This is a genomic window from Bowmanella yangjiangensis, assembly GCF_018531185.1.
GTDB lineage: Bacteria > Pseudomonadota > Gammaproteobacteria > Enterobacterales > Alteromonadaceae > Bowmanella > Bowmanella yangjiangensis.
Genome location: NZ_JAHDJU010000001.1, coordinates 115344 through 171326, shown reverse-complemented (window position 1 = coordinate 171326; position 55983 = coordinate 115344). Strand labels below are relative to the sequence as shown.

Sequence of the window (55983 nt, the reverse complement as noted above, 5' to 3'; positions counted from 1 at the left end):
GAACACCATGTCAGCGCCTTCCAGACTTTGACGGATGGTCTCACCATCTTCCTCGGCAGCCTGACGACCAACCATAGGATTGGCACCCGCCCCCAAGCCTTTGGTAACACCAGAACCAATCTGTAGGGTGACATTGGCTTTGGAACTACGCAGTACCTGAGCGTCAGTATTAACGGCGATGAACTCCACACCTTCAATATTGTGCGAAACCATGTGATCGACGGCGTTACCACCACCACCACCAACACCGATGACTTTGATTACGGCTTCATCGCCGTGGCTATCCATTAACTCAAACATGTTTTCTCTCCGGTTTTTTGTTTAACAACGTGCGGTCCTTGGCGTTAACCGCACCCCGCTAGACATTATTTCTATCTTTCTTAAAACTCGCCCTTGAACCAGCTTTGAATCCTTTGCCAAATACCTTCTGCTGACTTCTGCTTAGCCAGTTGCTTGGCTCGCATATGGTCTTTGGCGTATTGCAACAGCCCTACGACAGTGGCAAAGGTTGAATCCTCAACGTACTCCGACAATCCTTTTACATTTAACGGTCTTCCCACTCTGACCGGCATCTGGAATAACTCTTCGGCAAACTCCACGGCACCTTCCATTTTTGCGGTACCGCCAGTTAACACTATTCCTGCAGCAATCTGCTCTTCCAGCCCACTGGAACGAATCTGATCATGAACCAATTCAAAAAGTTCCTGATATCTGGGCTCTATCACCTCTGCCAGGGTATGTCTGGACATCGCTCTTGAAGGGCGGCCCCCGACACTTGGCACTTCTATGCTTTCTTCCATGCTGACCATGTTTTTCAGAGCACAGGCATAATTAATCTTTATTTCTTCCGCATGACTGATAGGGGTACGGAAAATTTTGGCGATATCACTGGTAATCTGGTTTCCAGCCACCGGGATCACGGCGGTATGGCGAATTGCGCCATCGGTGTAAATAACGATATCGATAGTGCCGCCACCGATATCCACCACGCAGACCCCAAGTTCTTTCTCGTCTTCAGTCACGACGGCATAGCTGGACGCCAATGCGGAAAAAATCAATTGGTCAGAACTCAGCCCGCATCGCTCCACACACTTAACCAGGTTTTTGGCCATGTCATCTGCGCAGGTGATGATATGCGCTTCGGCTTCCATACGAACGCCCGACATGCCCACTGGGTTTTTAATCCCCTCCTGCACATCAATAGTAAATTCCTGCGGCAAGACATGCAGCAGACGGCGTTCAGCGGCAATAGGCACGCTACGCGCAGCGTGGATGACGTTATCCACATCTTCCTGGGTGACTTCTTTATTGTTGATCGGCACCATGCCGCTCTCGTTCTGACATTGCACATGTCTTCCAGAAATCGCCATATATACAGAGGAAACACGGCAATCCGCCATCAGCTCCATTTCATTAATGGCACTTTGCACGGACTGCACAACCAGGTTCAAATCGTTCACGCCACCCTTGTCCATGCCTCTGGCCATATGGGTACCCACACCAACGATACTGATGCCGCCGTCGTCTAGCACTTCGCCAACGACTGCTTTAACAGTACTGGTACCTATATCCAGACCTACAATCAAATTCCGATCTGTTACCTTTGCCACCGGCATGTTCATTCTCACTATGCTGTCCGCTGTTTTATCTGTTTATAAATCTGTCATTCTTGCCAATGACTGGCTTTTACTTGTTAAATCACAGTGCATGCGTACCCTGACTAACCGGGATTTTGCACATCAGTGCTTTTCCACCCTACCGCCAAGCCTGTGTCATAGCGCAAATCGACATACTCAGGCTGTCGCTCATCTTTTTGCAGTAACGGATAAATATCCACAAACCGCTGTAATCTATCGATAAACTCGTCGCGTCCCAGATTTAGCCGCAAGCCGTTATTCAGGCGCAGATTCCAGGCAAAGCGTTCACTCAAGACCAGCTCTTCAACCTGCACACCTGAGCGTAACAACAGTGCCTGCATCGCCCTGTATCCTTGCAAAGCAGTCTGCTCGCTGCCTTCAGGTCCGAACAATCTGGGCAGCGTAATGCCATCTGGCGACACAGCACTGAAGGTTCCCCCCTGGGTATTCAGCAACATATCACCGTTCCAGCTTGCCGCAGCCTGCTGTTCAACCACATGAACATGCAGATTGTTAGGCCATTCCTTACGAATAGACGCCCGATATACCCATGGCAGCGCTTCGATATCCTTTAAAGCACGCTGAATGTCCAACTCAAAAAAACTGCCTGGTTGGTTTCCCCTAATTGCCTGCTCTACGTCGGCTTTAACCAGATACTTCAAGTCACCTGATACCCGGATATCCCTTACCGGTAACTGTTGCTCATCATCCAGCCAGGCATTAATGCTGTAAGCGCCGTACACCAGGCCGCTAAGTACCAAAACCAAAAACAGCAAGCCCCACCACAGTTGTGGCCCTCGGGCCGGCTCTGGTAGAACTTGCAATTCATTCACCGGCGGACCTCCGAGGTCGCCAGGACTTCCAACGCCAATTCGGTAAAGCTCATACCTGCTTGCTTAGCCGCCATAGGCACCAAGCTTTTCTGGGTCATACCAGGTACTGTGTTAGCCTCCAGCAGATAAAATTGGCCATCCTTATCCTGCATAAAATCCACACGCCCCCACCCACTGCCATCGAGCGCAGCAAAGGCCTGGCGGGCCAGCTTACCCAATTGCGTCTCACTTTGACCGTCTAAACCACTAGGACAGAAGTACTGAGTCGTGTCGGACTGATACTTTGCCTCATAGTCATAGAAAGTGCGGGGGGTTTGCATCCGAATGGATGGTAGCGTTTTATCGCCCAGTAAACTGACGGTAAATTCCTGGCCTGTGATAAATCTTTCCAGCAATACCTGATGGTCAAACTGAAACGCCTGAGTCACAGCCTCCTGTAACTCAGCCGCTGTACTTACCTTAGCCATGCCGATGCTCGAACCTTCATTGGCCGGCTTGACCATCACTATGCCTCCCAAGCGCGATAGTATATCGCCGCAAAGATCCGCATTAAAGCTGGATTTATCAACTACTTGGTATTCTGCCGTAGGTAGCCCCAGAGCCTGCCAGATCCACTTACTGCGGACCTTATCCATACACAATGCAGAACCCAATACACCAGAGCCCGTGAAGGGAATACCCAACTGCTGCAAGGCACCTTGCAAGGTACCATCCTCACCACCACGGCCATGCAACATAATCAGCACACGTTGAAACTTTGCAGCAACCAGTTCGGTAAGCTCGGCATTGGCAGGATCAAAGGCATGGGCATCAACACCAGCCCCCAACAAAGCGTCCAATACAGCCTGTCCAGATTTCAGCGATACCTCCCGCTCTGCTGAGGTTCCGCCGAACAACACCGCGACTTTACCGAAACGCTCGACGCTCATGCCCCAATCTCCTTGCTCATCTCGGCAATATTCAATTGCATTTTTTGCAGGTCTTTGGCCAATTTGCCGATATTCCCGGCACCCTGGGTCATTAATAAATCATCATTTTGCAGCAACGGTGCCAGTATGGCTGGCAACTCTTCAGGGCGACTAACATACACCGGCTCAATCTGACCACGCTGACGAATAGAGCGGCACAGGGCTTTGCTGTCAACACCTTCAATGGGCGCTTCACCGGCTGAGTAGACTTCCAGCAACAGCAACACATCTACTTGTGACAGTACACGGACGAAGTCTTCGTAAAGATCACGGGTACGCGAATAACGATGTGGCTGATAAGCCATCACCAATCGTTTGTCTGGCCAATTGCTGCGCGCCGTGGCAATGGTGGCTTCCACTTCGGTAGGGTGATGACCGTAGTCGTCTACCAACACCACATTGCCATTACCTGTGTCAAACTCACCCAGGCATTCAAACCGGCGACCGATTCCGGCAAAGGAGGCTAGCGCTTCTACTACTTTGTGCTGATCTATGCCTTCTTCCAGAGCCACAGCGATAGCAGCCAAAGCATTCAATACATTGTGCCTGCCGGGTAATCCCAGTTTTACCTCAAAGGAATCACCATTTTTGCGTTCCACGGTAAAGCAACTGTGGTTAAAACCCTGAGTCAGATTAACTGCACGGTAATCCATCCCCTCGCCAAAGCCGTAAGTCAGGTACTGGCGACCAACACGAGGCAGCAACTTACGGATCACCGGGTCATCGCCGCACATGACTGCCAGACCATAAAACGGCAGGTTGTGCAGGAAATCCAGGTAGGTGTCTTCCATTTTTTGGAAGTCACCCTGGTAGGTATCCATATGATCTGCTTCGATATTTGTTACCACCGACACCATAGGTTGCAGGTGCAGGAAGGACGCGTCACTTTCATCCGCTTCAGCAATAAGGTATCGGCTACTGCCTAAACGGGCGTTGGTACCGGCACTGTTGAGCAAACCGCCAATAACAAAAGTTGGATCCTGGCCGCCATGGGCGAAAATAGTAGATATCAGACTGGTAGTAGTGGTTTTACCATGGGTACCGGCCACGGCCACACCATGTCGAAAACGCATTAACTCGGCGAGCATTTCAGCACGGCGAATAACTGGAATACGTTTTTCCCGGGCCAGCTTGATTTCCGGGTTCTGGGTATCAATGGCACTGGATACCACCACCACATCCACGCCCTGAATATTGCTGGCCTGATGGCCAATAAATACGGTGGCCCCCAACCCCTCAAGTCGGCCGGTCATGGCATTCGCAGCCAGGTCAGACCCCGAAATCTGATAACCTTCGTTCAGCAATACTTCGGCAATACCGCCCATACCGGCACCACCTATGCCGATAAAATGAATGCGTTTAATACGGCGCATTTCCGGAACCGTATAATTGGCAGTACTACTCATGCCCTTTGCTCCGCTAGTTCTTTGCAAAATTCGGCTACATTAGCCGTGGCTTGCGGCTTCGCCTGACTCAGGGCTTTTTGTCCCATATCTGCCAGTTGCGAAGGGTTTGCCACTAATTGCGTTAATCGTTGTTTAAAATCCAGATCAGCCAATTGACTCTGGGGTACCGACCAGGCCGCCCCCACTTTTGTCAGCACTTCGGCATTGCGACTTTGGTGATCATCTACCGCATAAGGCAAAGGCACAAAAATCGCCGCCACACCGCGGGTAGCAATTTCAGACACCGTAAGTGCGCCAGCCCGACAAATGACTAAATCGGCCCAGGCATAGGCCTGGCCCATATCCTGAATAAATTCCTGTACCTGCCAGTTAGCTTGCTGTCCCATATGCTGCTGGTATGCCGCTAAGGCCTCGGCTTCTCTGCCGCTTCCACACTGGTGACGAATTTCAATTCCTTCTATACCAGCAAACTGAGCAGGTAATTGTTCGTTTAAGGCCTTAGCCCCCAAACTACCGCCCACCACCAGTACATGCAGCCTGTCACCACTGCTTTTTTGTGAGGCCGGCTGAATAGTGGTTCGCACCGGATTGCCCACCCAAGCTAATCTGGCCGTTCCGGCAGGAAAGGTATGGTCAAAACCCGTCATTACTTTTTTGGCTAAACGGCTGAGCATTTTATTGGTCATACCCGGCACCGCATTTTGCTCATGGATCAGTAATGGAACACCACTTAACCACGCCGCCACGCCGCCCGGACCACTAGCAAAACCACCCATGCCCAGTACCACATCGGGTTTAAACTGTTTTATTGCCTTTCTGGCCTGCCATATTGCCTGAGCAATTTTGAACGGTGCCTTAAGCAACCGCACCAAGCCATTGCCACGCACACCACTGATACTCAAATAACTAATGGGGTAACCGGCAGCTGGCACCACTTTGGCTTCCATTTTTTCCGCGGTCCCCAGCCAATGCACCTGCCAACCTTCGGCTTTTAGGTGGTCAGCCACAGCTAGACCAGGGAACACATGTCCACCGGTGCCGCCGGCCATAATCATAATCCGGCCACTCATTGACTCTTACTCCGTTTTCGGTCACTCAGGGCCTGAACGCCGTCCATGCGTAACTCAAAATCAATACGCATCAGCAGGGCTACCGCCATGCTCATTAAAATCAAGCTGTTACCGCCGTAACTGACCAGCGGCAGGGTCAATCCTTTAGTGGGCAGAATGCCAGCACTGGCCCCCACATTAACCGCGGTCTGAAAGCTAAACCAGATACCAATTGCATGGGCCAGATAGCCTTCAAAGGGACGACCTTGCTGAAGCGCCAGGTTACCCAGACGCAGCGCTTTGAGCACCAGCATCAGCAGCAGCGCCAGCACAGCACAGACCCCGACAAATCCCAGTTCTTCGGCTAAGATAGCGGCGATGAAATCAGTATGGGCTTCGGGCAGGTATTCTAGCTTTTGCAGGCTGTTACCTAAGCCCTGACCAAAAATATCTCCCCGTCCATACGCCATTAGCGATTGGGTTAACTGGTAACCACTACCGAAAGGATCTGCCCAGGGGTCTAAAAACGCGGTGATCCGCCTTAAGCGATATTCCTCAAACAAAATCAGTGCGACAACAGCGCACAATCCGCTTAGCAGCAAACCGAAAAACTGCCAAAGCTTGGCTCCTGCCAGGAATAATAAGCCGATAGTAGTCGCGAACATCACCACCACAGTGCCCAAATCCGGTTGCATCAACAGCAACAAAGCAATGATAAACAGCACCCCCAGGGGTTTGATAAAGCCCTTAAGGTTTTCGGTCACTTCTTCATAGCGGCGTACCAAATAGCCAGCCAGATAACAGAAGAAGAACAGCTTGGCGGGCTCTGCTGCCTGTACGGTAATAGGTCCAAGAGCCAACCAGCGGGTACTGCCGTTCACATTGCGTCCGGCCACCAATACCGCCAGCAACAACACAATGGCCAGCAATAACAACCAACCATTGTAGGTACGCCACCAGCGCATGGGTAATTGCATGGTAACTAAGGCAGCGGTTAGCGCGATAATCATGTAAACGCCATGACGAATGGCAAAATGGAAGGGGTTATCATATATACGCGCCGCCGCAGGCATAGAAGCGGATGTGACGACAATCATGCCCACCGACATCAGTGCTAAAGCGATCAGCAACAAACCCAAATCATAAGGACGCATGCCTCGAACGTCATGGCGAAGCTGGAACAAACGCTGCAGATTTTGCCCCATCAGTGATGGCGATACATTCATAGCAATGCCTCCACTGCGGTGGCAAACACCTGACCACGATGATGATAATTCTTAAACATATCCAGACTGGCACAAGCGGGGGACAACAACACCATATCCCCACTTTGCGTCCAGCCATCGGCCAGGCTCACGGCCTCTTCCAAGCTTGCAACCAGACTTGAGTCTTGTTTCAGTGCCGCTATTGCTGCGCCGTCTTTACCCAGACAAATCAGCTTATCAACCTTACCTAAAGCCGGTAGTAACTCGTTGAAATCCGCTCCTTTACCATCACCGCCTGCGATCAGTACCAACTTTCCCTTCACCTGGTCGCGCAGACCTTCGATGGCAGCAAGTGTGGCACCGATATTGGTGCCTTTGGAATCATCTACCCAGCGCACTCCCCGGTGTACACGCACCAGTTCGCAGCGATGAGGCAAATTCTTAAACTCTCGGCAAGCCTGGCGAATACCTTCGATAGTGGCACCGGCAGCCAGCGCTAATGCCGCGGACGCCTGAATATTCAATACATTATGTTGTCCAACCAGGCTGCACTCCGCCAGCTCCACCAGCGGTTGCCCTTGATAACGTATCCAACCACTGTCGGCGTCAAAGCCCATCCCATAGTCGGTGTTATCCAGACCGAAACTCATGGCTTTGCCACCCACATTTGGGACAGTTAACTTATCTTCGCGGCTGTAAACACAAAGATCAGCGCCCTGATAAATACTTAGCTTGGCTTGCTGATAGGCTTGCATACCAGTGTAGCGATCCAAATGGTCCGCACTGATATTCAACACGGTGGCCGCCACAGGCGCCAAACTATGAGTGGTTTCAAGTTGAAAGCTGGACAGCTCCAGCACCGCCACCTCATAGTCAGTATCCAGCAGCTCAAGTACTGGCGTGCCGATATTGCCGCCCATCTTGGCGTTCACACCGCTGGCATTGAGCATATCTGTGGCCAGCGAGGTCACGGTACTTTTGCCATTTGAACCGGTAATCGCCACCACAGGTTTGTGATTAAAACGAGCGAACAGTTCAATATCGCCAATCACTTCAACGCCGGCCTTTAAGGCTGCCTGGATAGCAGGCTCGGCCAAGGCTAACCCCGGACTCAGCAGGATAAGCTGTGCCTGACAAAAACTGTCGGCGTCAAAAGGGCCCAACTTAACCTGAACTTCTGCAGGTAACGACAAATTCAATGATTCACGACTATCAAACGCACTGACATTCGCGCCTTTATCAAGCAGGAAACGCACGCAGGACTGGCCGGTAAGACCCAGTCCCACAACCGCAACCTGTTTATTGGCAAGATTCAGCACCAAAGTCGCTCCGCTATCTCAGTTTCAGGGTGGCTAAACCCACCAACACCAGAATCAGGGAAATAATCCAGAAACGCACAATCACGCGCGGCTCTGGCCAGCCTTTTAGTTCATAGTGGTGGTGAATGGGTGCCATACGGAAAATCCGCTGGCCACGCAATTTGTATGAGCCGACCTGCAGGATCACCGACAAGGCTTCCATAACAAACACCCCGCCCATAATGACCAGCACTAACTCCTGACGAACCAATACCGCCAGAATGCCTAAAGCACCGCCCAAAGCTAGCGACCCCACATCGCCCATAAAGACCATGGCCGGATATGTGTTAAACCACAAAAAGCCCAACCCGGCGCCGACTATGGCGGTACAAACAATCACCAGCTCACTGGTCAGGGGAATATGCGGAATATTCAGATAGGCCGAGAAATTCACGTTGCCTGTGACATAAGCAAAAATGGCGAAGGCACCCGCAACCAAAATAGTCGGCACAATAGCAAGACCATCCAGGCCGTCGGTCAGGTTTACCGCATTACTGGTACCCACCAGCACAAAGTAGGTCAACACCAGATACATCAGCCCCAGCTGTGGCATGACTTCTTTAAAGAAGGGCACTAACAATGCCGTTTCTGCCGCCGTTTGACTGCTGCTATATAAATAAAATGCGACCAGAATCGCCACTGCGGATAACCAGAAGTACTTCCAGCGCGCAATCAGACCTTTAGCGTCTTTACGAATAACCTTACGATAGTCATCAACAAAACCAATCACGCCGTAACTTGCTACCACAAATAAGGTAACCAGCACGTATCTGTTGGTCAGGTCGGCCCATAGCAAGGTGCTGCTGATAATAGCCGCCAAAATCAGCACGCCACCCATGGTTGGCGTGCCAGACTTGGATAAATGGGTTTGCGGACCATCGGTTCTGACCGTCTGACCAATCTGCATGCGCTGCAACCAGCGAATCATCTTAGGCCCCAGTAACACGGAAATAAGCAGCGCCGTTAGGGTGCTTAAAATTGCCCGCATCGTCAGATAGGAGAATACATTAAAGCCTGCATCGAACTGCCGTAACCACTCGGCGAGCCAAATCAGCATGCGATACGCTCCCTGGCCCGTTCAAACTTTCCCACGGGGGACTCCTCGATGGCTTTGACCACCCGTTCCATCTTGGCGCTACGTGAACCTTTTATCAGGATGCTGATATCCCGCTGCTCAGCTTGTAATTCGTTTTGCAAATGAGCAATCAATGCATCCACCTCACTAAAATGCCGTCCTGCCTGGGCGAACGGATCACTGGCCTGCTGACTGAGCACACCCAAACTGAACAGATTGTCTATGCCTTTGTCACGGGCAAACTGACCCATTTCTTCATGATAAAAACGTGCCTTCTCGCCCAATTCCGCCATATCTCCCAGTACCAACACACGGCGCCCTGGGAAACTGGCCAGTAGCTCAATGGCCGCCTGGGTAGAGGCCACATTGGCGTTGTAACTGTCGTCGATAAGACGCACTTGATTGGTCAGCTGTTTGATATTCAGACGGCCACGAACCTGAGCCATTTCCTGCAAACCTAACTTGATATCTTCCAGGCTGGCACCCACTTCCATAGCCAAAGCGGCGGCACAAAGTGCATTAGATACGTTGTGCATGCCAGGCACTGCTAAGGTCAGATCCAGACTGCCTTGAGGGGTATGCATCAGAAATTGTGCGCAGCCATCCAATCCCAGCGCCACATCGGAGGCATGGAAATCACCGCGCTGTTCGCCAAACTCCTGAATACGCAAGTGAGCAAGCTTACCTTTCCAAAACGCCAGAAACTGGCTATCGGCGTTCAGTACGGCCAGCCCATTCTCTGGTAAACCTTTAAAAATTTCGCTTTTAGCGCGAGCCACCCCGAACAGACTACCAAAGCCTTCCAGGTGCGCGGCGGCAGCATTTACAATGGTCGCCACATCGGGTTTAGTTAGCGAAGTGGTATAGGCAATTTCACCTAAGTGATTAGCGCCCAGCTCAATTACCGCATATTGGTGGTCTGCTTCTAAACGCAGCAAAGTCAGCGGCACACCAATTTCATTATTAAAATTCCCTTGGGTAGCCAAGACGTTACCCTTGCGGGATAAAATCGACGCGACCATTTCCTTTACTGTGGTTTTACCGCTGCTGCCGGTAATGGCCACGGTTTTAACCGGCACCAACTGTCTCACCGCCGCTGCCAGTTGCCCCAAGGCCAACTTAGTATCAGGTACCATAATGGTCGGCAGACTGGTGTCGACGGGCTTGCTGATAATCAGCGCGGCAGCGCCTTTTTGTTCGGCCATCTGAATAAACCCATGACCATCAAAGTTGGGACCAGACAAGGCAACAAACAGATCGCCAGGTTGTATTGTGCGAGTATCAGTACTGACACCCCGGATGTCCGCACTGTCGCCTTTCAGCTCGGATTGCAGCTGTTGTGCAACCCATTCTAGTGTTACAGAGATCACGCGCTTGTCCCCTTAATCAAACTTGATGCGAACGCTCGTTCGTCGTAGTTAATTTTTGTATTGCCAATAATCTGATAGTTTTCGTGGCCTTTACCGGCCAGTAAGATAACGTCACCGGCATGGCAATTGGCTATGGCCTGTCGGATCGCTGATTGTCTGTCCAGGTCAATGAGTGCCGCTGCTGGATTTTGCATACCCGCCTGAATATCACAGGCAATCTGCTGTGGATCTTCTGAGCGACTGTTGTCGTTAGTAATGATCGCCACATCCGCGTATTGCTCAGCGATTCGTCCCATTAGCGGACGTTTGCCTTTATCTCTGTCGCCACCGCAACCAAAAACACAAACCAAACGCCCCTGTGTATGCAGACATAAAGCCTTAAGGGCCTGTTCCAGCGCATCTGGAGTATGGGCATAATCAACGACCAGTGTGGGCAGGTCTTCACGGTGAAACACTTCAAGCCGCCCGGGTACAGTACGTATGCAGCTCACCGCGTCTGCCAGTTCAGACAGCGGGCGGCCAAAGCCCAGTTGGACCGACAGGGCAGCCACCAGGTTCAACACGTTGAACTCACCCAGAAGCGGCGAATCTACCCAAGCCTCTCCAAAACTACTTTTAAGCTGAATACGGCAGCCGCTGGGCAAGTACTCAACCTGGCTGGCCAGTAGATATGGCTGCGTCGGGTATTTGGCCTGCCCAAGACCATAAAACACTACTTCAAAGCGTCCACGGGACGCTGCCAGCCAGTTCTCGCTCTCACTTTCTTCTTGATTCAGCACTATGGTGCGTAATCCTGGTTGCTCCAGAAGCAGTCGCTTAGCAGCAGCGTAACGGCTCATGTCGCCGTGATAATCGAGATGGTCGCGGGTCAAATTGGTAAACACCGCCACATCCGTCTTAAGGTTGGCAATGCGATGCTGCACTAAGGCATGAGAAGAGGCTTCCAACGCCACTAGTCCGGCCCCGGCGTCCTGCATCTGCCGCAATAAACGATGCATGCTGATGGCATCCGGCGTGGTGTTCGTCCCTTCGGTAATGTGATCCAGCAAGCCCGCACCTAATGTGCCAATGGTGCCAGCCGTCTGTCCCATGGCCTGGCTTAGCTGCGCAATCAGTTGCGCGGTACTGGTTTTGCCATTGGTGCCCGTCACAGCGGCGATTTGCAATTGCTCGGCGGGATATGCAAAGAATTGTGCCGCCAGGGCCGATAATTTTTCACTCAAGGCATAAAACTGCACAATTAAGGACTGCTCACGCATTTCCATATTGCCGTGTTCTGACATATCGCGGGTTTCAGCCAAAATCGCCTTGGCACCCAGGCTGATCGCTTGCGGAATAAAATCCCTGCCATCCAGATTGTGGCCAATTACCGCCACAAATAGTTTGTGAATGGCCACTTCGCGGCTATCCAGCACCATATCTTGCAATTCGATGGCTGGTGCATCGATGCCAAAAGGCATTAGCAACTGGCGTAAGGTCATATCAGGAGTCATGCTTGCCTCCATTATTCACCGCTGCCAGCGAGTTAACGGCTTTATCATCAGGCGGAACATTCAGCAGTTGCAGTGCACCGGCCATAATCCGTGCAAAAGTCGGCGCGGCAGTGTCACCACCGTGATACAGGTCACCCCCTGGCTCGTTGATCATCACAACTACCGCTAGCTGTGGATCCGACACAGGAGCCAGTCCAGCAAAGTTATTTACGTATTCTTCACCGTAGCCGCCGGCTACGGCCTTGCGGCTAGTGCCTGTTTTTCCCGCTACCCGATAGCCAGGCACCCTGGCTTTAGTGGCAGTTCCACCTTCCAGCACCACGGCTTCCAACATTTTCACCATGGCATTGGCATTAGTTTCGCTCAGCACTCTTTCAGCAGGCACGCTTTGGTTTGACTTGATAATGGACAGCGGGCGTTTCATACCACCGGCACCAATAATGGCGTACATCCTAGCCAGCTGCACAGACGTAACCGCAATGTTGTAGCCAAAAGACAATGCAGCCAACTCATGCTGCGACCAACGTGAACGGTCATGAAAAATACCGCCACTTTCGCCAACCAAATGCGTGCCAGTATCGCCAATCAGTCCCATCTGGTAATACAGCTCAATAAAGTGCTCCTTTGGCACAGACAAGGCCAGTTTTGAGGTACCCATATTGCTGGACTTGCGAATAATGCCGGTTAGATCCATTTCGCCATAGTTGCGGGCATCCTGTACCAGACTCCCTCCCAACCGCATCCAGCCAGGCGAGGTGTCGATAGTGTCAGTCAGGTTGGCACTACCAAACTCCAGAGCAGCCAATACCGCCAAAGGTTTAGCGGTGGATCCTGGTTCAAAGGTATCGGTAATGGCACGGTTACGAATGCGATGGGCTGATACGCCGCTGCGATTATTTGGGTTGAAGGATGGGCTGTTCACCATCGCCAGAATTTCGCCACTATGGATATCCACCACCACAGCAGAACCGGACGCGGCTTTGTAAGTACCCACTGCCTGCTTAAGCTCCTTATATGTAAGGGCTTGAATGCGCTGATCAATGGTCAATTGCAGGTCTTTCCCAGGCTCACTTTGGGTTTCATCAAGGATTTCTACTTGGCGTCCCTTGCCGTCCCGACGAATCTTACGTTCACCGGGCGTACCGGTCAGCCAGTCATTATATAACCGCTCTATACCTTCAATGCCTTTGTCATCCACATCAGTAAAACCCACTAGCTGGGCCGACACTTCACCCACAGGATAATAACGACGCGACTCGTTACGCAGGTAAACACCCGGTAAGTCCAGTTGGTCAACATAGTCAGCCATTGCTGGTGATACCTGCCGCTGGATATACACGAAGCGTTTCTTCGGATCGCCAAGCTTGCTGTAAATCTCGTCAACATTCTGGCCTAATACCTCGGCCAACGCTTGCCAACGACGCTTATCGGCAAAGCCACCGTTGTCGTGCACCAGCTTAGGATCCGCATAGATGGCCCGAACCGGCACACTGACAGCCAGTTCTTCACCGTTGCGATCCATAATGTTGCCACGATGTGCCTGAGTGTAGCGGGTACGCTTGGTGCGGTTGTCCCCCTGCTGAATCAATGAGTCGGGCTCAATAACCTGAATGTAAGCAGCCCTGGCTACCAATGCCATAAACACACACACCACCACGCCGGCCACCAGCATAAAACGCCATTCAACCAAACGGGGCTTAAGATTTTTCTTGGCGTGGGCTTTGGTCATTTGATTTTCACCACCACTTCATCTTGCGGCAGCGGACGACGCATGTTCAGTTGCTTACGCACCATGCTTTCCAGCCGGTTATGTTCGGTCAGCGCACTTTGTTCAAGCAGCAAATGACGCCACTCAACATCCAGTTGATCGCGCTGTTGCATGAGCTTTTCATGCACTATGGCCAACTGCCGATTATGGTGAGAACTTAATATGACCGCCGCAGCACTTAACAGCACCATTAAATACAACAAAACTCGCACGGGGTGGCGAGTTAAATCCGTCCAAATCAGGACAACCAGGCTGAATTGGGTTTGCCCGTCTTTCATAGCTTTTCCGCCACCCGGAGCACCGAACTGCGGGCCCGGTTATTCACAGATAACTCAGCGGCCGACGGCATTATAGCCTTGCCAATCAGCTTCATGGCCTTACCGACATTTAATTCGGCCTCAGTAAGAGGTAGTCCTGCGGGTACCTGACGGCCACGACTTTGGTCGCGCATAAAGCGCTTTACCAGACGGTCTTCCAAGGAATGAAAGCTAATCACCGCCAAACGCCCACCGGGCCTGAGCGCTTTCAAAGCGTGCCCAAGGGTGCTGGCGACTTCATCCAACTCGCGATTGATGAATATACGGATCGCCTGAAAACTGCGCGTTGCGGGATGCTTATGCTTGTCTTTAAAAGGTACAGCCTGGTCAATCAACTCAGCTAACTGACGTGTACGGGTTAATGGCTGTTCATCACGGGTGGTGACGATGGCATGAGCAATTCGTCTGGCAAAACGCTCCTCACCATATTCTTTCAACACAGTGACTATATCTTCCAGCTCGGCTTCAGCCAGCCACTGGGCAGCGCTTTGCCCCTTGCTGGTGTCCATACGCATATCCAAAGGACCGTCACGCATGAAGCTAAAGCCACGCTCGGGGTCATCCAGTTGCGGAGAGGAAACCCCAAGATCCATCAAAATACCATCTATCTGGCCGGTCAAGCCCAGTTCGTCAGTGACCCCAAGGAGATTGGAAAACGCGCAATGAAAGATCTGGAAACGCGGTTCATCGGCCAGTGCCTGAGCGGCCAGAATAGCTTGAGGATCTCTGTCCAGTGCCAACAGCCGGCCTTGGCTACCTAAACTTGCCAATATAGCGCGCGAATGACCGCCCCGACCAAAGGTCGCGTCTAGGTAGATGCCATTTGGTTTAACTGCCAGTGCCTCAATTGACTCGTGCAGCAAAACCGACTGATGAACAAAGTCACTGGCCATTAGAATGAAAAATCCTGAAGTCTCTCGGTTAACTCAAAGCCACCTTGTTGTTCGATCTCAATATCAGCCTGAATCTGCTGTTGCCAAATCTCGGCATCCCAGATCTCAAACTTATTCAGTTGACCAACTAACATGATTTGCTTATCCAGATGGGCGTGTTGGCGAAGCGGGCCTGACAATAAAAAGCGCCCGCTATTGTCCATCGTACCTTCCAAGGCATAACCGAGAAGTAAACGTTGCAACCTTCGCTCGTGGGGGTTCATACTGGAAAGGCGGCTGAGCTTCAGTTCAATCTCTTCCCATTCAGAGAGTGGGTAAAGCAGCAGACAGGGCTGCTGACTGTCGATCGTGCATACCAGCTGTCCCTGACAATCGTCCAGCAAAGACTGCCGGTAACGAGTTGGAATCGTTACACGTCCTTTATTGTCCAGACTGATTGCGTTAGCGCCGCGGAACATCCCCTAGCCTTTTTAAAATTGTTTTTCCACTTTCTGCCACTTTTACCCACATTTGACAGTTTAGGTATCCCCACTACGGGGTGTCAAGGAATAAAAATCGCCATAATCCGGGCCCAAACACCAGATATATCAAGGGTTCTGCGGAAGTAGTTGATTAAGTGGGGAAAAGTGGCAAATAAGGTCGAGCTGTGAGAATTTCTGTTTTTTTAAGAAAAAAAGCAGTCAAAAATCAGGATCGGGAAGAGCTCCCGATCCTGGAGAGTAATTAGTTCGCTTTTTCAGCGCTGGCTTCTGCAGCAGGTGCCTGTTCTTTAGGCAACATCTGAATAGAAGCGATTGGGTTTTCAGTTTTCTGCGAGAACTGAACCAAGCGATTCAACTGGCCCATAGAGCTCAGCATGGCATACATAGCGCCCAGGAAACCGCTGCGGTGCAGTTTCAATACTTGCTCATCATCCAACTTCATCAGTTTCTCTTCGCTGATGCTGTTTAAGCCCACTAACTGACGCTGTTCGCCGTTGGCATAACGGATGCCCAGACGAATTTCATCTACCAGGTCAAGGTCAACCAGTTGCTTAATGAATTCCTGCGTCATGTTCTCGCTGTTCACCAAGTCAGTCAGTAAACGCTGACGAGTTTCCAGGAACTCAGACACTGAACCATCTTCTTTGAACAGGTCGAAACCTTCTTTTTCACCCACCAGTTCACTGTCTTTGTCGATAAAGATAGACAGTTGATCACCGTTAGGACGCACATCGAAAGGGTAACGTTGCAGGTTAAGCGGCGCAAAATGGCTCTGCCAACCTTCTTCTGAATAAAACAGGTTCACACCTTCATTCAGACCATATAGTCCGGCCACATAGTAACGCTCTGAAGATTCGTCTTTAATCAGTACTAAAGGGACTGCGCTGGAGGCACGCGCGAATTCGCGAATTGAAACACCAATAAGGTGTGAAGACTTGCCATGAGCCAGAGTCGAGTCTTGTTTGATCTTAAGCTTCTTATGAGCTTCCTTATCCAAAATAACGTAGTTGCGAGCCATTTAATCTGTTCTCTTTTTATATAAATGTGAATGACTAAGTGGCGCCAAGTTTCCGCTATTTCAAGTCAAAAGTCATTAGTTAGGCAAAATCACTTGCTTTTGCTTAAAAGCCTGCTACCAAAAGAGCAGTCTAAGATGTTCTTTTGACTGTAGAAAGTGCTCTACAGGCTGATAAGGTCCAGTGGATTAAAAAGTGCATCTAGCCATTCTATATGTGCGATTTTCTATACATGGATGCTATGCGCAGATTATTCATCGACACCAAACACAGCAGTGATGTCGAATCACATACAACTTTTTGATATAACTTATGCACAAGATAAATCTACGACACAGCCAATCAGGTTCTCTGTGTCTGTTTACCGCAAAGGCAACCCGAAATGTGTAGAGAGTGGACCCACCAGGCCATTGAAAGCATCCAGGCTGATTTCCAACGTTCATCAGATACTCATTTGATCAAGTTGGATGTGCCAGGCTTCGAGCAAATTGACTTTTACCTTAAAGATGAGAGTACACATCCAACCGGCAGCCTGAAACACAGACTGGCACGTTCACTTTATCTGTATGCTTTAACCAATGGTTGGATTAATCAGAACAGCACCATCATTGAGTCGTCATCGGGCAGTACCGCCGTCTCAGAAGCCTACTTTGCCAGATTGCTGGGCTTACCTTTTATTGCAGTGATGCCCAAACACACGGCACAGCGGAAAATACAGCAAATAGAGTTTTACGGTGGACGATGCCACTTTGTTGAGAAGAGTGATCAAATTTACGCCGAATCCATGCGACTGGCCAAAGAACTGGATGGTCACTATATGGACCAATTCACCTATGCCGAGCGCGCTACCGATTGGCGAGGCAATAACAATATCGCCTGCAGTATCTTCGAACAGATGCAATACGAGCGCTATCCAATCCCAAGCTGGGTAGTCATGAGCGCTGGTACGGGGGGCACCAGCGCCACTATTGGCCGATATATCAGATACAAATGCCTTAATACGCAACTATTGGTAGTGGATCCTGATCATTCGGTGTTCTACCCCTATTTTTACAGCGGAGATGCAAGCCTGACCTCCTGCGGCAGCAGAATTGAAGGCATTGGTCGTCCCAGAGTGGAACCGTCTTTCGTACCCAGCGTGGTCGATGACATGTTACAAGTAGCCGACGGTGCCAGCATTGCCACCATGCTATGGCTGGAAAGCTTACTGGGTAGAAAGGTTGGCCCATCCACCGGCACCAACATGTGGGGAGCACTTATAAAAGCTGCAGATATGCGTGAAAAAGGCCAGAAGGGCTCTATCGTGACCTTACTTTGTGACAGCGGCGAACGCTACCTGGAAACCTATTACTCACCTGAGTGGGTAGCTTGTAATATCGGTGACTGCACAGAGCATGTAGTGCAATTACAGAATCTATTGCGCTAATAAGTTAAACACTACTGCAGATAAGGGCCAATAAACTATGCAACAAATTGGCCCTTTTTCCTGTCTTGTTTCGTATCAGTATCAGATTTAACAGCGATGCGAGACATTCGATGCTAATTAAACGCCCCCGCTATCAAACCATAGCGGAAAATCAGGTAACCGATGAGTCGGTATATCAAAATCGTCGCCAGGTGATAAAACAGCTTGGTTTTATTGGTGCAGGAGCTTTACTGTCACCAAGCCAGTCTCTGGCATTCAATTTATTCGGCGATGACACACCTGAATTCAAAACCCACGCCCTGAGCTATGCGAAACAGGAAAACGACAACCAAACGCTGACTCCACTCAATAAAGTAACCAGTCACAATAACTTTTATGAGTTTGGTACCGATAAAGCCGATCCCAAAGCCAATGCCCAGGCATTCAAGGTTGCTCCCTGGCAACTACAAGTAGACGGACTGGTTGAAAATCCCTTTAGCTTATCCTTGGATGAACTTTATAAAGTCGCCCCATTGGAAGAGCGTATTTACCGGCTGCGCTGCGTAGAAGCCTGGTCAATGGTGATTCCCTGGATTGGCTTTCCCTTGCGGGCCCTGTTGCAAAAGGCGAAGCCGCTAAGTAGTGGTAAATATGTTGCTTTTGAAACCTTGTATGACCCCAAACAAATGCCAGGACAGGCCAGTGTCTTTCGCGGCGGAGGTATAGACTATCCCTACGTGGAAGGACTACGCATGGATGAAGCAGTTCATCCACTGACGCTTTTGGCTGTGGGCTTATATGGCAAGAGTTTGCCCGCCCAAAACGGAGCGCCGATTCGCCTGGTGGTCCCCTGGAAATATGGTTTCAAAAGCATTAAGTCTCTTGTGCGTATTCGTATCACCGACAAGCAGCCACCAACCACCTGGAATCTATTGGCACCGAATGAATACGGTTTCTACGCCAATGTGAATCCCAAGGTTGACCATCCTCGCTGGAGCCAGGCTAGAGAGCGACGAATTACCACTGGCGGCTTGTTTGCCAGCAACCGAATCGATACCTTGCCATTTAACGGCTACGAGGAAGTCGCAAGCCTTTATAGCGGCATGGATCTAGGACGTTTTTATTGATGAAGCTGGCAAAGCTACTTAATGGCTCCACCATATTCTGGGTAAAAGTGTTTATTCATGGCCTTTGCATCAGCTGGGCCTCGCTGGTTTTCAACCAGGCTGCTAATGATCAGTTGGGCGGCGACCCAGTGGAGGCGCTGTTGCATTTTACTGGTATCAGCGCTTTCAATTTGCTGCTGCTGTGTCTGTGTATCTCACCACTGGCAAAGTTACTGCGAGCGGCGCCACTGATGAAGTTTAGACGCCTTCTCGGCCTGTATGCCTTTGCTTTCGCAAGCGCACATTTGCTGACTTACATTCTGTTTGAATTGCAGCTTGAATGGTATCTGCTGGGCTCGGAAATACTTAAACGGCCTTACATTACCGTTGGATTCCTAGCCTGGACTATCTTGCTGCTATTGGCCCTAACCTCACCTAAGGCCGCGCAGCGTCGATTGGGACGAAACTGGCAGAAACTACATAACTGGGTGTATCCGGCTGGCGGGCTTATCGCCCTGCATTATATTTGGTCGGTAAAGTCAGACATTCTTCAGCCAACGCTTTACATTGGCTTGTTATTGATACTGCTATTTTTTCGCAAAGATAAGTTTATCAGCGCAACGTATTGGTTTAACACCAAGCGCAGCTAAGAAAAAACCCCGCCTAAGCGGGGTTTTATATAAGTTGGGCAATAACACTCTCTCAAATTAAGAGGCGTCAAGACCTTCGAGAGAGTGCCGCCCAATCCGTTGACAGTGTGCTGAGTCACTGCCGTAATCCATTTCCACTTTCCGAAGCGTACGAAGGTCTTCTATTTAAAACGCCTTTAAACGAATTAGTTAATACGGGCTAATAATTCCTGCCCGATAGGACTGGCAATATGACCATTGGCTTCAGCCCATTGTTGCAGCATCTGTCCATCAGACTCTGCCTGAGTCAGGTCTCCCTTACTCATTTTCTTAATCATAAAGGTACCCACTTCAGTGGCACCATTTTCCATCGCATAGCGAATCAGGCTACTACCACCGCAACTGATACCGGTGTAATAGTCACCCAGACGCAAGTTGTAATCATCTTGCACCTTCTTAACTTTTTTACGCAGTTCAGACTTGTCGTCGTTTTTAACGATTGTGCAGATATTCTGCAGATCTTCGTTGATATCCGCCTGGCTAACCGGAGAGAAAGCAATAGCAGACAGAGATGCTAACAATGCGAAAGCTGACTTTTTCATAAGCGTTGCCTCTTAAATGAAATGTGAATTTCTGGTCTTGACGGGGAAAAGCTTATAAAAGGATGGCAAAAAGCGATAGCAGCCAGACCGCACCTATGTATGCATTTGCATACTCAAGCTGGCTCGCCTTCTAAGCGCATGCATAATTACCAAACTGAATCGGCGTTGTTATCAAGTAATCTGCACTATCAACCCAATGGGGCTCATGTACTAACGGACAGGAGCCAGCGACAGGCCATTGACTATAACTCGACTGCAAGTGTGTCCATACCCCAAACTGTACTTCAGCATGGGATAAACCCGACAGGAACTAATCGCAAAACTGAGCGCAACTAATCCCTTCTGCCCCCACAATGCGAGTATTTTGCTGCGCAAAGGATTGGCCTGTGGATCATGCGCCAAAACCAATTCTGTGAATTGCACAACCAGCGCAATATCTTCCGGCAAATTATTTAAGTCCCGGTCAACAATGGCGCGCACAACAGCAGGAGCTACATTAGCCTCAAGCGCCATATTTACCACCAACTGCGCACATGGACCACAATCCTCAGAGATAATGGCACGTATTCTTGCTGCATACAGCGGTCCTGCGGGCACATTTCCTGAGTGAGACGCCATCATCTGTAGTCCCATAAATTTTAAAAATGCTGCCACATCTGTTGAAAGTATGTCTTGCTGATAAGTTACGTCGTAGCTGTACTTGTTTTTCATTGCCAACAGCATCTTGTTGAAAATATATCTAATCATTTTCTGTTCCTTGTTTAACACCTATTTAAAGCAAAGCAACCATGCATAACACTATTCAAGACTGGTATTGTGATGACAAATCGCCGCATATGACGGTTTCCATCGTCTTTACGGGTTTGTACAAAAACACAAAACTGCAAAGGAAAATAACCATGCAGCTGTAAAGCATCGCCGAGAAGTCGCCATTGCCAAGTAAGCCAGACGCAATCAAAGGCCCCGTTGCCAAACCCAGCACTGAAATAACGGCCGCCAACGAAGACAATCTGCCGCTGCTATCCAGCTCAGCAACCACGGCAAGTAAATAGGAGTTAACCGCTGGCCAGGCGAAAAACAGCATTGCCATGGCACTAACATAGAGAATGGGGGTGAGAGGAATAAAACTTAACATTGCCGCAGAGATGATTGATAACATCACACCAGCAAGCAACCAATATAATCGTCCGAAACGCTTACCACTGACGATAGGTAACATCGCACCGAGCAAACCCAGTAAGCTGGTCGTTGCAATATAAGAGCTTACGCTAACATCGTCGATACCAGCCTTTAAACCAATCAGTTCAACGTACGCCCAAATGGCATTAGCAGCACAGAGATAAAGTACAATGGCTAGCATCAATAGTATTGCATGCGCTTTGCCTTCATTAAGTTCGCTTGAAGACCTTTTTTTATCAAGCTTGCGGGGAACCTGTGGTACTAAGCTAAGCAGCAGAATACTTAAGAAAGTTAAACCCGCCATAACAAAAAATACCGCATAAGTACCCAGTAAAGTTTCCAAACCGGGCAGCAGATACATAACCACCGCACCAATGACAAACTGCATTAATAGCAAAGAGCCGAATGCACAATCTGGGCTATTCAGACGGGCGAGTACGGAAAAGATAATTCCCATACTTAACCCGCCGATTAAACCGGCAACGAAACGCCAGCCAAGCATCAGGTTGTAGCTATCTAGCCATATGGTGCTCAAATCAACCAGGGTGAGAGAAGCCAGAAGCACAAACATAGCCGGTCGCCAGTCAATTCGTCGCACTAGAAAAAACGCACCGGCACAGCCTAAGAGACCGCCAAAAAGGTTACTTGCGATGACTTCACCGGCCTCAGCCTCTGAAAAACCAATACCGCCAGCGAGCGCACTCACCACACCAGGTAAAAAGTTTACGTAAGACAAACCCGCCATGGCGATAAATGCAAAGAAGCCATAGGAAAGCGCATTATCAGCCTGGATTTTTTTAAGCATGCATCCTCACATAACATAAGCTGTTCAAAAAGATTGGTGAATTTTATTCCCCACATGACAGGAGAAAATAGGCACCTAACCCTTTAAGTCGTGAATACTATTCATGAATAGTCATGTTAAGCTGCGCCAATGGATAAACTTCGCTCATTAGAGATATTTCTGGCAACCTGCGATGGCGGGAGTTTTGCTGCGGCGGCAAGAGCCTGTTCAACCGATCCGTCGACGGTCAGCAAAGCCATCGGTCGTCTGGAAGACAAGCTTGGTCTCACCTTATTTCAACGCTCGACCCGGCAACTCCGAGTTACAGAAGCAGGCCAGCGTTACGCCCAGGCAGTGCGAAAAACGCTGATGGACTTATCTTCCTGTGAAGACGATCTTAAGCACTTGAATGACTCACCAAGCGGTACTCTGCGCATCAGCTCAGCCGTCTGCTACGGGCATCTGTATATTCGCCCACTATTACACGAATTTAGTCAGCGCTATCCGGCCATTAGACTGGAACTGGAAATTAGTGATTTACACGCCGACATTATTGAAAGGGATATCGATATCGCGATTCGCACCGGCTATCTGAAAGACAGTCGCTTGGTCGCCCGGCGTCTCAGCCCTATGGATTTTCTTATTTGCGCTTCCCCTCAATACCTGCAGAGAAAGGGTACCCCTGGATTTGCCGAGGACTTCGTTGGACACGACTGGATTGGATTCAGAATTAAAGAAACGCAACAACTGCAGCCGATTTTTTTACCCAATGCACAAGGTCAATACATACAATCTGAACTGGATCGCAGCCATATTACTGATGATGGCGAAGCCATGGCGTACATGTGTAGTGACGGGCTTGGCTTAGCTCAGCTTCCGCATTTTCTGGCTAAATCGGGTTTGGAAAGTGGCGAGCTGGTGTCACTTTTTCACCCTTTCCGACCGCCACAGCAACAAAACGGTGTATTTGCTATTTACCCTAAGCGAACCTACCTACCCGCCAGAGTCAGAGTCTTTATCGAATTTCTGAGTGCTGCATTAAGCGCAAAAGGGGAAGACCCGCACCATACCTGGGCGGAAAACTGGCTGCCGCTGGTTCATTTCTCGAAAAACGAAAAACCGGATAAGCAGGAAGTTGACTAACGTCCTTTATCAGACGGTATTAGAAAAGGATGGAGTTGGCCGATAAGCCGGGTTCTGTCGAGGACAATCATTCATCTAGGCCTGCAATTACTCACAGGCTCAAGCAACCTACCCGGTTCCGACGCGGGCCACGCCAAGGAACCCTATTTGGTCTTGCTCCGGGTGGAGTTTACCTTGCCACAAACTGTTACCAGTTGCGCGGTGCGCTCTTACCGCACCCTTTCACCCTTACCGCCCGGATAAATCCGGGGTTGGCGGTCTACTCTCTGCTGCACTTGTCGTCGGCTTGCGCCGCCCAGGCGTTACCTGGCACCCTGCCCTATGGAGCCCGGACTTTCCTCCCCCCGCTTGCGCGAGCGACGATTGCCTGGCCAACTCCGGCGCGCAGTTTACTGCAAAGCAGCAAATGATTCGAGTAACCCTTGGCTTTTTTTATCATTCATCCATTGTGGCGCTAACTAAGCTATCCAGATTCGGGGGAAAATTCGTTTGACTAAGCAACAACTTGCAATATCTGCTAAAGTGCTGTCCTGATGTTGGGTAACTTATCTTAAACTATGAATAAAGCCTTGATAGGTGAAAGTCACTACACCAAAAGCGTGCGCAATCTGATAAAGAAAGTGCATGACCAATCCCCGATCAAGGATTCCCTGTATGAGCAGGCGGCAGACTATTTCGCAATGCAAAGTGGTCAGAGTGAACAACTGCAAGATTTAAAACAACAGGTTGCCAGCACAAAGGATGCCAGTTCAAGCCGGGGGGAAGCCCGCCACAAAGACGCTCAAGGTAAGCTCAAGCGTTTCAATCAGCAAAGTGAAGAAGGCCGGTTACAACGCTATAAAGAGCTGCATCAGGTTTGTGAGCAGATCCTGGATTTAACCGATGCGATCTCTCAGGAAGAAAGCGCTCGTAACTTTTCCCGTTTGCTCGGCACCATCTTACTCACGACTCAAACGGAACATCGCAAGGTCGCGCTGTTCAATCAAAAGAGTAAACACTTGTACAAGGCGACGTTGTGCCTGCTGTTGCTGGATGCCATGTTGACAGACAAGCAGATTAGTAACCCCTACGTACTAAAGCACTTTGAAAAACGGGTAGTCAACGCCAAGAGTAAGGACGAAGCCAATCAATGTCCTTTCAGGCTTTACGTTAAAGTTCCTTTGCTGATGACAGCGCTACTTCAGGATGTGGGACAAAGCCACCCTGACGTACAGACTATTCTCAAAGGTCCGGATGGTAGCGGAGATGAATTCCGCACCCTGGATAAAGAAGATCGCCAGCAGATGCTCAAACTTAGCTATCAGCACACCATTAACTATCTAAAAGATGGTATTGGCTGCGGAAGCTATGTGGGCAACTCCAAGCAAGAACGAGAGCTGTTCAACGAGGCTGAAAAAGACAAGCTTAAGTTTGTGATGACGCTAATTAAGTCATCCCTTGACCCGCGCCAGACAATAGGAAATTTACTTAAGATCCCACAGGTTTACACCTCTGTGGTGCTTTCAACTAAGCTTGGACAGGCCTACGACACCCTCCCCAAGGCCACCCTGGTGTTGGAAAAAGCGGCAGAGAAAGATGCGCTTAACGGTAAAGCGGTGCAAAGCTTCATTCGAGTGGTGGGACATTTTCCTCAGGGTTTTGGCATCACCTATATACCCAAAGACTCTGACCGTCGGGACTTAGACAGATATGAATATGCTATCGTCAATGGCTTATATCCCGAAAACCCGTCTGTGCCCATTTGTCGTTCTGCCACTAAAAACCTCGAGTTTACTGGCCTTGGCCACGATCTTTTGATTGGCGTGGACAACAATCTCTATTACCCACAAGCAAGAAAGAAGCTTGAGGTAATGAGCAAGGAACGCCTGCTGGAGATCCTCAGCAAGCTGGTGTCCAATTTTGAGGAGCGCAAAGAACTGGCCCTTATCCCCAACTGCTGGCATCCCTATACCTTTTTTTCCTATGCCAAACACCAGAACTTGTGGAATAAGACCAATCGCTTATCAAACTAAGACGACAATTCCAGCCCTAATTGATAGAGCTCATTCTTCTTCAGTTGATAGTGTTTAGCCGTCAAGGCTGCGGCCTTTTTCAGGGGTAATTCCTGCATAAGCAGAGTCAACAGCGATACCGCCTCAGGAGGAATATCAAGATTGGATTGTTCAGCCGGACCAACCATCAGAACAAACTCCCCCTTCTGATGCACGGCATCTTCCCTTAACCAATCCAAAACCTGCGTTGCGGTGCCGCTACAAAAGGTCTCAAAAGTTTTAGTCAGCTCTTTGGCCAGTACGACTGCTCTGCCCTCTCCCAGTTCCTCAACGAGCATTGCCAACGTCTCTTCCACTCTTCGAGGCGCTTCATAAAATACTGTTGTCATTTCAGCGCTTTTCAAACAAGCCAGCGCCTCCCTTCTGGCAACCTGTTTTACCGGTAAAAAACCAGCGAAGGTAAACTTATCAGTAGGTAGCCCCGCCGCACACAATGCGGTAATCGCCGCGCAGGGACCTGGCAGAGGTACCACCTGAATTCCAGCATTTCGACACAAATTAACCAAGGCATAGCCAGGATCACTAATTAGCGGTGTGCCCGCATCACTGATCAAGGCCAGATTCATCCCTTGCTCTAATCTGGACAAAAGCTGTTCCGCACGTTGCTTTTCGTTGTGATCATGCAGAGCATAAAGGCGGGTATTGATTTGGTAGTGACTCAGCAACTTTTGACTATGACGGGTATCTTCTGCAGCAATCAAGTCCACCTCGGCCAGAACGTGCAAGGCGCGTTGGCTTATATCTTGAAGGTTTCCGATGGGCGTTGCGACTATATAAAGGCAACCTTTTTGAGTGTCAGAGTGTTGCATGTCAGAGGCCAGATAAATAAGCAAAGGCCTATTCTACCTGCTAGAGGGCGTTTGCATACGTGTGATTTGTATTGAAGCTGAGGTAGAATTGCTCACAACCCTATATAAAGAGTGCAGGAACGCTGATGTCTCGCATGCGAACGCTTACATACGGAATTGCTATTACTGTCTTATGTGCTTGTAGCTCCGCACCTAAAGTTCATCAACGTGAAACCCCGCAAGTAAAACCTGATGAGAAACAAATACCTGTGGCATTGACTGCGCAGCAGTATCTGCAACAGGCAAGAACATCCCCGTTAGTAAAACAAAAGCGTCTGCTGCTAGATGCGGCAACGGCTTTCATGCAAGAAGGTGATTGCAACAGCAGTCTGAAACTTCTTAAGCCTCTCCTACCGAGGTTAGAAGAATTTGAACAGCAGGATCAGGCACACCTTCTACAAGCACGATGTCTTGCCAATCTGGGCCACTGGCAACTTGCTGAGCAGAGCCTTCAGGCTGTCAGTCAACATCTGCAGCTGCTACCCAAGCGATTAGCCTTAAGCGCCGAAATAGCTCAGCAGCAGGGCGACACTCTCACAGCTGCCAATAATGTTGCTGAACTGAGCACGTTGCAACCAGATAAACAAAGCGAACTGCAGGAAAAAATCTGGTATTTGGTACAGCAAACGCCAGATACGGCAATCACGTCTCCTGGCAGTTTTCAGGGGCCACTATCACCTTGGCTACAGTTAGCCAGAATCGCCCGCACAAACAGCGGTGAGGCGTTGTCCAGCCAATTACTCGAGTGGCAGACACGCCATAACCTGCCTTTACCCTCGGATCTGCAACCGCTGTTACAATCACCCTTAATGCAGCCACAACGAATCGCTGTCATCCTTCCCCTATCAGGTCGCCTGGCCAATCAGGGTGAAGCATTGAAGGAAGGGATTTTAGCCGCGTATTTTGCTGATCAAGGTGAACATAAAGCACAGGTCAGTTTTGTTGATACTGTCTCCCTGAATGAACAAACCTTGGCAAATATGGACCAACAATTCGATTTTGTTATAGGTCCACTGCTTAAAGAAAACCTTGATACTTTGCTACCTCAATTGCCGGATAACTTACCTGTATTAGCGCTAAACAGGCCGGATCAACCCGTTAAACAAGCCAGCCGTTACTTTTACTCTCTGGCTCCGGAAGACGAGGCGGAGCAACTGGCTGAATTGCTCATTCAAAAGGGCTATAAAGCCCCACTGGTTGTCAATGCAGACCGCGCAGTGTTTCAAAGAATGGCGAGCAGCTTTACTGAAAAGTGGCAAAGCACAGGACGTCCCGCCCCCAAGCAGGTGTCATTTACCGACAACAAGTCCATGCGCAACGCCATGGAGGGACTGTTAGATGTCGGCCATAGCAAACAAAGAATCAAACAAGTTGAGAGATTAGCGAAAGAGGAAGTCCATACTTTCGCACGTAATCGCAGGGACGTGGATGCCATTGTCATCTTTGCCAGCGCCGCACAAACAGAGTTACTCAACCCTATAATCGAATCCAGTATAAGTCCTTTTGCAGAGCTGGTGCCGGTTTATGCCTCCTCACGGAGCTTCAGCCAAGAGCTTGGAGGAAACAGTCTGCGTGACCTGCGCCATATGACCTTTGTTGACATGCCGTGGATGTTGCCGGGTGGAGATAGCGTTCTAAAAGAGCTCAACAAGCAACTTTGGCCTCAACGCAATGATGGACAAAATCGTCTGTTTGCTATGGGTTACGACGCTTACCGTTTATTGCCAACGCTTGTGCATATGGCGCAAGTACCACAAATGACCCTACAAGGGCTTACCGGTGCATTGAGAATGGATGAGTATCATCAACTGCGCCGTAGCCTGCCGTTAGGAAAGGTAGAGCAGGAAAAGGTTGTCCGCCTTGCAGTGGATTAAGCAACAGCTATCAGGAATACTTGGCCGGGACGCCGAGCAGCGAGCCCGCCGTTACCTGGAATCCCAAGGGTTAAAATACATACAAGGCAACTATCGCTGCAAAGCCGGTGAAATTGATTTAATTATGCGGGAAAATCAGGAACTGGTGTTCGTTGAAGTTAAGTACCGGACTAAACAAACTCATGGCAATGCTGCTGAATATTTCGATATGCATAAAAGAAGAAAGTTTGAAGCAGCCTTGCAGCATTACCTTTGTGCCAACCAACTAAACCCAGCAAGTATCGCCCACCGAATTGATGTGGTAGCAATAGACGGGCAGCAGATTCAGTGGATTAAGTACGTATGATAGAAAGCATTAAAGCCAACTTCACAGAGAGCATTCAAACAAAAATTGCGGCCATCGAGATATTGCCGGACATGATAGAGCGCGCCACTTACATGATGGTTCAGGCGTTGATTGCCGGCAATAAGATACTATGTTGCGGCAATGGTGGTTCTGCCGGAGATGCTCAGCATTTTGCTTCACAATTACTGAATCGTTATGACCGCGACAGACCGAGTTTGCCCGCTTTGGCACTAACCTGTGACAGTGCGACCATCACATCCGTTGCCAACGATTACAGTTATGATGAAATATTTTCCAAACAAGTAAGGGCCCTGGGGCAAAGTGGCGATATTCTGCTGGCCATTTCAACCAGTGGTAATTCGCGCAATGTCATTATGGCCATGGAAGCGGCCCTAAGCCGTGATATGACTATTATTGCTCTGACAGGCAAGGATGGCGGCGAAATGGCAGGACTGCTTGGCCCAAATGATGTGGAAATTCGCGTGCCCTCCAATAAAACCCCCAGGATACAGGAAGTACACTTATTGGTAATCCATGCCTTATGCTGTGCAATTGATGACTGCCTGTTCCCCGATCATAGTGGAGAATAAAGATGAAAACGACGACAAAAGGATGCCTGATTGCCACCCTGTTAATGGCGACCAGCCAATTAACCGGATGTGCTGTAGCTATTGTCGGCGCCGGTGTGGGTGCCGCTTCTGTTGCACATGACAGACGTACGGTAGGCACGCAGTTGGATGACGCCACTTTGGAGTCTCGCATCGCCAGCAAGCTAAGTACCAATGAACAGTTAAAAGGCCAGGCTCATATTAATGTTGAGGTGTTCAACGGCGTCACCCTGCTGGTAGGCCAGGTGCCTAATGAGCAATTAAAACGAGAGGCTCAGCAATTAGCCGAGAGTTTGCCTCAAGTTAATCGCCTGCATAATCAACTACGCCTTGGCAGCCCAACGCCAGCATCGGTGCGCACCCACGACGTATGGTTAGCCACTAAGGTCAAATCAAACTTGGTTGCCGACAAACGTGTAGACGGTTTGCATATCGAGGTCATCGTCGAGGATTCAGAAGTCTTTCTGATGGGACTGGTGAATGAGCAAGAGGCCAACATTGCAGTGGACATAGTCAGAAATATTAATGGCGTTACAAAAGTTATTAAGGCGTTTGAGTACTTATAAACTTAACTGTGCTGATATTAAACAAAGAGCAATACTAACTCTCGCAAAGAGTAAAAAAGCCACCTTCTAAAGAAGGTGGCTTTTATTTATTGGTAACTAATTACCTACTTAAAACTTCGTTGTGAAACCCACATTGAATGACTGGCCGTAAGTCCAACGACCAATCGCGCTCTCCTTGCCTCAAGACTCCTAGCTATAATTCGCCTATTCGAGAAAGCATCAATCAGCTTATCTCTACTTAACCACTTTCAACTGTGGTCGGCCTTTGGCAGGCTGTGGTGGAGGAGTTGGTTCCGGAGGTAAATCGTCCATTCCCTCTTCCTGACTAAAGATTGTGCCAGCACCATTCTCTCTGGCATAGATAGCCAGCACAGCTTGGAGGGGTACCTCCAGGCGACGAGCGACCCCGCCAAAGCGTGCATCAAAGGTTACGTCTAAATTACCGAGCTGGAGTTTACCGCAGGCGCTTGGAGAGATGTTCAGAACAATCTGACCATCTCTGACATGCTCTTGAGGCACCAATGTTCCTGGCACTGTGGCATCAACGACCAGATGGGGAGTCAGGTCGTTGTCCACTATCCACTCATAAAAAGCCCTAAGCAAATAGGGCTTATTGGGGGTCATAGGTATAGTAGCGTCCATACTTACAACGGATTGTGGATTTCACGTTCCTGATCAGTCAGTGACGCCTTGAATGAGCTACGATCGAAGATCCGATTCATATAGGCTTTCACTTCCTTAGCACCAGCGCCGGACAGTTCAATTCCCAACGCAGGTAGACGCCACAACAATGGAGCCAGGTAACAATCAACCAAGCTAAACTCTTCGCTCATAAAGAACGGGTTGTCCGCAAACAATGGCGCTAAGGCTAAAATGTTCTCGCGCAGTTCCTGACGCGCAGCTGCAATATCCCCGGTCCCTTTCAGAATGCCTTCGGCAATGCTGTACCAGTCTTGTTCGATACGATGCATCATCAGTCGGCTTTGACCACGAGATACCGGGTAAACAGGCATCAGTGGCGGGTGAGGAAAACGCTCGTCCAGATATTCCATAATGATATGCGAACGGTACAACACCAATTCACGGTCGACCAAAGTAGGCAGCGTACCGTAGGGGTTCAAATCAATCAGGTCTTCGGGTTGATTTGCTGGATCTACATAGCAAATCTCTACGCCGACACCTTTTTCTGCCAATACTATGCGTACCTGATGACTATAGATGTCTAACGTATCCGAGAATAAAGTCATTATCGAACGTTTGTTCGCGGCTAAGGCCATTCACACTCCTCCAAAAACCAAAAATCGAACGCCAATTTTATTAATCAAATCACAACACGCTGATTTAACTAATAAAATTGGCATCTACTAGAACGTTAAAAAAGGGCAGTGCGATTCACCACACTGCCCTTTTGCGATTATACAGGAATTTGTGCCTAATTAGTGCACATCACGCCAATAATCTTTCTTCAATAAATAAACAAAGACGAATAGCACAAGGATAAACACAATTACCCAGCGGCCAATACTCTCGGCTTCCAGTCTGGCGGGTTCGCCCAGGTAAACCAAGTAGTTAACCAGGTCCAATACCGCTTTGTCGTACTCTTCAGGGCTCAACATGCCCGAGCCATCAGCCTTAATACCAACGTAAACAGACTGCATCTGCCCATCTATCATGCGCTCTTCGTGCTGGTCATAAGGTACTCCTTGCAGCTCTTGCAAAACATGAGGCATACCTACCTCAGGGAAGACCTTATTGTTAACGCCAAATGGACGGCTCGGATCAGCATAGAAGCTTCTGAGGTAAGTATACAGCCAGTCTGCACCCCGTACGCGAGCAACCAAAGTTAAGTCAGGAGGAGGCGCACCAAACCACTTAGCAGCAGATTCCTTAGGAATTGCGCTCTTCATGTAATCACCTACTTTGTCACCAGTCACCTGCAGGTTTTCCTGACCCAGGTCTAGTGGCACACCGATATCCTCAAAAGTGCGCTGATAACGCTGATATTGAGTTTGGTGGCAGCCAAGGCAGTAGTTCATGAATAACTGTGCACCAGTTTGCAGTGATGCCTTATCTGTGCGATCAATATGCGCTTTGTCCAGATGCACATCACCGCCGCCAGCAGCCATCACCATAGAAGGCACTAGCAGGCCAAATAGAACAACGAGTTTCTTCATTAACCTATCCTCTCTGGCAGTGGCTTAGTTTTCTCGTTCTTACTGTACAACCACAGCAGGCCGAAGAAAGCGAAGTACAGGAAAGTACAAATCTGCGAAGCTGTCACTTTCCAAGGCTCTTGCGGTGTTCCGCCTAAATAACCGAGGAAAATAAAAACGATAGCAAATACGATCAGGTTGTACTTATGGATACCACTACGATAGCGCCAGGACTTCACTTTTCCGCGATCAATCCAAGGTAGCAGAGCTAACATGATGATGGCAGCAAACATGGCAATTACACCGAACAACTTATCTGGTACGGCTTTCAAAATCGCGTAGAAAGGTGTGAAGTACCATACAGGGAAGATGTGTGCAGGGGTCTTCAGTGGGTTGGCAATTTCAAAGTTAGGCGCTTCCAGGAAGTAACCACCCATCTCCGGCTTAAAGAACAGTACGTAGCAGAATGCCAGCAAGAACACACAGAAAGCCACCAAGTCTTTCAAAACAATATGCGGGAAGAAAGGTACCACGTCATCAATGATGTCGTACTTATTGGTATAGTACTCATGCATTTTGAACTTAGTTTTTTCTTCTTCCTTCAGTGAGCCTTTTTTACGCTTCACTTCCACGCCATCAGGGTTGTTGGACCCAACTTCGTGTAAGGCAACAATATGCAAGAAGACCAAAATGACAATCACCAAAGGCAAAGCAATAACGTGTAAAGCGAAGAAACGGTTCAGGGTCGCACCTGAAATCACGTAGTCACCCTGGATCCAAACAGTCAGGTCTTCACCAATAACCGGAATGGCACCAAACAGCGATACGATAACCTGAGCACCCCAGTAAGACATCTGACCCCAAGGCAATACATAACCCATAAAGGCTTCTGCCATCAGTGCCAGATAGATGAACATACCGAATAACCACAGTAATTCACGTGGCTTCTGGTAGGAACCATAGATCATACCGCGGAACATATGCAGATAAACCACGATAAAGAAAGCAGACGCGCCCGTACTGTGCATGTAGCGGATAATGTAACCATAATCTACTTCACGCATGATGTATTCAACAGAGGCAAAAGCACGCTCTGCTGAAGGCTCAAAGCTCATTGTCAACCAGATACCAGTAACAATCTGGTTTACCAGGACGATAGTGGCCAAAAAGCCAAACACGTACCAGAAATTCATGTTTTTAGGGGCAGGGTATTCCATGGCGTGCATTTTTGCCACGCGCATCATGGGAATACGATACTCAATCCAGTCTAATAAATTTTGCCACATATTATGCCGCCCCCTCTTGAGTACCAATCAGGATGTTATTGTCATCAATATACATATAAGGCGGAACAACCAGGTTCAGTGGAGCCGGAACCCCCGAAAATACGCGGCCTGCCATATCGAACTTGGAACCGTGACATGGACAGAAGAAGCCATCCGGCACGCCCTCTACCTGTTCTTCGAAAGCACCGTCTTTCAGATGCTGAGGAGAACAACCCAAGTGAGTACAGATACCTACCAGTACCAAATACTCTTCCTTCAAAGAACGATATTGGTTTTTGGCAAATTCTGGCTGTTGAGGTTCTTCAGAAGTCGGATCTTTCAACAGATCTTCGTGCTTACCCAGCTCTGCGAGCAGCTCTGGAGTACGGCGAACGATCCAAACCGGTTTACTGCGCCATTCGACACGAAGTAACTGACCTGGTTCAACTTTGCTGATATCCACTTCCACGTCAGCTCCGGCAGCCTTGGCTTTGGCGCTGGGATTCCAGGAAGCGATAAATGGCACAGCGGCACCCGCCACCCCAACGCCGCCTACCACTGAGGTGGCAATCGTCAGGAATCGGCGCCTGCTGTTATCTACTGGCGCATTGCTCATCCACTTTTCTCCAAAGGTTGGATTTAGTGTATTTCCTGACCATTTGTCTTCTTGGATCTGCAAATGTTACAGGAAATGTTCGGGGGTTATATTTTAGCGGGAAATGATAAAAGAAAACCCCTTCAAAACACAAGGAAATGATGGGCAAAACAAGGTATTAGTTGGAGCAAAAAAGCAGCAGACAGTATAGAAAAAGAAAAACCCGGCAAAAGCCGGGTTTTTTGTATCTCGATGCGTAAATTAACGCTTGGAGAACTGAGGACGTCTGCGAGCTTTGTGCAAACCGACCTTTTTACGCTCAACTTCACGAGCATCACGAGTCACGAAACCAGCTTTACGCAGGGCCGGACGCAGTGCTTCGTCATATTCCATCAGAGCACGAGTAATACCGTGACGGATAGCGCCAGCTTGACCGCTGATACCACCACCAGTAACGGTGATGTACAGGTCAAACTTGTCAGTCATTTCCAACAGTTCAAGAGGCTGACGTACTACCATGCGAGCAGTTTCACGACCGAAGAATTCTTCGATAGTGCGCTTGTTGATAGTGATGTTACCACTGCCTGGGCGAATAAATACGCGAGCAGTGGAGCTTTTACGACGGCCAGTACCGTAATATTGATTATCTGCCATAACTCAATGCTCCTTAAATATCCAGAACCTGTGGCTGCTGAGCGGCATGTGCATGCTCAGAACCAGCGTAGACCTTCATTTTGCGGAACATCGCACGGCCCAAAGGACCTTTAGGCAACATACCTTTAACCGCTCTTTCGATGATCAGCTCAGGCTTGTGGGCTTGTAGCTTTTCGAAAGTGGTTTCCTTCAGACCACCAACGTAGCCTGTGTAGGAATAGTACATCTTGTCCTTGGTCTTATTACCAGTTACACGTACTTTATCAGCGTTGATAACCACAATGTAGTCACCTGTGTCCACGTGAGGTGTGTACTCAGGCTTGTGCTTACCGCGCAGACGACGAGCGATTTCAGTCGCCAGACGTCCAAGAGTCTTGTCTGTGGCGTCAACCACGAACCAGTCACGTTTTACCGTCTCTGGCTTAGCAACAAAAGTTTTCATTTTAACTTACCCAAAAGATTCAATTAGTTACTCGCGCTGACCAGCAGCAGTGCTGCCAGTAAGCTGCTAAATCGGTGTATTTGCCCCTTCGAGCAAGCCGATTGTCCCGCCTTCCCAAGGCGGCAGTTGTAACTGGGCAGGGCGCGCATTATACAGAAGTTATTGCAAAAGGCGAGGGTAAATTTTAGGCAAAACAGTGGTCAGAGAGCACTACTGTTAAGGTTTACAGCGAAATATCTCAGACCACTGGCATCTACTTGGCTATTTACCCTTTTATGGTAGGTGTTGCAGCGCCAGATACTCATGAGATTGCATCTCTTTCAGACGACTTAAACAGCGCTTGAATTCGAAGCTAAGACGCCCTTCAGTATACAAATCTTCGAGCGGTACCGCGGCAGACATGATCAGCTTCACATTACGCTCATAAAACTCATCGACCATGGCAATAAAGCGGCGGGCAATATCATCCACCGACTGTCCCATTTGCTCTACATTGGCTAGCAGCACTGTGTGATAACAACGACTGAGCTCCATATAGTCGGCCTGACTGCGCGGTCCATCACACAACGCTCGAAATTCTATCATCAGCACGCCGTCCGCTTCGCGCAAGCTTTGGATTTGCCGTCCCTCTACTTCGATGGATAAATTCTGGCGACCTTCTTCTGGCGCAAGTTGCCCAAAATAGGTGTTCAGATTATCAATGGCGGCCTTATCCAGCGGGAAATGATAAATCTCTGCCTGTTCTAGCGCACGTAAACGATAGTCAGTGCCACTATCCACATTTATCACCTGGCAATGCTGCTTTATTAGCGCGATGGCAGGTAAAAAACGCGCCCTTTGCAAACCATTCCGGTACAGGTCATCGGGAACGATATTAGAGGTAGCGACTAATACGATGCCATGGCTGAACAACTCCTGCATTAAGGTGCCCAGAATCATCGCATCGGTAATATCTGATACAAAAAACTCATCAAAGCAGATGACCTTTGCTTCCTGCGCAAAGCGTTTAGCAACAGTTTTAAGCGGATCGGATTGGCCGGCTAGCCCTTTAAGCTCATGATGCACTTTATGCATAAAACGGTGGAAATGGATGCGCATCTTCTTTTCAAAGGGCAAACACTCAAAAAAGGTGTCAACCAAATAGGTCTTGCCCCGCCCCACTCCGCCCCAGAAATAAAGGCCTTGAATGGATTCTTGCTTATTCTTGCCCAACATACCTGAGAGCTTGCCAGCCAGGCCCCGTTTTGGCTTCACCGCTATTAGCTGGTCATATAATACCTGCAGGTGTATGACAGCATTCTCCTGCGCCGCATCAGCAAAAAAATCCGGTGATTCCAGATCGCTTTGATATTTTTGCCATGGCGTCATAGATAACATGCTACTCAATCCGTCAATGAAGTCGTTCTGCAGGCGCAGTGTTTAACCGCCCTGAACGCTTGAAATAAAATAAACTGGCCGCATAGTTTGCGTAGCGGGTATTATTAAGTAAAGAGTGTTGTTGGCAAAATCTGCACTGCTTGTCGAATTTTTCAGGCAAGTAGCTCGTTCGCTGGCAGCACAAGGCCGGTACAGCATGTACCTGTTACTATCGATTCGTGTTTAGGAGAAGTTATGGACTGGATTGTAGGGTTACTGTTGCTGGTATGTGGCGGCATTATTGGTTTTTTTGCAGCGAAATTCAGTCAGAAGGCATCTTCAGATACGCAATCTGGCCTGGCCATTGAGCAAGACCTTAAACGCCTGATGTCTGAGCAAGCCGCCATCCATATCAGCGAAAGCCGCCAGCTATTGGCCACTATTGAACAGCAAAGCCAGTTGCTAAAAGAGCAGTTGGAAAATTACGAGTCTTTGCTTACGCAAACAAGCCATGATCCCGACCAACCACAAATGAACTATTTCGGCGAGCAGGCTGCAGCCTACCTGCGCAACCAAAGCCAAGTTCAGCGTCCGGTGAACCAAACTACCGATTATCAGCCTCGTGATTATGCTAAAGCCGGAACCGGATTGTTTAAAGGCACAGCAAAAAGCTCATCGTCTACAGGTGAATAACCTTTTTCGTTGAACTTTATGCCCGCCCACTGTGTCTGTTGATTACTTTTGTCCTTGAATTAGCCTGGAGAAATAACAGCGATGAAAACAGCCTTTGGACGAAACTTCACCAAGGTATTTGCCATCAGTGCGCTGGCCCTGGCCAGCACTTCCTTCACAACCACTGCCGCCATCCCGTTTTTCGGGGACGATGACAAAGTCCCCTCTCTGGCGCCCATGCTGGAGGATGTCAAGCCAGCGGTCGTTAGCATATCAGTGGCGGGCACTCAGGTTTCACGTCAACGTGTTCCGGAAATGTTCCGTTTCTTCTTTGGTCCTAATGCACCTGATGAGCAAGTTCAGGAAAGACCTTTTAGGGGATTGGGATCAGGCGTCATTATTGATGCCGAAAAGGGCTATATCATTACCAACAACCACGTGATTGACCAAGCGGACAAGATCACTGTGACTTTGGTTGACGGTCGAGAACTGGAAGCCAAAAAAATCGGCTCTGACGAGCAAAGTGACATTGCATTACTGCAGGTAAAAGCCGATAACCTCAAGGCAGTGCCTATCGCAGATTCAGACAAGCTTCGCGTTGGTGATTTTGTTGTCGCCATAGGTAACCCATTCGGGCTGACGCAAACGGTAACATCCGGCATTGTTAGCGCTCTGGGACGCAGCGGTTTGAATATAGAAGGTTATGAAGATTTTATTCAGACCGATGCAGCCATCAACCGTGGTAACTCTGGCGGTGCACTGGTTAATTTGCGTGGTGAGTTAGTTGGCATTAACACCGCCATCTACGGTCCTAACGGCGGAAATGTCGGGATAGGTTTCGCCATACCTTCCAACATGATGAAAAACCTGTCAGACCAACTTAAAGAATTCGGCGAAGTACGTCGCGGGTTACTTGGCATAATTGGTGGTGATTTAGACTCAGAGCTTGCTAAAGCGATGGATTTAAATGTGCACCAGGGTGCATTTGTACGGGAAGTTAATAGTGGCTCGGCAGCCGAAAAAGGGGGAATTGAGCCCGGCGATATTATCCTTTCCATTGACGGCAAAGACATTCGCAGTTTCACCGAGTTACGTGCCAAGGTTGGTACGCTTGGTGCTGGCACCAAGATTAAGCTGGGCTTATTGCGTGAAGGCAAGCGCAAGAACGTAGAAGTCACGCTAGGGGACTATACCAGTGCCAATGTATCAGCGAGTGAGATTCACCCAGTATTAGAAGGGGCAAACCTATCGGATGGTAAGTCTGAGGATGGGCTCAGTGGTGTATTGGTATCGGATATTGCCAGTCGCTCCCCTGCCGAGCGCCTTGGTTTGCAAAATGGCGACGTGATAGTCGGGATTAACCGCCAACGTATCCAGAGCGTCAGCGAATTACGCAATTACCTGCGGGACAACGAAGGAGTTATTGCGTTGAATATAAAACGAGGAAAAGCCTCTTTATATTTGGTTATTCGTTAACGCCGTTCGCTGCGCTTAAAAGGCTGCCTAATGGCAGCCTTTTTTATGCATAACAAGACGTTGTATTACTTTATAGCATCTAAACAGACTGTCATCAGGCACACGACAATGCTATCCTCAGGTCAGTTTTGACTGACCTAACACATTTGTGAAACAGACTAGCTGGCTACATTTCCTAATAAAATCCATCCTGCTCGGCATTTTTGTAGCTGGCATACTGCTGTTGCTCCTCCCTGAATTGCGTAATTCAACCTCTCTTTCCCTGGGACTTTTCCAGCGTCAGGGTTTTAACACCGCCCCACTGAGCTTCAGCAGCGCCATAAATAAAGCAGCCCCTGCGGTCGTCAACATCTACAGCACCAGCTACGACAGCCGTCCATTGTTATATCGTCGTCAACCTGTCGAGCGCACCAGCCTCGGCTCCGGTGTATTGATGACGTCAAACGGACATATTCTGACCTGTTATCACGTTATCAAGGATTCAGAACGCATCACTGTGGTACTTCAGGATGGGCGCGGATTAGAAGCTATGTTAGTCGGCCAGGACCCACATACCGACCTGGCAGTATTAAAAGTAAACGACCAGAATCTACCAGTTATTCCGCAAAGCAGTGAATATGAAACACAAGTAGGTGATTTGGTGTTAGCCATTGGCAATCCCTATAACCTCGGGCAAACCATCACCCAAGGTATCATTAGTGCCACCGGCCGCGGCGGCTTAAGCAATTACGTCAGTAACGCCAACTATGCCGACTTTATTCAAATGGATGCTGTACTCAACGAAGGAAATTCAGGCGGTGCGCTGGTCGACAGCAATGGCACACTAGTAGGTATTAACAACGCCAATTTTAAGACCTTAGATCGTAACCACAGAGTAAAAGATGTCGCAGGGATATTCTTCGCGGTGCCTTATGCACTGGCCAAACGCGTGATGGATGACATTATCGCCCATGGCAGAGTAATTCGCGGATATCTGGGCATCAGCGGCACAGAATTTCTGGGCGAATCGGGCATTCTTGTCAACGGTGTAGATCCTTTAGGACCGGCCGCCAGGGCAGGTATAAAAGTGGGTGATACACTGATTACCATCAACGGTAAGCCTATCGAAAGCACCTTTAAAACCCTCGACCAAGTAGCAGAAACCCCACCGGGTTCAACTTTAGATTTCGAACTACTGCGAGGCGAAAGCAGACAACGCGTAAGTGTTACGGTCACCATATCCGAACTGACCAGTAGTTAATAAAAAAGCCGCTTAATCAGCGGCTTTTTTTAAACCCAGGGATTACTGCACCCGTTGAATCTTGGCACCGAGACCGCCAAGCTTTACTTCAATCTGCTCATACCCACGGTCAAGATGGTAAATTCGGTCAACCAGTGTCTCACCTTGAGCAACTAAACCAGCAATGACCAAGCTTGCGGATGCGCGTAAGTCAGTTGCCATAACCTGAGCACCTTTTAGTTTGGAACCACCACGACATACCGCACTGTTTGCCTCTAAGTCGATACTCGCGCCCATGCGCTGTAATTCAGGCACATGCATAAAACGATTTTCAAAGATGGTTTCAGTCACCACACCAGTGCCCGACGCCACGCAATTGAGCGCCACAAACTGCGCCTGCATATCAGTGGGAAAGCCTGGATGCGGTGCCGTTTTGATATTGACACTTTTGGGCTGCTGCCCCTGCATGTCCAGCTCAATCCAGTCATCGCCATAGGTGACTTTGGCGCCCGCTTCTTTAAGCTTGCTAATCACCGCATCCAGAGTGTCCGGTGCTGCATGCTCACAGCGAACTTTCCCTCCCGTCGCCGCAGCTGCAACCAAAAAGGTGCCGGTTTCTATACGGTCAGGCAATACACTATGATGGCAAGCGTTCAGGCTTTCCACGCCTTGGATAACAATCTTGTCTGTGCCGGCACCACTGACCTTGGCCCCCATACTGTTCAGGCAGTTTGCCAAATCCACAATCTCGGGTTCCCTTGCCGCATTTTCCAGAATAGTTGTCCCCTCGGCCAATACGGCAGCCATCATAAGGTTTTCGGTTGCACCAACACTGACCATATCCATAAAGATATTGGCACCTTGTAAGCGACCATCAACATGCGCCGAAATATAGCCAGACTCCACTTCAATCTTGGCGCCCATCAATTCCAGGCCGCTCAGATGTAAGTTCACGGGACGCGCTCCAATTGCACAGCCACCAGGCAAGGACACTTGGGCGCGTCCAAACCTTGCCAGCAAGGGTCCCAGCACCAAGATCGAAGCGCGCATGGTTTTGACCAGATCGTAGGGAGCAATCAGGTTAGTGATCTCACTGGCATCGATGTTGACCTTATCAGCCTCGACACTCACCCTTGCACCTAGCTGCCCCAACAAAGCCAGGGTGGTTCTAACATCTCTCAATGCTGGCACATTGGTAAAAACACAAGGCTTTTCCGTCAGCAAACCTGCCATCAATAATGGCAGTGCTGCATTTTTAGCACCAGAAATCCTCACGGTTCCATTGAGTGGTCCGTTTCCCTTAATCAACAGCTTATCCATTGCTCACTCCGGCATCAGAAACTTGCGCTCACGCTGCCATTCTTCTGGTGTGAACGCTTTGATAGATAGTGCATGTACAGTGCCATCGGCAATCAACGCAGACAAAGGGGCATAGACCATCTGTTGCTTTTTGACCCGGCTGGCTCCGTCGAATTGAGCGGATACGGCAATAACCTGAAAATGGGAGCCTTCTCCCTTGACGTACAGTTCGTTAAGCTCCAGAGCATCCTTGAGCAACTGTTCGATTTGACTGATTGGCATAAGAAACTTCCAGCCTGTGGCACAGGCTGGTTATTCTAACGGTAAAAGCTTGTCTACGTCGCTGATTTTTGCCAACTTGAGTAAAGTATCTGGCGGATTGGTAAAACGCATTGATACGCCGCGCTGTCTGGCCTCACCAACCAACCTAACCAGCCAGGCCAGCCCAGCCATATCGGATTGCTGCAAATCAGCTAAATCAAGGGTCAGTTGTTTATGCTGCCAAAGCGCGCTTTGTTGAGCTTCCAGATCCATAACATAGTCGAGGGTCAATGAACCCACCAGGCGACAAACGCCTGGTGAGTCCGCGAACTCAATATTCAGTGCACTCATGCACTACCTTCGGCAATCTTCTGCAGGGAAATGGGTTGAGCGTTCTTCTCTTTCATCAGTTTGATTACGGCATCAATACCGTCCTGACGAATGATTCCTTCCAATTCGCTCTGCTTGCTGGAAAGCATACTGATACCTTCAGCTACCATGTCGTAAGCTTTCCATTGCTCTGTGTTATTACTCTTGCGTACCTTGAAGGCAAGCTTGATATCAGGTCTGCCTTCCTCTTTAACTAACGCTCGCACAGTAACGACACGCTCTTCTTCTACTTCACCGCGATTGGGTTCAAACTCAACGGTTTGGTTATCATACTGAGCCATTGCCAAGGCATAGGTGGTTACCAGATAGTCGCGAAAAACCTGCACATATTCAGGAATACGTTCTCTGGGCACGGACTTGAAATGCTTGCCTAAGACTTTAAGCGCTGCAAACTTGTAATCAATATAAGGCAGCAGCTCTTGCTCCATGATCTCCCGCAAAATTTCAGGATTAGCCTTAATTTCACCCCTTTCTGATTTGATGCGGTCAAAGGTCTTGGTAGCCACCGAGGACAACAATTGATAGGGATCATCCTGATCCTGTGCAAATACCTGGCTTGACAAAACCAGTGTTGCTACAGCAAACCAGCTCATCAGCTTCTTAACTAACATATATACTCTCCACGCAAACTAAAAAAATCTGGGGCTTAATCGTTACCTCGGCTAAACAGGAACTGGCCAATTAAGTCCTCCAGTACCAATGCCGATTTGGTATCTTCGATAAACTGCCCGGGTTTGAGGACATCATCCTCATCCAGCATAAAACCAGGTTGCAGCCCAATATATTGCTCACCCAAAAGCCCAGAGGTAAGAATAGACACCGAACTGGTGGCCGGAAACTTGTCGAACTCTTTACCTATCACCAAGGTCACCACAGGGCTAAAATCATCTTCATCCAGACTAATGCTGCCCACTCGGCCAACGACCACGCCGCCGACCTTAATTGGTGAGCGCACTTTCAAACCACCGATGTTGTCAAACTTGGCCTTCAGCACATAAGTCTCACCATTGCCACTGATGCCTCTGTCTGCCACCTTCAGGGCCAGCATGATAAGGGCGGCAGCGGCAATAGCGACAAACATCCCAACCAATACTTCAACTTTTCTAGAATTCATTGCCCAATCCCCTGTCAATGCGTACCAAACATCAATGCGGTTAAAACGAAATCCACTCCCAGCACAGCCAGAGAGGAATATACAACAGTCTCAGTTGTCGCCTTGCTGATGCCTTCAGAAGTAGGAACAGAGTCATAGCCTTTGAATACCGCAATCCAAGTTACGATAACTGCAAAGACCAGGCTCTTGATAATGCCGTTACCCACATCTTTCTCAAACTCAACAGACGCTTGCATAACAGACCAGTAGCTACCAGCGTCAACACCTAACCAATCGACCCCAACAACCTGACCACCTAATATGCCTACGGCGCTGAAAATTACTGCCAACATTGGCATAGCGATAATACCGGCCCATAGCCTCGGGGCGATCACCCGGCGTAATGGATCTACTGCCATCATTTCAAGGCTGCTCAACTGCTCGGTGGCCTTCATCAAGCCGATCTCAGCCGTCAGCGCAGAGCCGGCACGACCAGCAAACAATAATGCGGTTACCACGGGCCCCAACTCACGCAGCAGGGACAGCGCCACCATAGGACCCAGGCTTTCTTCAGCCCCGTAGTCCACTAGTACCGTATAGCCTTGTAAGGCCATAACCATGCCGATAAATGCACCAGAAACAACAATAATCAATAAAGACTGCACCCCAACGACATAGATCTGTTTGATCGTCAGGGGAATATTCTTCAACTGAGGTTTGGCAACCAAGGCGCCAACTAACAAGTAAGCAGCCCGCCCAACGACAGCCAAAGTCTCTAAAGTAGACCTGCCCAGGCGTGCAAACCATTCCATCAACGTCTCTCCAATAATTGCTGTTCCAAACTTTGGGCTGGAAAATGAAAAGGCACGGGACCATCAGCGCGGCCAAGCAGAAACTGTTGCACCAAAGGCGATTCATGAGTTCGAATCTGTTCTGGGGTACCTTCCCCTATAATCTTTTTGTCTGCCAGGATGTACACATAATCGGCAATGGACATGACCTCAGTCACATCATGCGTTACCACCACACTGGTCAAATTTAAGGCGTTATTTAATTCCTTAATTAGCTTAACTAAGACTCCCATGGAAATAGGATCCTGCCCGGCAAAGGGCTCGTCATACATGATAAGCTCAGGATCCAGAGCGATAGCCCGGGCCAGCGCTGCTCGCCTGGCCATGCCGCCAGATAATTCACTGGGCATCATATCTGCCGCGCCGCGCAACCCTACGGCCTGCAGTTTCATCAACACCAGCAGTCGAATTAAATCTTCAGACAACCTGGTATGCTCTCGCAGGGGGAAGGCGACATTGTCAAATACCGTCATTTCGGTAAACAGTGCGCCACTTTGAAACAGCATGCTCATATGACGTCGCACTTCAAACAAGCGCGACCTGCGCATTTTAGGGATAGACTCGCCCTTGAAAAGTATCTCTCCGCTATCGGGGCGCAACTGACCGCCAATCAGTTTCAATAAGGTGGTTTTACCAATACCACTGGGGCCCATAATGGCCGTGGTTTTACCTTTGGCGAGACGCAAAGAAATGTCCTGATAAATTAATCGCTTACCGCGAGAAAACGTCAGGTTGTCTACATTTACCAAGTCTTCCATTTACTCATCCATTCACCGGGCTTCTGGTCCGAACAACCAGAACATGGCGTATTGTAATGTTTTTCATGAAACTGCAACAAAGCTAAAAAGTAATAAGTTGTGTTCTAATTGTTCGAAAATCGTAGAACAACTCATTATCCCACGTTGCTTTTGAACGGTCAGAAGCAAATTGTAAACGCAAGTGTTTACTTAGGCAATCTATGATTCCCTGCATTAGGAAAATCCCTGGCTTTTTGCGACAATCCCTATACGTGTCGACAGGGACGGAGTTGAACAGTCCGTGATCATTGAGTTTTTACTCTTCCTGGGCGCCCTGATAGCCCTGAGTTGGAGTGCTGAACGCTTTATTTGCGGGGCGTCGGCATTGGCAAAGAATTTTGGACTGCCTCCATTACTCATAGGATTAACTATTGTGGCTATGGGTTCTTCCGCGCCTGAGATTATGGTGTCGGTCAGTGCTGCCCTGGCAGGTAGCCGCGACACAGCCGTCGGCAATGCCATTGGTTCTAATATAGCGAATATTGGCTTGGTGCTGGGTATTGCAGCCTTGCTCCGGCCGCTACAAATAGCCTCCACAACGCTGCGTCGGGAAATGCCAATTTTACTCTTGGTATCATTGCTGGCGGCATATTTACTCTGGGATGGTGTGCTGGGGTATCGGGAAGGCCTGTTGTTGTTGCTTCTGTTCTTTTTGGTCATTGGTTTGCTAGCTTGGCTTTCTCTGCGAAGTGATAAAGCGGACCCCCTCAACACAGAGGTGGATAAAGAATTACCGCGTTTATCCAGCTCAAAAGCAGTGATATGGCTGCTGGCAGGATCACTGTTACTTCCACTTAGTGCCCATATAATGGTAGATTCCGCCACACATATTGCCAGAACTCTAGGCATCAGTGATTTAGTCATTGGGCTAACCATTGTCGCCATAGGTACCAGCTTGCCCGAGTTAGCAACAAGTGTTGCCGGAATACTCAAGAAAGAAGATGATTTAGCCTTAGGAAACATTCTGGGCTCCAACATTTTTAATATACTGGCGGTTTTATCCATGCCAGGAATGTTGGCCCCGGGTTACATAGATCCTCAGGCCATGCAGCGTGATATGCCAGTAATGTTGGTATTAACCCTGCTACTTGTATTGTTTTGCTTCGCCATAAAAGAACGCCGACGTGTAGAACGCTGGCAAGGCGGATTGCTGCTGGCTTGCTACCTAGCGTATCAAACCAGCCTGTTTCAAACTTAAAACACGCAAAAGTACATTGAATGACAAGCCCAGTTTCGACCCTCTATGGCCACATCGACAACAGCCTGTTCGAGCGCTGCAAAGCTATTTGTTTGCTGGTTTGCGATGTAGACGGAATTTTCTCGGACGGACGAATTTATTTGGGTAACGCCGGCGAAGAGTTAAAAGCGTTTCATACCAGAGACGGTTACGGTGTAAAAGCGCTAATGAATATAGGCGTGGAAGTGGCCGTGATTACCGGCCGAAAATCCCGCATTGTCGAAGATAGAATGCGCGCCTTAGGCATCAGACATATCATTCAGGGAGAGGAAAACAAAGGCTTCGCCTTGCAAAATCTGATGACGGAACTTGAATTAACCTCTGAGCAGGTCGCCGCCATGGGAGATGACATGCCGGATTTGAGCATGTTTGAGCTATGCGCTTTGAGCATATCTGTGCCCGATGGCCATCCTTTTGTAAAGCAACAAGCTGACTACATTACGCAGTGTTCAGGTGGCTTTGGGGCAGTGCGCGAGGTTTGTGACCTGCTCCTGCAGGCCCAGGATAAACTGACCATCAGTCACGGCAGCAGCATATGAACCGCTTAACCTTAAGTATACTTCTGCTGTTCTTGCTGATTGTGGCCACCAACTACAACTGGTGGCAGGACAGCGAACAACCCCAGACAAACCAACCCAGGGAAGATGTATGGCAGCCGAATTATCAGGCGCGCAATATGCAAACCAACCTGTATAACGAGGAAGGGGTTCTCACCCACAGCATCCATGCTACCGTCATGGAACATTATGAAGCCCTGGGTTTTACCTTGTTTCAACAGCCTCAATACAGCGTGTTTGTTAAGGCTGATGAGCCCCCTTGGGAAATTACCGCCCAGGAAGGCACCTTATATGAAGACAACCGCATCCAATTGGAAACCAATGTTGAGATCCGCAGTCTCAGTGAAGACGGCATTTTACAAACCATCAATACCAGCTTTATTGAAATCGATCTCAACAACAAGATCATGCATTCAGACCAGCCCGTGACTATTTCAGGCGTCAATTACACCATTCGCGGCAATGGTTTTAGTGCTGATATGAATAACAAACAATTTGAATTACTGGATCACGTAGAGACCATCTATGGCAAAGACAACTAAACTGAACCTGCTGCTGACCGCCTTGCTAATCAGCGCCGCTGCCAATGCCATCAATCAGGACTTCAATGAACCCATCCGAGTGGCCTCTAAATTCCAGTCCGGAGATGGCATCAACAAAATCTCCATCTTTCGGGAAGATGTAAAAATCACTCAGGGTTCACTCAGCATTGAAGCGGGTGAAGTGGAAGTAAATGCCGAGCAGGGTAAAGGCCGGGAAATTTTTATCGCCCGCGGTAATCCTGCCGAATATCAGCAAACCATGGCAGATGGTAGTCGCATTCGAGCGTTGGCAAACCATATCGAATACCATGTAGAAAAACGCACACTGACGCTTAGCGGAAATGCTGAGCTACATCAAAACAGTAGCAGTGTCAGCGGTGATAAAATCGAATTCAACATGGAGAAAGAGCAGTTGGTTGCCCAAGGTTCAGATGACGGAGATGGTCGCGTAGAGACAATATTCCAGCCTGAACCGAAGAAAAAACCCGTGCAGGAGAAGTAACAGCATGCCCACCTTGAAGGCCTCACATCTGGCCAAAAGCTACAAAAACCGCCAGGTGGTGCGTGATGTCAGTTTGCAAGTCAGCGCCGGACAGATAGTTGGTCTGCTGGGACCCAATGGTGCGGGTAAGACAACCTCTTTCTATATGATTGTTGGCTTGGTGCCCATGGATAAAGGCCAAATTTTTATCGACGACGAAGAACTCAGCCACGAACCTATGCACGTTCGAGCTCGTCGTGGCATAGGTTATTTGCCACAGGAATCATCCATTTTTCGCAAGTTGACGGTATATCAAAACCTGATGGCTATTTTGGAAACACGTAAAGAGCTGAATCAGGAACAACGCGAGCAAGAAGCCGACGCTCTGTTGGATGAGTTCAATATTAACCATATCCGGCATAGCACCGGCATGAGCTTATCCGGCGGTGAAAGGCGCAGGGTTGAAATTGCCAGAGCCTTGTCTGCCAATCCTCGCTTTATTTTGTTAGATGAACCTTTTGCCGGTGTCGACCCTATCTCTGTCAGCGATATTAAAAAGATTATCCATCATCTCAAAGACAGAGGAATCGGCGTTCTGATCACCGACCACAATGTTCGTGAAACCCTGGATGTGTGTGAGAAAGCCTATATTGTCAGCCATGGTGAATTAATCGCCGAAGGCAGCGCCGAACAGGTGTTGAATGACAAGCAGGTGAGAGATGTATACCTCGGAGAACAATTCAGGCTATAGTTAAGGCGTATGCCGCAGGGTACCTTGACCTTTGCTAAAACGCCCATATCAATATCTTGAAAGGCCATTGGAACATAATAAGAAGTAGATGAAGCCCGCATTACAACTAAAATTCAGCCAGCAGCTCACTATGACGCCGCAACTGCAACAGGCCATCCGCCTGCTTCAGTTGTCCACGCTGGATCTACAGCAGGAAATCCAGGAAGCCCTGGACTCCAACCCATTGTTGGAAGCGGATGACGGACAGGACTTCTCTGCCGGAGACGTGCAGGATTTAAATAGTCCCGACAATGAATCTCTTTCTAATGGCGAGCACAGCGAGAGCCTGGAAGCCGGCGACGCATTGGAAAAGCAGGAACTGCCCGATGAGTTACCCGTAGATACCACTTGGGATGAATACTACAGCGCCTCTTCGGCCCCCGCTTCGTCTTCTACAGCCAGTGATGATGATGCCATTTACCAGGGGGAAACCTCTGACAATATTCAGGATCACCTGCTTTGGCAGATGCGTCTGACCCCTTTCAGTGAAACCGATGCTGCCATTGCCATTGCCATTATCGATAGTATTGATGAGTCTGGATACCTGACAGTCAGTACCGAAGATATCCTGCAAAGCCTGGATATTGAAAACGAAGAGGTAGAACTGGATGAAATTGAGTGTGTACTGAAGCGCATTCAAATGTTTGATCCGGTTGGGGTAGGCTCCCGTTCAGTGCAGGAATGTCTGCTGGTGCAGTTGCGTCAATTTGCACCGGACACGCCTTGGCTGGAAGAAGCCAAAGCATTGATTAATGAATATAGCGATCTGCTGGCTGCCAAAGATTACCGAACTCTGATGCGCAAAGCGCGTCTTAAAGAAGAAGAATTACGCGAAGCACTGCGGTTACTGCAAACGCTCAATCCACGCCCTGGTAGCGCCATTGTCACCAGCGAACCGGAATACGTTATACCGGACGTATCTGTTGCCAAGAAAAATGGGCGCTGGATAGTAGAGCTGAACCCTGACAGCTTACCTAAGCTGAGTATTAACCAGCAGTATGCCGCCATGAGCCGCAATGCGCGCAATTCCAGCGACAGCCAGTTTATTCGCTCGCACATGCAAGAAGCGAAATGGTTTATCAAAAGTCTGGAAAGCCGCAATGACACCTTACTGAAGGTCGCTAACTGTATTGTTCAGCAGCAACAGGGCTTCTTTGAATACGGCCCAGAAGCCATGAAGCCTATGGTATTGAACGATGTGGCAGAAATGGTAGATATGCATGAGTCCACCATTTCCAGGGTAACCACACAGAAATATATGCATACGCCACGCGGCATTTATGAGCTGAAGTATTTCTTCTCCAGCCACGTAGCAACCGAAAGCGGCGGGGAATGTTCATCTACCGCTATTCGAGCTCTGATTAAGAAACTGGTGGCGGCAGAAAAACCTGCCAAGCCACTTAGTGATAGCAAAATTGCGCAGTTGTTAGCCGACCAAGGCATTATGGTTGCCCGGCGAACAATCGCCAAGTACCGGGAATCACTATCGATTCCCCCATCTAACCAACGCAAGAGTCTGCTGTAAGACTCGCCAACAAAAGGAAGAGGCACTATGCAAATCAACCTTACTGGTCATCACGTTGAAATCACCGATTCTCTTCGCGACTACGTTGATAGTAAATTTACTAAGTTGGAGAGACACTTCGATCACATTAATAATGTTCATGTCATTCTGAATGTCGAAAAGCTGAACCAGAAAGCGGAGGCTACATTACATTTGAACGGTACCGAAGTCTTTGCTATTTCCGAACATACTGATATGTATGCTGCCATTGATAGTCTTATCGATAAGCTTGATCGCCAGGTGCTCAAGCATAAGGAAAAGATGAAACGCCATTAGGCCCACTGATGCCATAAACAGGCTTAGCCTGTTTATGGCCACACAGACAAAAAACGCAAAATGGAAATCAAAGACATCCTCACCCCAGACCGCACTGTATGTGCAGTACAAGGCTCCAGCAAAAAACGCATTCTGGAATCCATTAGTGATATTGCCGCCCAACACCTTCCGGATATAGGCCAGGATGCCATTCTGACTAGCTTACTTAACCGGGAAAAGATGGGTAGTACAGGCATTGGTTGTGGTATTGCCATTCCTCACGGACGCTTAGCCGGCCTGAGTAATGTAACCGCAATATTGGTTACCAGTCAGCCAGGGGTCGCATTTGAAGCGATAGACAACCAACCGGTCGACATATTTTTCGCTATATTGGTCCCCGAGGACCAGGCACAAGGGCATTTACAAACCCTGGCCACCATTGCCGCCAAATTGAATGACAAGGAAACGGTAAAAAAACTGCGTCACGCCCAATCAAATCAGGAACTATTTGAGGCTATAGTGTGAAACTCATCATCATCAGTGGTCGTTCCGGCTCAGGGAAATCTATTGTACTCAGAGCGCTGGAAGATCTTGGTTATTACTGTGTAGACAATATTCCCGTTAACCTGCTCCCTACCCTCACCCATACTGTGGTGGACGAATATGATCAGGTGGCCGTTAGTATTGATGTGCGCAATCTGCCCAAGGACCCGGAAGAACTGGTCGAAATTCTCGACTATCTGCCGTCGACCTGGGAGTTAACCATTCTCTATCTCGACGCCAGTGATGATGTACTGATTAAGCGCTTTAGCGAAACCCGTCGTTTGCACCCCTTGTCCAAGCACAGTAAGTCACTGACAGATGCCATTCAGTCTGAGTCGGTGCTGCTCGGCCCGATAATCGAAAGAGCCGATTTGTATATCGATACCGGTGAACTGTCAGTACATCAACTGGCCGAGCTGGTTCGAGAACGTATTCTGGGCAAGAAAAGCTCGCGCCTGGTGCTGGTATTTGAATCCTTTGGTTTTAAGCATGGCATTCCCAAGGATGCTGATTATGTGTTTGATGCGCGTTTCCTGCCCAATCCCCATTGGGAGCCGGAACTTAAGAATCTCACCGGCTTAGACCCTCAGGTTGAAGCTTTTCTGGGTTCGCAGGCCATTGTCACCAAGTTTATCTGGCAGATACAGAACCTGATATCCACTTGGTTACCGCATCTGGAGCGGAATAACCGCAGCTATGTGACTATTGCCATTGGTTGTACCGGTGGCCAGCATCGTTCTGTTTTTGTGGCAGAGAGTCTGGCAAAAACCTTTAGGGCCGTGCATCCGGATGTGCAGATCCGTCACAGAGAGTTATCACGCAAATGAAATTAGAAAAGACCCTGCTGATTCAGAACAAGCTGGGCCTGCACGCCAGAGCAGCTACTCAGCTGGCTAAACTGGCGGTGCAATTCGATGCCCAGGTCACCCTGGTACAAGGTGAAAAGTCCGCCTCAGCCACCAGCGTGCTGGGGCTGATGATGCTGGAAAGCAGTATGGGCAAGGAAGTCGTGGTGATCAGCGAAGGTCAGGATGCACAAGCCGCGCTGTCAGCAGTTGAACAACTCATCCAGCAAAAATTCAACGAAGCGGAATAAGGTTGTTCACTCAGGCCGTTTTCTTCGAATGGGTAATTGCCTGATTAATCTCAGCCATTTCACTATCAGACAGGTCTCGCCACTGGCCTGGTCTTAAATTCCCCAGCTCAACATTCATAATACGCACGCGTTTCAAACTGACCACCTCATAACCGAGGAACTCGCACATACGTCGAATCTGTCTGTTCAGGCCCTGCGTCAGAATGATACGAAATGAAAAACGCCCGGTAGCTTTTACTTTGCAAGGCTTGGTCACCGTACCCAGAATCGGCACACCCTGACTCATTTGTCGGGTAAATCGCTCACTGACCGGCTGGTTCACCGTCACCACATACTCTTTTTCGTGTTCGTTGCCTGCCCGCAAGATCTTGTTGACGATATCGCCGTCCGTAGTCAGGAAAATCAGCCCTTCAGAGTCTTTATCCAGACGGCCGATGGGAAAAATGCGCTGCCGATGACGAATAGCATCGACAATATTGCCGCGCACACCGCGCTCTGTGGTGCAGATAACACCGACAGGTTTGTTGTAGGCAATATAAGTGCGATCAGACTTATCCATGGCACTGGCGCCCACACCTTTGCCATCCACCGCAACTTGGTCGCCAGGCATCACCTTGGTGCCTAACTCCGGGATCTGACCATTAATAGTCACCCGTTTTTGCTCAATGAGCTTATCCGCCTCACGACGCGAACAATAGCCAGAATCACTGATAAATTTATTAAGCCTGATGGCGCCGTTTTCGCTCATATATCCTCCAGCGCCCTTGCGCCAGGGAATTTTAATCTATGCGGCAGTGCAGATCACGGTAAAACTAGCTAATCAAACTGGCATAGCTGTTCGCTGGCAGATCAGAGGCAGGAAACTTGCCGGGCTTTAGCGCTCAGCCGGTGGAATCGAAGCTAGTTTTTGGCTAAAGGTCTGCATCTCTTCGACGCAATAACGGCTATGCACAGCATTCGTCGAAGCCGGTTGTTGTGTCAAACTCACTCCGGGGCGATAAGCGTTTTTGGGACGTACCGGCCTTGGCATAAAACCGCCTCCACAATTTGGGCAAACATTTTGCAAAACACGCTCAACGCAGTCCCGACAGAAGGTACATTCATAACTGCAAATCAGTGCCAGTTGCGAATCCGTAGGCAAGGCGCGGTTGCAACATTCACAATTTGGTCGTAGTTGAAGCATCAGAGGCTTCCCTGCTTTTCCACCACCAGGATCCTGGCTTCCCCAACGGGAAAAGCACAGTGCTCGGTTCCTTCATTGGCGAAAAAAATGTCGCCGGCATTTAATATGGCAGAACGCTCCCCTTCCACATCTCGATACTTCATCTCCACCTGACCATCCAACACCACAAAGACTTCCTCACCGTCATTGATATGCCAGCGATAGGGCTTATCCGTCCAATGCAGACGAGTGCTGACCCCCTGCATAGAGGCTATATCCAAAGCCCCCCAGGGACGAGATGCGGTGAAGTCTTTGGCTCGGATGATGCTGGTCATAATGTCTATTTACACAAAGGGGGAGCAATATCCCGGGTTAATGCCTTGATACTAAATGGCTCAGTATCCTTGTCACCAATATTAATGCGCAGTGCATCAATCAGGTTGTAATCACCAGCGCCATTTAAACGCCATAAATTTGTGGCAGTTTTGCGACCGTAATTTTTATCCAGGCAAAATGGCTCGGTGTCGCCATGAATAAACAACATAGGCCTGCCAAACTCGGCGGCAACATCTCGCAGTTGCTTGCGGTATGCCTGATAAGGGTCGCAATCGCTGGTGCGACTGCGAGAGCATGGTGGTTTGCCTTCAAGCTGGGTGATATCAGCATGGGCGGCAACCACCATATGCGTTACGTTGTGCGCTTTGGCAACGGTTAGCGCTTCCTGTAACCATAGATGATTGGCCTTGTCCCGCGCCTCAACCTGCTCAAGCGCATAGCTGGGATCATCCAGATAGACCTGCTGTCTGCCGTTAACTGTGCCCAGAATATGCAAAGTCACAAACAGGCTGTTATCCACCAGCCAACGGGCGTTTTCAGGAAAAGCGTCTTGACGGGCCAACTGCCACTCCGGCAATCCTTTGGGCGCTGGCTCATAAAACAATTCTCTTAACCAGCCCAAGGCCTGATACTCGCTGACCGGCTTGGCATTACTTGGTCTATCGCAGTCCGTCCAGTCATTGTCGCCCGGTGTTAAAAACACCCGTTCTGGCTTCAGACTGTACAAATCATCACGAAGCGCCTTAAGCCCGGCGTAACTGCAAACCGCTTTACTGCCCTGCATATCGCCGCCATGGATGACAAAATCCGCATCGGCACTGACAATGGCTGGCCTGACTATGTTCTTATACACATATTCTTGGGTGTCCGTATAAGGTAAGTCCTGCAACACAATAAAGGTGGGGGACGCCAGAACAGGGGTGCAGGCAAGACCAACTGCCAAAATCAAATTGCGCAAAGAACTACTCCATGGAATGCATTGTGGGCTTACCCTACATTCTCGCCGACAATTTTTACAGAAGTAAGAAGCCAGGTAGCCAATTAAATGCTTGTTACAACAGGCTCATACCTTCAATTTCATTAAGGGTAACATTCTGCCAACAATACTGTCTGAGGGTGTCTCGCCAATCTTTGTCGCGCCCATTTTCACATAGAAAGCTTCAGCATAAGGATCACTGGGGATCATCAACTCAGGACATTGCAATCTTCGCATGCTGGTTTTGACCCATGTCATCAGTTGCTTCCCTACCCCTAGCCCCATTACCTCAGGTAACACAAACATCGCTTCTAACACCCATTGCTGTGCTTTGCTGGCGTCCACCAGGGCATAACCAACAATACACAGGTCTTGCACCGCCACCTGACATAACCAGTCCGAGCTTTGTAATTGTGTTGAGGATACCCGCAATTCAGCGGCAACGGCGGCCATAAAATCTGCAGAATAGGCCCAATGCGCCTTGGCGCGCATAGCAATAGAAGACAGGACGTCAGCATCTGAGGGGTTAGCTTCGCGCAATATAAAGGTCATATTCTCACTTTGCTAGTAAGGTTCACATCAAGTGCTGTAACAACCAATACCACATGGGTAAGGTTATAAAGCTCATGATCAGACCTAACCCCACCAACGCCGCAACCAATCGCGGTGCCAGGGCTGCACCGATCGCCAGGGCGCCTGCTGATACCATAGGCGGCATGGCGGCTTGAAAGACACTCACCTGCAGCAATAAAGGTTGGGGATGTAAAGGCCAGAGTAGTGCCAGCGCAAACAAGGGCATCAACAACAACTTCACCACTAGCGCAAACCCCAGAGGCAAAGCCTCTTTGCCATCCAGACGCAAACGAAACTGGAACCCCACCGCCACCATAATCACCGGCACTAAGGTGGCCGCCAGGCTATCCAATAACGATTGCATAAGCGAGGGATAAGGCCAGCCCTTCAGCCCCATGGCGGCAATTAAGGCGATAAAGGAAGGAAACAACAATACCCTTTTGGCCATATGTGCAACCGAAGGTGTATCTACATTGGGGTTATACCAGGCACAAATGATGGTGGCATAAGTGGCCAGAGCCAGAAAGGACCCAAGCTGATCATAAATAATGGCGTAGGGCATGGCCTGTTCGCCAAAGAACGCCTCTACCATAGGAAAACCCAGAAACGAGGTATTGCCCAGAGGCAACACCACCAGCAACGCTGCCACCAGATTTTTATCCCAGGAAAACAGACGCCCGGCTAACAACACCACACCTACGACCAACATTAAAATAGCCCAGGGCAAAACCGCAGGCTGCCATAGGTCAGCAGAGAAACTCATCAATGGAATTTTCTGCATCACCAGAGCCGGTAAGGCGACATACAGCACGTACTGGTTAAGCACCATGCCTGTCTCGGCCGGAAATTGCGGCAGGCGCCGAAGCTGAGTACCGATCAGAATATAGATAAGTACCAGAACAAAGTTTTCCATCCGCTCAGTATCGCCCTCGTTACAACGCTATGTATCTGACTTTATCCCCTTAGCCACAAGAGTGCCATGGCACTTTTGTCGTAAAGCTGACCGTTCATCGCTTAAGGCCTTAAATTGGCTGACTGCCAACAGAATGGCCTCACTGGCGCCGTCTTACATAAGCAATAAGCATGATGTACCATGCCAGCCGGTCAAATATTCGGATGGCGATCATGGCCTTTCTTGTTGCAATCACTTTGCTATGGGCGTTTTCATTCAGCCTGATCGGCGTTTATCTGGCTGGTCAGGTTGATCCCTGGTTTTCTGTGCTGATAAGGGTTCTGCTTGCCGCTCTGGTGTTCTTACCCTTCTTAAGCTTTCGCGGCGCTTCTGTCACGACCATCACTCGCCTGATGCTGATTGGCGCTATTCAACTAGGGGTAAT

The 55983-nt window shown here is 49.2% G+C and carries 64 protein-coding genes and 1 other RNA gene (2 of these 65 running past the window's edge); 23 read left to right on the top strand and 42 right to left on the bottom strand.

The window, feature by feature from the left end:
* The 16 genes from ftsZ to KJY73_RS00765 all read right to left on the bottom strand — a co-directional run.
* Window positions 1-300, bottom strand: the beginning of a protein-coding gene (ftsZ, locus tag KJY73_RS00840; RefSeq protein ID WP_214339318.1) for a cell division protein FtsZ. It extends 882 nt beyond the left edge of the window; 300 of the gene's 1182 nt are visible here — the first part of the coding sequence; the start codon lies at window positions 298-300; its stop codon lies beyond the left edge, outside the window.
* Between the two features lie 80 nt (window positions 301-380).
* Window positions 381-1616, bottom strand: coding sequence for a cell division protein FtsA (ftsA, locus tag KJY73_RS00835; RefSeq protein ID WP_232848359.1), 1236 nt, complete (start codon window positions 1614-1616; stop codon window positions 381-383).
* A 104-nt stretch (window positions 1617-1720) separates the two neighbouring features.
* Complete coding sequence (locus KJY73_RS00830; protein ID WP_214339316.1) at window positions 1721-2470, bottom strand: cell division protein FtsQ/DivIB; 750 nt, start codon at window positions 2468-2470, stop codon at window positions 1721-1723.
* Window positions 2467-3399 (bottom strand): D-alanine--D-alanine ligase, encoded by a 933-nt coding sequence (locus KJY73_RS00825; protein WP_214339314.1) that lies wholly within the window; start codon window positions 3397-3399, stop codon window positions 2467-2469. Before KJY73_RS00825 ends, KJY73_RS00830 begins: the two co-directional genes overlap by 4 nt.
* Window positions 3396-4844 (bottom strand): UDP-N-acetylmuramate--L-alanine ligase, encoded by a 1449-nt coding sequence (murC, locus tag KJY73_RS00820; RefSeq protein ID WP_214339312.1) that lies wholly within the window; start codon window positions 4842-4844, stop codon window positions 3396-3398. The genes KJY73_RS00825 and murC overlap by 4 nt, the downstream gene beginning before the upstream one ends.
* Window positions 4841-5914, bottom strand: coding sequence for an undecaprenyldiphospho-muramoylpentapeptide beta-N-acetylglucosaminyltransferase (gene murG / locus KJY73_RS00815; protein WP_214339310.1), 1074 nt, complete (start codon window positions 5912-5914; stop codon window positions 4841-4843). Before murG ends, murC begins: the two co-directional genes overlap by 4 nt.
* Window positions 5911-7098 (bottom strand): cell division protein FtsW, encoded by a 1188-nt coding sequence (gene ftsW, locus KJY73_RS00810; protein WP_206592511.1) that lies wholly within the window; start codon window positions 7096-7098, stop codon window positions 5911-5913. The genes murG and ftsW overlap by 4 nt, the downstream gene beginning before the upstream one ends.
* Window positions 7099-7115: 17 nt before the next feature.
* Complete coding sequence (gene murD / locus KJY73_RS00805) at window positions 7116-8420, bottom strand: UDP-N-acetylmuramoyl-L-alanine--D-glutamate ligase (RefSeq protein WP_214339308.1); 1305 nt, start codon at window positions 8418-8420, stop codon at window positions 7116-7118.
* A gap of 10 nt (window positions 8421-8430) precedes the next feature.
* The gene (gene mraY / locus KJY73_RS00800; RefSeq protein WP_214339306.1) at window positions 8431-9513 is read right to left on the bottom strand and encodes a phospho-N-acetylmuramoyl-pentapeptide-transferase; all 1083 of its coding nucleotides are present in this window, start codon (window positions 9511-9513) and stop codon (window positions 8431-8433) included.
* Entirely contained in the window at window positions 9507-10901 is a 1395-nt protein-coding gene (gene murF / locus KJY73_RS00795) for a UDP-N-acetylmuramoyl-tripeptide--D-alanyl-D-alanine ligase (protein WP_214339304.1), read from the bottom strand. The genes mraY and murF overlap by 7 nt, the downstream gene beginning before the upstream one ends.
* A complete protein-coding gene (gene murE / locus KJY73_RS00790) occupies window positions 10898-12394 on the bottom strand; it encodes a UDP-N-acetylmuramoyl-L-alanyl-D-glutamate--2,6-diaminopimelate ligase (protein ID WP_214339302.1) in 1497 nt (498 codons plus the stop codon). Before murE ends, murF begins: the two co-directional genes overlap by 4 nt.
* Window positions 12384-14123, bottom strand: a complete 1740-nt coding sequence (locus KJY73_RS00785; protein ID WP_206592073.1) for a peptidoglycan D,D-transpeptidase FtsI family protein — start codon at window positions 14121-14123, stop codon at window positions 12384-12386. Before KJY73_RS00785 ends, murE begins: the two co-directional genes overlap by 11 nt.
* Window positions 14120-14440: a cell division protein FtsL gene (gene ftsL / locus KJY73_RS00780; protein WP_206592072.1), complete on the bottom strand. Its 321-nt coding sequence runs from the start codon at window positions 14438-14440 to the stop codon at window positions 14120-14122. The genes KJY73_RS00785 and ftsL overlap by 4 nt, the downstream gene beginning before the upstream one ends.
* Complete coding sequence (gene rsmH / locus KJY73_RS00775) at window positions 14437-15372, bottom strand: 16S rRNA (cytosine(1402)-N(4))-methyltransferase RsmH (protein WP_214339293.1); 936 nt, start codon at window positions 15370-15372, stop codon at window positions 14437-14439. Before rsmH ends, ftsL begins: the two co-directional genes overlap by 4 nt.
* Entirely contained in the window at window positions 15372-15830 is a 459-nt protein-coding gene (mraZ, locus tag KJY73_RS00770) for a division/cell wall cluster transcriptional repressor MraZ (protein WP_214339291.1), read from the bottom strand. The genes rsmH and mraZ overlap by 1 nt, the downstream gene beginning before the upstream one ends.
* 265 nt (window positions 15831-16095) lie before the next feature.
* Window positions 16096-16872 carry a SapC family protein gene (locus tag KJY73_RS00765; protein ID WP_214339289.1) on the bottom strand — a complete coding sequence of 259 codons (777 nt, stop codon included), beginning with the start codon at window positions 16870-16872 and terminating at the stop codon, window positions 16096-16098.
* 380 nt (window positions 16873-17252) lie between these two features.
* On the opposite strand from KJY73_RS00765, the gene KJY73_RS00760 reads away from it, so the two are divergent.
* From KJY73_RS00760 to msrQ, 3 genes are all read left to right on the top strand, one after another.
* On the top strand, window positions 17253-18296 hold the full coding sequence (locus tag KJY73_RS00760) for a PLP-dependent cysteine synthase family protein (protein WP_214339287.1): 1044 nt from the start codon (window positions 17253-17255) through the stop codon (window positions 18294-18296).
* Between the two features lie 110 nt (window positions 18297-18406).
* The gene (gene msrP, locus KJY73_RS00755) at window positions 18407-19402 is read left to right on the top strand and encodes a protein-methionine-sulfoxide reductase catalytic subunit MsrP (RefSeq protein ID WP_214339285.1); all 996 of its coding nucleotides are present in this window, start codon (window positions 18407-18409) and stop codon (window positions 19400-19402) included.
* Window positions 19402-20031, top strand: coding sequence for a protein-methionine-sulfoxide reductase heme-binding subunit MsrQ (msrQ, locus tag KJY73_RS00750; protein ID WP_214339283.1), 630 nt, complete (start codon window positions 19402-19404; stop codon window positions 20029-20031). Before msrP ends, msrQ begins: the two co-directional genes overlap by 1 nt.
* A 185-nt stretch (window positions 20032-20216) precedes the next feature.
* On the opposite strand, the gene KJY73_RS00745 is transcribed toward msrQ, so the two are convergent.
* From KJY73_RS00745 to KJY73_RS00735, 3 genes are all read right to left on the bottom strand, one after another.
* Complete coding sequence (locus KJY73_RS00745) at window positions 20217-20612, bottom strand: DUF3718 domain-containing protein (RefSeq protein ID WP_214339281.1); 396 nt, start codon at window positions 20610-20612, stop codon at window positions 20217-20219.
* Window positions 20613-20822: 210 nt separating this feature from the next.
* On the bottom strand, window positions 20823-21359 hold the full coding sequence (locus tag KJY73_RS00740; RefSeq protein WP_214339279.1) for a hypothetical protein: 537 nt from the start codon (window positions 21357-21359) through the stop codon (window positions 20823-20825).
* Window positions 21360-21414: 55 nt separating this feature from the next.
* Window positions 21415-22596, bottom strand: coding sequence for an MFS transporter (locus KJY73_RS00735; RefSeq protein WP_214339277.1), 1182 nt, complete (start codon window positions 22594-22596; stop codon window positions 21415-21417).
* 129 nt (window positions 22597-22725) lie between these two features.
* On the opposite strand from KJY73_RS00735, the gene KJY73_RS00730 reads away from it, so the two are divergent.
* A complete protein-coding gene (locus tag KJY73_RS00730; protein WP_214339275.1) occupies window positions 22726-23718 on the top strand; it encodes a LysR family transcriptional regulator in 993 nt (330 codons plus the stop codon).
* Window positions 23719-23745: 27 nt separating this feature from the next.
* Here the strand turns inward: KJY73_RS00730 and rnpB are convergent.
* Window positions 23746-24097: RNase P RNA component class A (gene rnpB / locus KJY73_RS00725), an RNA gene on the bottom strand.
* Window positions 24098-24275: 178 nt separating this feature from the next.
* On the opposite strand from rnpB, the gene KJY73_RS00720 reads away from it, so the two are divergent.
* Window positions 24276-25730 carry a hypothetical protein gene (locus KJY73_RS00720; RefSeq protein ID WP_214339273.1) on the top strand — a complete coding sequence of 485 codons (1455 nt, stop codon included), beginning with the start codon at window positions 24276-24278 and terminating at the stop codon, window positions 25728-25730.
* Here the strand turns inward: KJY73_RS00720 and rsmI are convergent.
* Window positions 25727-26578, bottom strand: a complete 852-nt coding sequence (gene rsmI / locus KJY73_RS00715) for a 16S rRNA (cytidine(1402)-2'-O)-methyltransferase (protein WP_214339271.1) — start codon at window positions 26576-26578, stop codon at window positions 25727-25729. The genes KJY73_RS00720 and rsmI overlap by 4 nt on opposite strands.
* A gap of 125 nt (window positions 26579-26703) precedes the next feature.
* Between rsmI and KJY73_RS00710 the strand changes: the two genes are divergently transcribed.
* From KJY73_RS00710 to KJY73_RS00695, 4 genes are read left to right on the top strand one after another with little or no spacing between them, the layout of a single operon-like run.
* A complete protein-coding gene (locus KJY73_RS00710) occupies window positions 26704-28491 on the top strand; it encodes a penicillin-binding protein activator (protein ID WP_214339269.1) in 1788 nt (595 codons plus the stop codon).
* Entirely contained in the window at window positions 28478-28837 is a 360-nt protein-coding gene (locus KJY73_RS00705) for a YraN family protein (protein WP_214339267.1), read from the top strand. The genes KJY73_RS00710 and KJY73_RS00705 overlap by 14 nt, the downstream gene beginning before the upstream one ends.
* A complete protein-coding gene (locus KJY73_RS00700) occupies window positions 28834-29427 on the top strand; it encodes a phosphoheptose isomerase (RefSeq protein ID WP_206595037.1) in 594 nt (197 codons plus the stop codon). Before KJY73_RS00705 ends, KJY73_RS00700 begins: the two co-directional genes overlap by 4 nt.
* A gap of 2 nt (window positions 29428-29429) precedes the next feature.
* Window positions 29430-30011, top strand: a complete 582-nt coding sequence (locus KJY73_RS00695) for a BON domain-containing protein (protein WP_232848358.1) — start codon at window positions 29430-29432, stop codon at window positions 30009-30011.
* 234 nt (window positions 30012-30245) lie between these two features.
* Here the strand turns inward: KJY73_RS00695 and KJY73_RS00690 are convergent, their stop codons facing one another.
* From KJY73_RS00690 to zapE, 8 genes are all read right to left on the bottom strand, one after another.
* Window positions 30246-30635: a ClpXP protease specificity-enhancing factor gene (locus KJY73_RS00690; protein ID WP_214339260.1), complete on the bottom strand. Its 390-nt coding sequence runs from the start codon at window positions 30633-30635 to the stop codon at window positions 30246-30248.
* A gap of 20 nt (window positions 30636-30655) precedes the next feature.
* A complete protein-coding gene (gene sspA, locus KJY73_RS00685; RefSeq protein ID WP_206595034.1) occupies window positions 30656-31288 on the bottom strand; it encodes a stringent starvation protein SspA in 633 nt (210 codons plus the stop codon).
* Window positions 31289-31447: 159 nt separating this feature from the next.
* Window positions 31448-32185: a cytochrome c1 gene (locus KJY73_RS00680; RefSeq protein WP_214339258.1), complete on the bottom strand. Its 738-nt coding sequence runs from the start codon at window positions 32183-32185 to the stop codon at window positions 31448-31450.
* Window positions 32185-33450 carry a cytochrome b gene (locus KJY73_RS00675; protein WP_206595032.1) on the bottom strand — a complete coding sequence of 422 codons (1266 nt, stop codon included), beginning with the start codon at window positions 33448-33450 and terminating at the stop codon, window positions 32185-32187. Before KJY73_RS00675 ends, KJY73_RS00680 begins: the two co-directional genes overlap by 1 nt.
* Window position 33451: 1 nt before the next feature.
* On the bottom strand, window positions 33452-34045 hold the full coding sequence (gene petA / locus KJY73_RS00670) for a ubiquinol-cytochrome c reductase iron-sulfur subunit (RefSeq protein ID WP_214339256.1): 594 nt from the start codon (window positions 34043-34045) through the stop codon (window positions 33452-33454).
* A gap of 240 nt (window positions 34046-34285) precedes the next feature.
* A complete protein-coding gene (gene rpsI / locus KJY73_RS00665) occupies window positions 34286-34678 on the bottom strand; it encodes a 30S ribosomal protein S9 (RefSeq protein WP_206595029.1) in 393 nt (130 codons plus the stop codon).
* Window positions 34679-34691: 13 nt separating this feature from the next.
* The gene (rplM, locus tag KJY73_RS00660; protein ID WP_188693734.1) at window positions 34692-35120 is read right to left on the bottom strand and encodes a 50S ribosomal protein L13; all 429 of its coding nucleotides are present in this window, start codon (window positions 35118-35120) and stop codon (window positions 34692-34694) included.
* Window positions 35121-35393: 273 nt separating this feature from the next.
* Entirely contained in the window at window positions 35394-36497 is a 1104-nt protein-coding gene (gene zapE, locus KJY73_RS00655; protein WP_269813696.1) for a cell division protein ZapE, read from the bottom strand.
* A 234-nt stretch (window positions 36498-36731) separates the two neighbouring features.
* On the opposite strand from zapE, the gene KJY73_RS00650 reads away from it, so the two are divergent.
* The 3 genes from KJY73_RS00650 (at window position 36732) to KJY73_RS00640 (ending at window position 39864) form a co-directional block, all read left to right on the top strand.
* The gene (locus KJY73_RS00650) at window positions 36732-37169 is read left to right on the top strand and encodes a ZapG family protein (RefSeq protein WP_214339252.1); all 438 of its coding nucleotides are present in this window, start codon (window positions 36732-36734) and stop codon (window positions 37167-37169) included.
* An 81-nt stretch (window positions 37170-37250) separates the two neighbouring features.
* A complete protein-coding gene (locus KJY73_RS00645) occupies window positions 37251-38624 on the top strand; it encodes a DegQ family serine endoprotease (protein WP_214339250.1) in 1374 nt (457 codons plus the stop codon).
* Window positions 38625-38772: 148 nt separating this feature from the next.
* Complete coding sequence (locus KJY73_RS00640) at window positions 38773-39864, top strand: trypsin-like peptidase domain-containing protein (RefSeq protein ID WP_214339248.1); 1092 nt, start codon at window positions 38773-38775, stop codon at window positions 39862-39864.
* A 42-nt stretch (window positions 39865-39906) separates the two neighbouring features.
* Here KJY73_RS00640 and murA read toward each other — a convergent pair whose 3' ends face one another.
* The 7 genes from murA to mlaF are packed head-to-tail and all read right to left on the bottom strand — an operon-like array spanning window position 39907 to window position 44495.
* Window positions 39907-41163, bottom strand: a complete 1257-nt coding sequence (gene murA / locus KJY73_RS00635; protein WP_206595016.1) for a UDP-N-acetylglucosamine 1-carboxyvinyltransferase — start codon at window positions 41161-41163, stop codon at window positions 39907-39909.
* Between the two features lie 3 nt (window positions 41164-41166).
* A complete protein-coding gene (locus tag KJY73_RS00630; RefSeq protein WP_206595014.1) occupies window positions 41167-41424 on the bottom strand; it encodes a BolA family protein in 258 nt (85 codons plus the stop codon).
* Between the two features lie 30 nt (window positions 41425-41454).
* Window positions 41455-41754 carry an STAS domain-containing protein gene (locus KJY73_RS00625; protein ID WP_214339246.1) on the bottom strand — a complete coding sequence of 100 codons (300 nt, stop codon included), beginning with the start codon at window positions 41752-41754 and terminating at the stop codon, window positions 41455-41457.
* Complete coding sequence (locus KJY73_RS00620) at window positions 41751-42404, bottom strand: ABC transporter substrate-binding protein (RefSeq protein ID WP_206595010.1); 654 nt, start codon at window positions 42402-42404, stop codon at window positions 41751-41753. The genes KJY73_RS00625 and KJY73_RS00620 overlap by 4 nt, the downstream gene beginning before the upstream one ends.
* A gap of 35 nt (window positions 42405-42439) precedes the next feature.
* Complete coding sequence (gene mlaD / locus KJY73_RS00615) at window positions 42440-42907, bottom strand: outer membrane lipid asymmetry maintenance protein MlaD (RefSeq protein ID WP_214339244.1); 468 nt, start codon at window positions 42905-42907, stop codon at window positions 42440-42442.
* Between the two features lie 14 nt (window positions 42908-42921).
* Window positions 42922-43698 (bottom strand): lipid asymmetry maintenance ABC transporter permease subunit MlaE, encoded by a 777-nt coding sequence (gene mlaE / locus KJY73_RS00610; protein WP_214339241.1) that lies wholly within the window; start codon window positions 43696-43698, stop codon window positions 42922-42924.
* Window positions 43698-44495, bottom strand: coding sequence for a phospholipid ABC transporter ATP-binding protein MlaF (mlaF, locus tag KJY73_RS00605; RefSeq protein WP_214339239.1), 798 nt, complete (start codon window positions 44493-44495; stop codon window positions 43698-43700). The genes mlaE and mlaF overlap by 1 nt, the downstream gene beginning before the upstream one ends.
* A gap of 280 nt (window positions 44496-44775) precedes the next feature.
* Between mlaF and KJY73_RS00600 the strand changes: the two genes are divergently transcribed.
* From KJY73_RS00600 to KJY73_RS00555, 10 genes are all read left to right on the top strand, one after another.
* Entirely contained in the window at window positions 44776-45732 is a 957-nt protein-coding gene (locus tag KJY73_RS00600) for a calcium/sodium antiporter (protein ID WP_214339237.1), read from the top strand.
* A 20-nt stretch (window positions 45733-45752) separates the two neighbouring features.
* On the top strand, window positions 45753-46310 hold the full coding sequence (gene kdsC / locus KJY73_RS00595) for a 3-deoxy-manno-octulosonate-8-phosphatase KdsC (protein WP_214339235.1): 558 nt from the start codon (window positions 45753-45755) through the stop codon (window positions 46308-46310).
* The gene (lptC, locus tag KJY73_RS00590; protein ID WP_214339233.1) at window positions 46307-46870 is read left to right on the top strand and encodes an LPS export ABC transporter periplasmic protein LptC; all 564 of its coding nucleotides are present in this window, start codon (window positions 46307-46309) and stop codon (window positions 46868-46870) included. Before kdsC ends, lptC begins: the two co-directional genes overlap by 4 nt.
* A complete protein-coding gene (gene lptA, locus KJY73_RS00585) occupies window positions 46854-47372 on the top strand; it encodes a lipopolysaccharide transport periplasmic protein LptA (protein WP_214339231.1) in 519 nt (172 codons plus the stop codon). Before lptC ends, lptA begins: the two co-directional genes overlap by 17 nt.
* 4 nt (window positions 47373-47376) lie before the next feature.
* Entirely contained in the window at window positions 47377-48102 is a 726-nt protein-coding gene (gene lptB, locus KJY73_RS00580; RefSeq protein ID WP_206594979.1) for an LPS export ABC transporter ATP-binding protein, read from the top strand.
* An 88-nt stretch (window positions 48103-48190) separates the two neighbouring features.
* Window positions 48191-49666 (top strand): RNA polymerase factor sigma-54, encoded by a 1476-nt coding sequence (locus KJY73_RS00575; protein WP_214339229.1) that lies wholly within the window; start codon window positions 48191-48193, stop codon window positions 49664-49666.
* A gap of 27 nt (window positions 49667-49693) precedes the next feature.
* The gene (gene hpf / locus KJY73_RS00570) at window positions 49694-49981 is read left to right on the top strand and encodes a ribosome hibernation promoting factor (RefSeq protein ID WP_206594976.1); all 288 of its coding nucleotides are present in this window, start codon (window positions 49694-49696) and stop codon (window positions 49979-49981) included.
* A 60-nt stretch (window positions 49982-50041) separates the two neighbouring features.
* Window positions 50042-50485, top strand: a complete 444-nt coding sequence (gene ptsN, locus KJY73_RS00565; protein ID WP_206594974.1) for a PTS IIA-like nitrogen regulatory protein PtsN — start codon at window positions 50042-50044, stop codon at window positions 50483-50485.
* Window positions 50482-51330 (top strand): RNase adapter RapZ, encoded by an 849-nt coding sequence (gene rapZ / locus KJY73_RS00560; protein WP_206594971.1) that lies wholly within the window; start codon window positions 50482-50484, stop codon window positions 51328-51330. The genes ptsN and rapZ overlap by 4 nt, the downstream gene beginning before the upstream one ends.
* Entirely contained in the window at window positions 51327-51599 is a 273-nt protein-coding gene (locus KJY73_RS00555) for an HPr family phosphocarrier protein (protein WP_206594968.1), read from the top strand. The genes rapZ and KJY73_RS00555 overlap by 4 nt, the downstream gene beginning before the upstream one ends.
* Before the next feature lie 10 nt (window positions 51600-51609).
* Here KJY73_RS00555 and rluF read toward each other — a convergent pair whose 3' ends face one another.
* The 6 genes from rluF to KJY73_RS00525 all read right to left on the bottom strand — a co-directional run bounded on the left by rluF (window position 51610) and on the right by KJY73_RS00525 (window position 55559).
* A complete protein-coding gene (gene rluF, locus KJY73_RS00550; protein WP_206594966.1) occupies window positions 51610-52347 on the bottom strand; it encodes a 23S rRNA pseudouridine(2604) synthase RluF in 738 nt (245 codons plus the stop codon).
* 126 nt (window positions 52348-52473) lie between these two features.
* Complete coding sequence (locus KJY73_RS00545; RefSeq protein ID WP_214339227.1) at window positions 52474-52782, bottom strand: DUF1272 domain-containing protein; 309 nt, start codon at window positions 52780-52782, stop codon at window positions 52474-52476.
* Window positions 52782-53096: a cupin domain-containing protein gene (locus KJY73_RS00540; protein ID WP_232848357.1), complete on the bottom strand. Its 315-nt coding sequence runs from the start codon at window positions 53094-53096 to the stop codon at window positions 52782-52784. Before KJY73_RS00540 ends, KJY73_RS00545 begins: the two co-directional genes overlap by 1 nt.
* 5 nt (window positions 53097-53101) lie before the next feature.
* Entirely contained in the window at window positions 53102-54055 is a 954-nt protein-coding gene (locus tag KJY73_RS00535) for a hypothetical protein (RefSeq protein ID WP_214339224.1), read from the bottom strand.
* A gap of 105 nt (window positions 54056-54160) precedes the next feature.
* Window positions 54161-54625: a GNAT family N-acetyltransferase gene (locus tag KJY73_RS00530; protein ID WP_214339222.1), complete on the bottom strand. Its 465-nt coding sequence runs from the start codon at window positions 54623-54625 to the stop codon at window positions 54161-54163.
* 22 nt (window positions 54626-54647) lie between these two features.
* Window positions 54648-55559: an AEC family transporter gene (locus KJY73_RS00525; RefSeq protein ID WP_214339219.1), complete on the bottom strand. Its 912-nt coding sequence runs from the start codon at window positions 55557-55559 to the stop codon at window positions 54648-54650.
* Window positions 55560-55771: 212 nt separating this feature from the next.
* Between KJY73_RS00525 and KJY73_RS00520 the strand changes: the two genes are divergently transcribed.
* Window positions 55772-55983: the start of a carboxylate/amino acid/amine transporter gene (locus KJY73_RS00520; protein WP_214339216.1), read on the top strand. It continues 640 nt past the right edge of the window; the window shows 212 of its 852 coding nt (coding positions 1-212); its start codon is at window positions 55772-55774; its stop codon lies off the right edge, out of view.

What these genes read in the sequence shown, in the direction of transcription:
- KJY73_RS00680 (WP_214339258.1), bottom strand. Translation starts at nt 32,185, where the DNA reads ATGAAGAAACTCGTTGTTCTATTTGGCCTGCTAGTGCCTTCTATGGTG.
- KJY73_RS00785 (WP_206592073.1), bottom strand. Translation starts at nt 14,123, where the DNA reads ATGACCAAAGCCCACGCCAAGAAAAATCTTAAGCCCCGTTTGGTTGAA.
- lptC (WP_214339233.1), top strand. Translation starts at nt 46,307, where the DNA reads ATGAACCGCTTAACCTTAAGTATACTTCTGCTGTTCTTGCTGATTGTG.
- sspA (WP_206595034.1), bottom strand. Translation starts at nt 31,288, where the DNA reads ATGGCCTTAGCCGCGAACAAACGTTCGATAATGACTTTATTCTCGGAT.
- KJY73_RS00695 (WP_232848358.1), top strand. Translation starts at nt 29,430, where the DNA reads ATGAAAACGACGACAAAAGGATGCCTGATTGCCACCCTGTTAATGGCG.
- KJY73_RS00625 (WP_214339246.1), bottom strand. Translation starts at nt 41,754, where the DNA reads ATGAGTGCACTGAATATTGAGTTCGCGGACTCACCAGGCGTTTGTCGC.
- KJY73_RS00675 (WP_206595032.1), bottom strand. Translation starts at nt 33,450, where the DNA reads ATGTGGCAAAATTTATTAGACTGGATTGAGTATCGTATTCCCATGATG.
- KJY73_RS00735 (WP_214339277.1), bottom strand. Translation starts at nt 22,596, where the DNA reads ATGCTTAAAAAAATCCAGGCTGATAATGCGCTTTCCTATGGCTTCTTT.
- msrP (WP_214339285.1), top strand. Translation starts at nt 18,407, where the DNA reads ATGCTAATTAAACGCCCCCGCTATCAAACCATAGCGGAAAATCAGGTA.
- ftsL (WP_206592072.1), bottom strand. Translation starts at nt 14,440, where the DNA reads ATGAAAGACGGGCAAACCCAATTCAGCCTGGTTGTCCTGATTTGGACG.
- KJY73_RS00710 (WP_214339269.1), top strand. Translation starts at nt 26,704, where the DNA reads ATGTCTCGCATGCGAACGCTTACATACGGAATTGCTATTACTGTCTTA.
- lptA (WP_214339231.1), top strand. Translation starts at nt 46,854, where the DNA reads ATGGCAAAGACAACTAAACTGAACCTGCTGCTGACCGCCTTGCTAATC.
- murG (WP_214339310.1), bottom strand. Translation starts at nt 5,914, where the DNA reads ATGAGTGGCCGGATTATGATTATGGCCGGCGGCACCGGTGGACATGTG.
- KJY73_RS00540 (WP_232848357.1), bottom strand. Translation starts at nt 53,096, where the DNA reads ATGACCAGCATCATCCGAGCCAAAGACTTCACCGCATCTCGTCCCTGG.
- mraY (WP_214339306.1), bottom strand. Translation starts at nt 9,513, where the DNA reads ATGCTGATTTGGCTCGCCGAGTGGTTACGGCAGTTCGATGCAGGCTTT.
- lptB (WP_206594979.1), top strand. Translation starts at nt 47,377, where the DNA reads ATGCCCACCTTGAAGGCCTCACATCTGGCCAAAAGCTACAAAAACCGC.
- kdsC (WP_214339235.1), top strand. Translation starts at nt 45,753, where the DNA reads ATGACAAGCCCAGTTTCGACCCTCTATGGCCACATCGACAACAGCCTG.
- KJY73_RS00630 (WP_206595014.1), bottom strand. Translation starts at nt 41,424, where the DNA reads ATGCCAATCAGTCAAATCGAACAGTTGCTCAAGGATGCTCTGGAGCTT.
- KJY73_RS00740 (WP_214339279.1), bottom strand. Translation starts at nt 21,359, where the DNA reads ATGATTAGATATATTTTCAACAAGATGCTGTTGGCAATGAAAAACAAG.
- KJY73_RS00765 (WP_214339289.1), bottom strand. Translation starts at nt 16,872, where the DNA reads ATGGCTCGCAACTACGTTATTTTGGATAAGGAAGCTCATAAGAAGCTT.
- KJY73_RS00650 (WP_214339252.1), top strand. Translation starts at nt 36,732, where the DNA reads ATGGACTGGATTGTAGGGTTACTGTTGCTGGTATGTGGCGGCATTATT.
- KJY73_RS00700 (WP_206595037.1), top strand. Translation starts at nt 28,834, where the DNA reads ATGATAGAAAGCATTAAAGCCAACTTCACAGAGAGCATTCAAACAAAA.
- rsmH (WP_214339293.1), bottom strand. Translation starts at nt 15,372, where the DNA reads ATGGCCAGTGACTTTGTTCATCAGTCGGTTTTGCTGCACGAGTCAATT.
- rsmI (WP_214339271.1), bottom strand. Translation starts at nt 26,578, where the DNA reads ATGCAACACTCTGACACTCAAAAAGGTTGCCTTTATATAGTCGCAACG.
- rpsI (WP_206595029.1), bottom strand. Translation starts at nt 34,678, where the DNA reads ATGGCAGATAATCAATATTACGGTACTGGCCGTCGTAAAAGCTCCACT.
- zapE (WP_269813696.1), bottom strand. Translation starts at nt 36,497, where the DNA reads ATGTTATCTATGACGCCATGGCAAAAATATCAAAGCGATCTGGAATCA.
- murA (WP_206595016.1), bottom strand. Translation starts at nt 41,163, where the DNA reads ATGGATAAGCTGTTGATTAAGGGAAACGGACCACTCAATGGAACCGTG.
- KJY73_RS00545 (WP_214339227.1), bottom strand. Translation starts at nt 52,782, where the DNA reads ATGCTTCAACTACGACCAAATTGTGAATGTTGCAACCGCGCCTTGCCT.
- KJY73_RS00720 (WP_214339273.1), top strand. Translation starts at nt 24,276, where the DNA reads ATGAATAAAGCCTTGATAGGTGAAAGTCACTACACCAAAAGCGTGCGC.
- KJY73_RS00690 (WP_214339260.1), bottom strand. Translation starts at nt 30,635, where the DNA reads ATGACCCCCAATAAGCCCTATTTGCTTAGGGCTTTTTATGAGTGGATA.
- mlaD (WP_214339244.1), bottom strand. Translation starts at nt 42,907, where the DNA reads ATGAATTCTAGAAAAGTTGAAGTATTGGTTGGGATGTTTGTCGCTATT.
- mlaF (WP_214339239.1), bottom strand. Translation starts at nt 44,495, where the DNA reads ATGGAAGACTTGGTAAATGTAGACAACCTGACGTTTTCTCGCGGTAAG.
- KJY73_RS00575 (WP_214339229.1), top strand. Translation starts at nt 48,191, where the DNA reads ATGAAGCCCGCATTACAACTAAAATTCAGCCAGCAGCTCACTATGACG.
- KJY73_RS00645 (WP_214339250.1), top strand. Translation starts at nt 37,251, where the DNA reads ATGAAAACAGCCTTTGGACGAAACTTCACCAAGGTATTTGCCATCAGT.
- KJY73_RS00530 (WP_214339222.1), bottom strand. Translation starts at nt 54,625, where the DNA reads ATGACCTTTATATTGCGCGAAGCTAACCCCTCAGATGCTGACGTCCTG.
- rplM (WP_188693734.1), bottom strand. Translation starts at nt 35,120, where the DNA reads ATGAAAACTTTTGTTGCTAAGCCAGAGACGGTAAAACGTGACTGGTTC.
- KJY73_RS00555 (WP_206594968.1), top strand. Translation starts at nt 51,327, where the DNA reads ATGAAATTAGAAAAGACCCTGCTGATTCAGAACAAGCTGGGCCTGCAC.
- petA (WP_214339256.1), bottom strand. Translation starts at nt 34,045, where the DNA reads ATGAGCAATGCGCCAGTAGATAACAGCAGGCGCCGATTCCTGACGATT.
- ftsA (WP_232848359.1), bottom strand. Translation starts at nt 1,616, where the DNA reads ATGCCGGTGGCAAAGGTAACAGATCGGAATTTGATTGTAGGTCTGGAT.
- KJY73_RS00825 (WP_214339314.1), bottom strand. Translation starts at nt 3,399, where the DNA reads ATGAGCGTCGAGCGTTTCGGTAAAGTCGCGGTGTTGTTCGGCGGAACC.
- mraZ (WP_214339291.1), bottom strand. Translation starts at nt 15,830, where the DNA reads ATGTTCCGCGGCGCTAACGCAATCAGTCTGGACAATAAAGGACGTGTA.
- mlaE (WP_214339241.1), bottom strand. Translation starts at nt 43,698, where the DNA reads ATGGAATGGTTTGCACGCCTGGGCAGGTCTACTTTAGAGACTTTGGCT.
- msrQ (WP_214339283.1), top strand. Translation starts at nt 19,402, where the DNA reads ATGAAGCTGGCAAAGCTACTTAATGGCTCCACCATATTCTGGGTAAAA.
- ptsN (WP_206594974.1), top strand. Translation starts at nt 50,042, where the DNA reads ATGGAAATCAAAGACATCCTCACCCCAGACCGCACTGTATGTGCAGTA.
- hpf (WP_206594976.1), top strand. Translation starts at nt 49,694, where the DNA reads ATGCAAATCAACCTTACTGGTCATCACGTTGAAATCACCGATTCTCTT.
- KJY73_RS00620 (WP_206595010.1), bottom strand. Translation starts at nt 42,404, where the DNA reads ATGTTAGTTAAGAAGCTGATGAGCTGGTTTGCTGTAGCAACACTGGTT.
- KJY73_RS00525 (WP_214339219.1), bottom strand. Translation starts at nt 55,559, where the DNA reads ATGGAAAACTTTGTTCTGGTACTTATCTATATTCTGATCGGTACTCAG.
- KJY73_RS00745 (WP_214339281.1), bottom strand. Translation starts at nt 20,612, where the DNA reads ATGAAAAAGTCAGCTTTCGCATTGTTAGCATCTCTGTCTGCTATTGCT.
- murE (WP_214339302.1), bottom strand. Translation starts at nt 12,394, where the DNA reads ATGACTCCTGATATGACCTTACGCCAGTTGCTAATGCCTTTTGGCATC.
- KJY73_RS00730 (WP_214339275.1), top strand. Translation starts at nt 22,726, where the DNA reads ATGGATAAACTTCGCTCATTAGAGATATTTCTGGCAACCTGCGATGGC.
- rluF (WP_206594966.1), bottom strand. Translation starts at nt 52,347, where the DNA reads ATGAGCGAAAACGGCGCCATCAGGCTTAATAAATTTATCAGTGATTCT.
- ftsW (WP_206592511.1), bottom strand. Translation starts at nt 7,098, where the DNA reads ATGGGGCAAAATCTGCAGCGTTTGTTCCAGCTTCGCCATGACGTTCGA.
- murC (WP_214339312.1), bottom strand. Translation starts at nt 4,844, where the DNA reads ATGAGTAGTACTGCCAATTATACGGTTCCGGAAATGCGCCGTATTAAA.
- KJY73_RS00760 (WP_214339287.1), top strand. Translation starts at nt 17,253, where the DNA reads ATGTGTAGAGAGTGGACCCACCAGGCCATTGAAAGCATCCAGGCTGAT.